The organism is Nonomuraea sp. 10N515B, from assembly GCF_052245915.1.
In the GTDB taxonomy this organism is placed as follows: domain Bacteria; phylum Actinomycetota; class Actinomycetes; order Streptosporangiales; family Streptosporangiaceae; genus Nonomuraea.
Genome location: NZ_JBQQBQ010000008.1, coordinates 1 through 56,646 on the forward strand (window position 1 = coordinate 1; position 56,646 = coordinate 56,646).

Consider the following 56,646-nt stretch of genomic DNA (forward strand, 5'->3'; position numbering starts at 1 on the left):
CGCGATCGACGACCTCGCCCAACAGGCAGGCCTCGCCGCCTAAACCCCGCCTAAACCAGCCCGTTCGAGCTCATTCGAACAAACTCCGGCTCACCATGACCGCCTCCGGGCGGCTAAGCCTTCTAGCGCAGGAGGTTGCGGACCTCGGCCAGTAGGTCTACCTGGGTTCGCCAGTCGCCGCCGGCGATTCCGACGATCGCGTGGGCGGCCCCGGCGTCGCGGTAGGCGGACAGTTTCTCGGCGGCCTCCTTCGGGTGGCCGGTGAGGGGGATGTCGATGACGTCGTCCAGGGGGCGGCCGTAGGCGGAGCTGATTCCGGAGGCTATCTCCTGGCGGGAAGGCGTGCCGGTGCCGAGGGCCGACGTGGCGCCGATGGCGATGACGGGTGTGGGGCGGTCGTGTTCGGCGGCCAGCTCGAAGAGTTTCTTCCTGCCTTCGGCGACCTCCCGAGGGGAGATCAGGGAGGGGAACCAGCCGTCGCCGAGACGGGCCGCGCGGCGGATGGCTGCGGCGGAGGCGTTGCCGATCCAGACGGGCGGCATGGGCGCGGGCGGGGCCAGCTCGACGGAGGGCTCGCCGGGTTCGTCGTGGAGCTGGGTCCGCTCGCCGGCCAGGAGCCGGGGGAGCAGGGTCAACGCGGTGTCGGTGCGGCGGCCGCGTTCGGTGTAGGGCACGCCGGCCGCGGCCCACTGGGCGGGGCCGCCGCCGGAGCCGATGCCGAGGATGAGGCGGTTGCCGGAAACGTGCTGCAGGGTTGCGATCTGTTTGGCCGCCCAGGCGATGGGGCGGAGGGCGGGGATGAACACGCTGGTGCCGATCCTGATCCGGGTGGTGGCGGCAGCGGCGGTGGCCAGTGCGATCGGGGCATCCAAGGTCGGGGCGCCGATGGCCAGGTGGTCGCCGTGCCACACGCCGTCCAGTCCGGCGTCCTCGGCGTGTCTGGCCGCCTCACGCAGGTCGATGTGGTCGCGCTGCTGTACGGCGATTCCCGGCAGAATGACGCCGATCTCGAAGGTTCCCATGGGTATACGGTGCAACCTCGAGTTAAGTTGATGTCAATCGGGGAGGGCTCGCGGCTTGCGCCCAGCAAGGAAATCACTTAGGAAGGTTTCCTATTAATAAATGAGGTGAGGTGGGTGCGGGCGAAGGTTGTCGCGATGGCGGTCCTGTCGGGGCTCCTGCTGATCATCACCGGTTGTGGGACGTCCGAACCCGCCGAGGCCCCGGTCAATGCCGACGATGTGATGTTCGTGCAGATGATGGTGCAACATCACCGGCAGGGCATCGAGATCGCGAAGGTGGGCACCGCACGTGCCGCCAAGCAAGAGATCAAGACGCTCACCGCGGCCATTGAGAGCACGCAGCAGAACGAGGTCGAGATGATGTTGCGTTGGCTGCACTCCTGGGATCAGCCCCTCACCGCTCCGTCGACCGGGCACGAGCGCCACGGCGGCATGCCGGAGACGGACGTCAGGGAGATCCGGGCGCTGAAGACGTCCAAGTCCTTTGAGCGGGACCTGCTCAATCTGCTGATCGCCCACCAGGACGACGCCGTGCAGATGGCGGGCATGGAGGTCTACAACGGGGCCAACCCGGCGGTCAAGGAATGGGCGAAGCAGGTGCAGGCCTCCAGGAAAGGCCAGATCGACATGATGGCGGAGTGGCTCAAGCGCTGACGCGTGGCGGAGCGAGGCGGCGACCCATAGACGCCAATGGCATTAAGTGATTAGATCACTTGATATGTCCGAGGTGACGCGTCCCACGCTTTCCGACGCTCTGACCGAGCGCATGCTGGAGCTCATCCGTACCGGAGGGCACCGGCCAGGGGACAGGCTGCCCTCGACCAGGGAGCTCTCGCAGCGCTTCGCCGTCACCACCCCGACGTTGCGCGAGGCGCTGCGCAGGCTCGAGGCCACCGGGGCCATCGAGATGCGGCACGGCTCCGGCATCTACGTCGGAGCCGACATCGAGCGGCTGGTTCTGCCCAATCCCAACATGCGCGAGCTCCACGCCGCTCGGCTGCTGGAGCTGCTGGGCGCGCGCATCCTGATCGAGCCGCCGCTGGCGGCGCTGGCCGCCGAGCACGCGGGTCGCGAGGAGCTGGCCGCACTCAAGCAGGCGCTCGATGAGGCAGGCAGGCACCTGCGCGGCGAGGACGCCGAGCTGCACGACGCGAACATGACCTTCCACCGGGCGACCGCACGGCTGGCGGGCAACAGCGTGCTGCACGAGGTCGTCGACTCGCTGCTCACCGTCCACGGGCCTGAGCAGCGGGAGATCCTGCAGATCTTCGACGACCGGCGCCGCGACTACGAGGAGCACCTGGCGATCCTGGAGGCCATCGAAGCACGCGACGCGGCCGCGGCCGAAGAGCGGATGCGGGCCCACCTGGTGGACGTGAAGACCGTTATAGAGCACCGGTTGCAACCCCCCAAGTAGAGAACCAAGGAGGCCGGCCCATGTACCGGTCACGCATGGCCACGCTCGGCGTGGCGGCGCTCGTCCTGACCGCGTGCGGCGGCGGCAATGCCGCGGCGCCGCAGAAGAAGACCGAATTAACGCTGTACAACGACAAAGGCGCCTGGACGAAGTACTTCGACGGGATGGGCGCGCTGTCCAAGCAGAGCATCGGCCTGGGCATGAAGCCGACGGGATACACGGACTCGGCGCAGTACCAGGCGTTCATCAAGGCGTCGTTCCGCACGAACGTCAAGCCCGATCTGTTCACCTGGCAGACCGGGGGGATGCTGGAGGAGATCGTCAAGCAGAAGCAGGTGGCCGACACCACGGCCGTCTGGCGGGAGGCGATCAAGGCCGGCGACCTGTCGCAGGACCTCGCCCCTTACTACACGATCGGCGGCAAGCAGTACTGCGTGCCGATGAACGTCGCCTACTGGGGCATGTTCTACAACAAGAAGATCTTCGACAAGTACGATCTGCAGCCCCCGCAGACGTGGGACGACCTCATCAAGACCGCGGACACCCTGAAGCAGAACGGGGTCAAGGCGTTCTACCACACCAGCGTGTTGTTCTCGTTCGTCTGGTTCGAGCAGCTCATGGCCGGCACCGACCCGGACCTGTACGACCGCCTGTCCACCGGCAAGGCCAAGTACACCGACCCGGGCGTGGTCCAGGTGATGGAGCGGTGGAAGCAGCTCATTGACGCCGGATATTTCATCAATCCGGGCGATAAAACGGACCCCGGCGATGTGCTCAAGAACGGCAAGGCCGCGATGGTGTCCTTCGGGACCTGGTTCAACACGAGCATGACCCAGCGCGACATGAAGCCGGGCACCGACTACGGCTTCTTCGCCATCCCCAACGTCAACGCCTCCCTCCCGAAGACCTCGATGATCTTCGAGAGTGGCCCGCTCTGCTCGCTGGCCAAGGCCGCCGACCCCGACGCGAGCATGAAGTACCTCAAGTGGTGGACGACCGCCGAAGCCCAGGAGAAGTGGGCCACCAGCCGGGGTGACGTGAGCGCCAATCCCAAGGTCACCATCAAGGACGAGGCGCTCGGCGCCGTCACCAAGGACGCAGGCAGCGGCAAGTACCGGCTGGTCAACCGCTACTTCGAGGCCACCCCGCCACCCATCCTGACAGCCGCGCTGGACGGTTTCAGCAAGTTCGTCACCGAGCCGGGCACCTACAAGGAAGTGCTGGACACCATCCAGAAGAGCGCCGACGAGTACTGGAGCACGCATCAGTGAGCACCCGTGCCCCTATGCTCGGGCGGTTACGGCACGGGTATGTGGCGCCGGCGGCCATTCTGGTCGCGGTGCTGCTCTACGCGCCGTTCGTGTGGACCGCCTACCTGAGCCTCACCCGCTACGACGGGCTGGAGCCGCCCGCCTGGACCGGCCTCGCCAACTTCGGCAAGTTGCTCGAGGACCCGGCGCTGCTGACCTCGACCCGCAACACGCTCATCTGGGTGGCCGGCACGATGGTGCTGCCGGTCGGGCTGGGGCTGCTGGTCGCGGTCCTGTCGTACGACATCAAGGGCGGCGCGTGGTACCGCGTGCCGTTCATGTTGCCGTACGCGCTGAGCGGCGCGGGCCTGGCCATGGTGTGGAGCCCGATCCTGTCGCACGATGGGATCGCCAACCTGCTGCTCGGTGTGGACACCGCGTTCTTGCAGGAAGCGCCGCACAACACCCTCGCCATGCTGCTGGTGTGGACCTGGCAGCAGCTGGGCGTCAACACGTTGTTGTTCGTCGTGGGGCTGCAGTCCATCCCCAAGGAGCCGATCGAGGCGGCGCGGCTGGACGGGGCGTCGGGGTGGCGGCTGTTCAGGCACGTGATCTGGCCGCTGATGAGGCCGCTGACGGCGGTCGTGGTCGGGCTGGCGCTGGTGGCCAGCCTGAAGACGTTCGACATCGTGTGGGTGCTGACGCAGGGCGGCCCGGGGCGCAACTCCGAGACGCTGGCGGTCACCATGTACAAGGAGACGTTCGTGGCCAGCGAATATGGCTATGGCTCGGCCGTGGCGGTGCTGCTCACCGTGGTCACGGGGCTTGCGTCCTACCTCTACCTGAGGAGGCAGGTCCGATGATCCGCAGGGCCGTGCTGATCGTGCTCGGGCTGATCTGGCTCGGGCCGACGTATCTGCTGCTGGTCAACGCCTCGCGGCCGGCGACGTCGTACGATCCCGCCCGCGCCTGGGTGCCCTCCGGCGACTTCTCGCTGCTGGAGAACTTCGGCCACGCCATCGAGGGCGCCAACCTGGGCGGAAGCCTGGCCAGCACCGCGCTCTACAGCATCGTCTCGCCGCTGCTCGGCGTGATCATCGGGGCGCTCGCCGGGTACACCATCGTGGTGCTGAGGCTGCGCCATGGGTTCTGGTGGTTCCTGCTGATCTTCGGTGGCACCGTCTTCCCCTCGCAGATGTTGCTCGTGCCGCTGTTCGTCAGCTACAGCGACGCCGGCCTGTACGACACCCACCTCGGCCTGATCCTCATCTACACGGCGATCAACGTGCCGCTGGGCGCGTTCGTGCTGCGGAACTTCTACTCCGGCATCGCGTTCTCGATCTTCGAGGCGGCCCGCATGGACGGCGCCTCGACCTGGCGCATCTTCTGGCGCATTTACCTGCCGATGTCGCTGAGCGCGCTGATGGCCGTGTTCATCCTCGAGTTCACCTTCATCTGGAACGACCTCGTCTTCGGCCTCACCCTGAGCCAGACGGAGAACGTACGACCGGTGATGACCGCCATCGCCGGGCTCATGACCGACGTCTACGCCGGCACCCCGGTGCCCGTCGGCCTGGCGGCGGGCCTGGTGGTCTCGCTGCCGACTGTCGTGTTGTTCCTCGCCACCCAGCGCCTCTTCGCCCGAGGCCTGTCTCTAGGGAGTGTGTGATGACCAGCCGGTTGCTCCAGCGGAGCCTGGGTAGCCCCGACTACGACGGGATCAGGCAGGCGCTGCGGGACGACACCTCGACGCCCGTCATCAGCGTGCGCGGGCTCGAGGTACGGGTGGCCGTGTTGCCGCTGTTCACCCACGACGGCCGGCAGGCGGTCAGGGTGTCGAGCACCGAGCCGCTCACGCACGTGCTGGTGGGGGTGGACAGCGCGTCGGGCAGGGACGTGACGTTGCTCGTCCCCGAGGTGGACGCGCCGCGCGTGCTCACGCTGGAGAGCCGCGACGACGCCGGCGTGGTCGGCAGCGCCCGGATCACGGTGACCCCGCAGCGTAAGTGGAGCGTGTACGTCGTGCACCACTCGCACCTGGACATCGGCTACACCGACCCGCAGGGCACCGTGCTCCGCCACCACCTGGACTACCTCGACGCCGCCCTCAGGCTGGCGGAGGAGACCGCGTCCTGGCCGGACGACGCCAAGTTCCGGTGGACGGTCGAGTCGTCGATGCCGGCGGTGAAGTGGCTGGCCGCCCGCCCGGCCGAGATGGTCGAGTCGTTCGTGCGATACGGCCGCGAGGGGATCATCGAGGTGACCGCGCTGCCGTTCCAGCTGCACACGGAGGCGTGCTCGACCGAGGAGCTGCACCGGCAGCTCCGCTTCACCCGGCGGTTCGGGTTCCCGGTCACCTCCGCCATGCACACCGACGTTCCCGGCGCGGTCGTCGGGCTGGTGGACGCCCTCAGCCAGGTCGGGGTGCGCTACCTGGCGGCGGCGCACAACTGGGCCGGGCGTTCCGTGCCTTACCTGCACGGCGGCGACAAGCTGACCAGGCCGTTCCGGTGGCGGGCGCCGAGCGGGAACGAGCTGATCGTGTGGTTCACCGACACGCCGCACGGGATGGCGTACATGGAGGGCAACACGGTCGGGCTGACCGACTCCTACGAGCTGGCCGACGACCTGCTGCCGCGGTATCTGTCGGCGCTGGCCACCCGCGGTTACCCGTACGGGCCCGGCACGTTCGGGTGGCAGGGGCCCGACGCGCCGCGGGAGCCGTACGAGCTGGATATGCTGCACCTGCGGGTGCAGGGCGCGCACGCCGACAACGCGGGACCGTCGATCGTGCCGGCGTCGATCGCCCGCAGGTGGAATGAGGAATGGGCCTACCCGCGCCTGCGCTCGGCGGTCAACAGCGACTTCTTCCGGCACGTCGAGGAGCGTTACCTCGACCGGCTGGCGGTGCACAAGGGCGACTGGACCGACTGGTGGGCCGACGGGCTCGGCTCGGGTGCGCGCCCGCTGGGCTACGTCCGCCGCGCCCAGTCCGCGCTCCGCGTCGCCGAGACGCTGCACACGCTGGCCGGGGCCGATGCCACCGAGGAGATCGACGCCGCCTACGACAAGGTCGCGCTGTTCAACGAGCACACCTGGGGCGCGGCCAACCCGTGGGAGGACGCCGAGGAGGCCGGGGATTCCGGCGGTCTGCAGTGGACCCGGAAGTCCTCGGGGGCCTACCAGGCGCAGGATGACGCGGCCGACCTGCTGCACGCGGCCGTCAGACGGTTCGCGGCGGCGTTGTCGGAGGCGGGGACCGAAGGCGGACCTCTGGCCTCCTTCGCCGTCTTCAATCCTGCGACCCGGGCGCGGACCGACGTCGTGCGGACGTTCCTGCCGCGTGACGTGGTGGGCGTGGAGGTGCCGATCACGCTGGTGGACGCGCGGACCGGGGAGACGGTCCCGCATCACGAGGAGTTCGTGGACCCGGATGACTGGCCGACCCGGCCGATCGGGCGGCACGTGCACGCGGTCGTGCCCGACGTTCCCGGGTACGGCTACGTGCGGCTGGACGTCGTTCCCGGCGAGGCCCAAGCCCCCGAGCCGGTCGACCTGGGTGACAGCCCAGCGATCGAGAACGAGTTCTACCGCGTGGCCTACGACGTGCGCGAAGGCTACATCAGCTCGATCTTCGACAAGCGGGCGGGCCGCGAGCTGGTCAACGGGGACGCCGCCGCCGGGTTCGGCCAGTACGTGTACGACCAGTACGCCACCGCCCCGCATTTCAACCATTTGTCGGGACATGTTGGGGCGCATGATCGTACGCTCCTCGGCGACCGGGCCATCGGCCGGCACGCCACGATCACCAAGTGTCAGCGCACGGCCATCGGCGAGAAGCTGGTCGTGGAGCTGCACGGCAAGGGCGTGGACTGGATCCGCACCACGATCGAGCTGCACTACGGCGTGCCCAGGCTGGACCTCACCTACCAGCTCGCCAAGCAGGGCACCCCGGCCAAGGAGGCGGTGTTCCTGGCCTTCCCGTTCGCGACCGGACCGGCCACCGCCTGGGAGCTGACCGGCGGCGTCGGCGGGCCCGACGTGCCCCGCGTGCCGGGCTCGGCCGAGTACATGTTGCCGATCAGGCACTGGATCGCCTTCGAGGACCCCGAGCTGACCATCGCCTGGGCCACGCTGGAGGCGCCGCTGGTGCAACTGGGCACCATCCACATGCCGTACGCGCCGTTCCCGCCGACCCTCGATCATGAGGACGGCACGGTCTACTCGTGGGCGCTCAACAACATCTGGGACACCAATTTCCCGGCGCAGCAGCAGGGCGAGACCACCTTCAGGTACGCCGTCACGAGTCTGACTGTCGCCGAGTCCGCGACAACGGACGTCGGGGTCGGTGGCCGCCGGCTGGGCGCGGCGGCGGCCGCCGGGCTGACCGAGCCGTTCGTCGGCGCGCTGATCACCGACAGCCCGGCAGCCACCGAGACGTACGCCTCGGTGGACCATCCGGATGTGCTCATCACCTCGATCGGGAAGGACAGTGTCAGGCTCCAGTCGCTGGCCGCCGAGCCGGTCGAGGCGACCATCACCATGCCAGGTCGTGAGCCGGTCGAGGTACGGCTGCCCGCCTGCGGGGTCGCCGTCATTGGAGGACGCGCTCATGAAGATCGTTGACATCCGGGCCACGACGGTCGCGGTCCCGCTGGAGGCGCCGCTGCGGCACAGCAACGGCGCGCACTGGGGGCGGTTCGTCCGGACGATCGTCGAGGTCGAGGCCGACAACGGGCTCGTCGGCCTCGGGGAGATGGGCGGCGGCGGGGAGAGCGCCGAGGCCGCCTTCCGCGCGCTGGTGCCGTACCTGAAGGACCACGACCCCTTCCAGCTGGAGGCGCTGCGCTTCAAGATCGCCAACCCCACGGCCTCGCTCTACAACAACCGCACGCAACTGCTGGCCGCCATCGAATTCGCCTGCATCGACCTCATCGGCCAGCAGCTCGGGGTGCCCGCCTGCGACCTGCTCGGTGGCCGCCTCCGCGACGCGGTGCCGTTCTCCTCCTATCTGTTCTTCCGGTACGCCGCCGCCGGCCACGGCGAGATCCGCACGCCCGAGCAGCTCGTCGAGCACACCGCGCAGCTCAAGGCGGCGCACGGGTTCACTGTGCACAAGCTCAAGGGCGGCGTGTTCCCACCGGACTACGAGCTGGAGTGTTACCGGGCGCTGGCCGAGGCGTTTCCCCGGGACCGGCTCAGGTACGACCCGAACGCCGTGTTGTCGGTGGCCGAGGGCCTGCGGTTCGGCCGGGCCATCGAGGACCTGAACAACGACTACCTGGAGGACCCGGTCTGGGGGCTCGAAGGGCTCAGGGCCGTGCGCGAGCAGGTCAAGGTGCCGCTGGCGACGAACACCGTGGTCGTCAACTTCGAGCAGCTCGCCTCCAACGTGCTGCGCAGGGCGGCCGATGTGGTGCTGCTCGACACGACGTTCTGGGGCGGGATCAGGCCGTGTGTGAAGGCGGCGGGCGTGTGCGAGACGTTCCAGCTCGGCGTGGCCGTGCACTCGTCGGGGGAGCTCGGGATCCAGCTCGCGACCATGCTGCACCTCGGGGCCGTGTTGCCGAACCTCACCTACGCCGCCGACGCCCACTATCACCAGTTGCGTGACGACGTGATCGAGGGCGGCAAGCTGGCTTACGTCGACGGGGCCATCACCGTGCCGTCGGCGCCCGGGCTGGGGGTGCGGCTGGACCGGGACCGGGTCGCCCGCTATGCCGAGCTCTACAAGGAAAAGGGCGGGTATCCGTACGATCGCGACCCTGGGCGGCCCGGCTGGTACGCCACGGTCCCGAACGAACGTTTCGCCGATCCCACCGTAGCCCTGGAAATCGCCCCATAATTGGGCGCTATGTCTGAAGCTACCCAGTCTGTTCCTCCGGCCGACAACCTCGTCACCACGTCCCACACCCTGCCGTCGGGCGAGGTGTACACCGCCGTCACCGGAACCATGGTGTTGCGCGAGGAGGTGTTCAGCGAAGGTACGTTCGGCGGCCTGCGGCCGAAGGCCGAGATGTTCGTCACCGCGTACACGCTGGCTGGAGCCGACCCGCTGACCAGGCCGGTCACGTTCGCGTTCAACGGCGGGCCCGGGTCGTCGAGCGTGTGGTTGCATCTGGGCGTGCTCGGCCCGCGCCGGGTCGTCATGGGTGACGCGGGGGCGCTGCTGCCGCCTCCGTACGGGCTGGCCGACAACGAGGAGAGCCTGCTGAGGGTGAGCGACCTGGTCTTCATCGACCCGGTCTCCACCGGCTACTCGCGGGCCGCCGAAGGCGAGAAGGCCGAGCCGTACCACGGGTTCACCGGCGACCTGGAGTCGGTGGGCGAGCTGATCAGATTGTGGACCACCAGGAACGGGCGGTGGATGTCGCCGAAGTTCCTGGCCGGCGAGTCGTACGGGACGGTCAGGGCGGCCGGGCTGGCCGATCACCTGCAGTCGCGTTACGGGCTCTACCTCAACGGCGTGATCCTCATCTCGTCGGTGCTCGACTTCGGAACCGGGGAGTTCAACGAGGGCAACGATCTCGCCTACGCCCTCTATCTGCCGACATATGCGGCCATCGCGCACTATCACGGGCTGCATGGCGACCGGCCGCTGGCAGACGTGCTCCGCGAGGCCGAGGAGTTCGCCGACCGCGACTACCTGTGGGCGCTGGCCCGCGGTAGCCGGCTGACGCCCGAGGAACGTGCGGCCGCGGTCGCCAGGATCGCCGCGCTGACCGGGCTGAGCGAGGACTACGTCGACCGCGTGAACCTGCGGATCGAGCACATCAGGTTCTTCACCGAGCTGCTGCGCTCGCGCCGCCTGACCGTCGGGCGCCTCGACGGCCGTTTCACCGGCTGGGATCCCGACGCGGGCCGCGAGCACTTCTCCGCCGACCCCAGCATGAGCGCGATCATGGGGCCCTACAGCGCCGCGCTCAACCACTACCTCCGCGCGGAGCTGGAGTACGCCAACGACCTGCCGTACGAGGTGCTCACCTCGCGCGTGCGGCCGTGGTCGTACAAGGAGTTCGAGAATGCGCACGTCACGGTGGTCGACAAGCTGAGCGCGGCCATGCGGGCCAACCCCCACCTGCGCGTGCACGTGGCCTGCGGCTACCACGACGGGGCGACGCCGTACCACGCCGCCGAGCACACCCTCGCCCACCTGCCCGTGCCCGCCGAGTTGGCGGGCAACGTGGACGTCAAGTACTACGAGGCCGGGCACATGATGTACGTCCACGAGCCCAGCAGACTGCGGCAATCAGCCGACCTTGCCGCCTTTGTGCGCGGCGAGCACGCTTGACGCTCTTTTGAGGCGATGCTCAAGGTTGGCCCGGAGCGCGGCGAAGCGGTCGGTGTTGTCCCTGATGACGGCCCGTTGCAGCGCCGCGTCCGCCGTGTGCCAGGCGGCCACCAGCCCCGACGCCCACTTGCACTGCGTGTCGGCGATCGCGGTCTGCTTCTCATCCTCGGTCACGGTGCGTTTCTCCAGGTCCCAGCGGCTGTCGGCGATGGCCGCCTCGGGAGCCGGGTACGAGTGGCCCTCCTGGCTCATGCACGACTGCCAGCGCGTGACGGCGCTCGTCACCGACGGGTTTTTGGCGGATTGCTCCAACGTGAGCGAGTCCTGCAGGGCCAGCCACGGCCAGTCCGCCTTCTGCGCGCCCCGCTCCAGGACCAGCGCCGCCCGATCCAGGCACCCTCGGTTCGTGGCGGTGCCGTACAGGCGGTGGCGGGCGGGCTTGGGCAGCTTGCCCGCCCAGGATCGGGTCGTGTCCGGAGACGGCGGCCGGGCGAGGTGGTAGCCGTAACGGCGGGCCGCCTCGGTGTCCACGACGCCGTAGCGGCGGGAGTTGCCGGGTTCCACGGCGGCGATGACGGCCGGGTCCTCGGCGGGCGGCTCGATCGTGACGCCTTTCTTGTGCATGCACCGCACAACCAGGAGATTGTGCGCGTTACCTAGAATGGCCTGCTGCTCGGGAGTGGTCTTGTAGGCGTCGAACGGCAGCACCAGCTGCGCCACCGAAGTGGCGGCGGACGGTGCCGACGCCTGCTGCTTGGGTTCGCCGGCGGTGCAGCCTGCGACGCCCATCAGCAGTAGCGTGCCCACGAGAAGCTCGCGGCAGCCGGTTTCCGGCGGCCAGACCCGGAAACCGGCACTCCCGGTCTTGGTCAGCCGCACCAGATGTCGAGTGAGCTGGCGCTGTTGTTGCCGACGGCGTTGTTCGCCAGGAACCCATCGTTCGAATTGTGCGTGAACGTGCTGTGGGCGCCGGTGTAGTAGGGGTGCTGCCAGAGCGTGGAGCTGCAGCCGATCCGGTTCCGCACGGAGCTCACCTCGTTGTTCATGGTGCGCCATGAATTGCTGAAGTCCCAATTCAGCCAGTTGTTGTCGGCGAAGTTGGTGTCGTCCTTGACGAAGTCGCGCCAGTGATCGACCTGGCCGCGGTTGTAGTCGAAGCCGGCGTACAGGCAGACGCGACCGCCGTAGCAGGTGGAGCGGGGGCTGGCCACCGCGGTGGCGGCGGGGACGACCACGGTCAACATCGCGGCCGCGGCGACGAAGCCGGCGGCCTTTTTGGATAGCCTCACAGGTCTCTCCTAGATCGGTGAGTCGTTTCGACTACGTGACGTAGCGTGCCGAATCGAATGCGAGACGTTATGACCCGCTGGTCCGATTGCGGCTGCGCGCCCATGGTGGGTCGCGTGCCGGGCACGCCGTCACACTCGTATCAAGGGGGTGACCTGGGAGTTCTTGCTATTGACGCAACTGTTGCCAGCTTTGCAAAAGAGCGGGGGAATTGGTGGGGCGGGCTCGACCCATTCGCGTATTCAGAAAGTGGTCTATTCGGGGAGCGCCGCCGGGTTCTGCGCCAATAGGCCGCCGTCCACGCGGTGCTCTGCCCCGGTGATGAAGGAGGAGCGCGGGCCGGCCAGGAACGCCACCAGCTCCGCCACTTCCTCGGGCCGGCCCACGCGGCCCAGCGGATGGGCGCGGCCCCACTGCCTGACCTGCTCCTCCTGCGACAGCTCGCCCCGCCATAGGTCCGCCGCCCAGCGCAGCATCGGCGTGTCGACCGAGCCCGGGCACACCACGTTCACCCTGATGCCGTCGGCGGCGTGGTCGAGCGCCATGGCCCTGGTCAGGCCGTTGAGCGCGGCCTTGCTCGCGGTGTAGGCGGCCACCCGCGCCTGCGAGGAGAACGCCTGCACCGACGAAATGAGCACGATCGAGCCGCCGCCGCGGGCGCGCAGCCGTGGGACGGCCGCCTTGCACGCCAGGTAGACGCCCTTGAGGTTGATGTCGAGAACCTCGTCCCAGACGTCCTCGGGCGTGTCCTCGACGGTGCCGTACCGTTGCACGCCGGCGCAGGTCACGACGATGTCGAGGCCGCCGAACCTGGTCACGGCCAGGTCCACCAGGTCGCGCATCTCGCCGGCGCTGCGCACGTCGGCGATCCGGCCGACGACGTGTTCGGTGTCGAGCGCGGCGTCCTTGTCCACCCCGCAGAACACCACGGACGCCCCGCCATCGGCCAGGCGGTCGACCACCGCCCGCCCGATGCCCATCGACCCGCCCGTGACCAGCGCCACCTTCCCACTGAGCTCGCTCATGCGCCCTCCTTCGTCGGGCGCATGAGCGATTCGCTGCTGCGTCTAATTGTTCGTTCGCTACGCTCACTCACGGCAATACCTCCGCGCGCATCCTCAGCACTTTCGTCTCGTACGGGTCCAGGACGAGGGCCGTGCCGTTGGCCACGGCGGCGGCCAGGCCGTCGGTCGGCATGCTGGAGAACGGCTCGAGCCCGACCGTGTACACCCGGCCCCACCAGGGGTAGCCGGTGGACGCGCCCAGCTCCTGCCACATCCACAGGTACGGCAGGAGCGACGCATCCCACTCCACCCGCATACCGATATCCCCCGAAATTTCGTACCAACCCTCGTCAAAGCCGGTCAGGTAGACGATGTCGCTCGGCGACCCCGGCTCCGGCACCATGCTGAGGTCGGTCTCGCCCCCTTGGGCGGCGGGCACCCTCGGCCACACCCACGGCCCGCCCGCGCGGACTCTGCGGCCGGCCGGGTTGATCGCCGTCGGGTGCGGGACCACCTGGACGCCCTCCGGCAGCCGGATCCTCGCGCCCGGACGCAGGAAGGGGCGCCCGTAGACGATGTGCTGCCCCCACATGGCGTGCAACGTGACCGGGGACTCGTTCGTGGCCATGCCCTCGATCTCCAGCGCGGCCGTCCCCGACCGCAGCCTGAAGACCTTCTCCATCCGGTACGGCAGCCGCCTGGTCCTGACGCCGAGCCGGATCGCGACCTCTTCCTCGCAGTCCGCCACGACCTCGCAGGACCACGGCAGGCCGGCGACCTCGCCGTGCTGGGCCAGCCGAGCGCCTTTGTACTCGCTCGGCGCGCCGCCGCTGGGGAAGATCTCCTGCCAGCCGCCCTCGTAGTGGTCCACGAACTGGGCGACGTCGTCGGCCGCGCCCTGGAGGTGGTCGCGCGGGTGACGCAGGCCGTGCGGGGAGATCCAGACGAAGTCCGTGTCCGTGGGTTTGTGCAGGAACTCGACGACGTCTCCGCCCTTGTCCGGCACGACGGTCACCCGGAGCCGCTCGTTCTCCAGAACGACCGCCCGCAGCCCGTCGATCACGACGTGCCGCAGGCGGGCCGCCCAGTTGCGCCTCACTGGAAGGTCACGTCCAGAAAGCGCGGCCGGTAGATGGAGACGTCGCGGTAGTGGTCGGTGTTCACGAAGCTGTTGACGTTGTACGAGACCACCAGCCCGCCGCCCGCGATCTCGGGATGGGCGTGGGCGTTGTAGGTGAAGATGTTCCCGCTGGTCTCGGGGGTCGTGTAGACGTGCTGCTTGCCGGTGAACGGCCCGAAGGGCGAGCACGAGGAGTAGGCCACGATGTTCGCGCTCAGCACCTCGGTCGTGTCATGGGTGATCAGGACATATCCGGATCCGACCTTGCTGACGCTGTATTCGTTCGCCACGCCGCTCATGATCCGCGCCGAGTCGGCCTCGTTGGGCGACCAGGTGCCGTCGGCCTTGAGATACTCCCAGGCGCCCCGCAGGCTCTGGCCCTTGACGCGGGCGATGTGCATGTATTTGGGCGAGCCGAAGTCCTCCACACCGTAGATGTAGGTGTATCCGCCGTCCTTGAGTATTCCCGAGGCCCAGGCCACACCGTGCCCGGACGGCAGGTCGTGCACGCTGATCGGCCGGTTGAGCCGTCCCGGGGCGAACGTGGCGACCACGTTCCGGTGCCAGCGCCAGTCCCACGCGCCGGTGCCGTAGCGCTCGTACTCCTGGTAGGTGACCTCCACGACCCCGCCGGCGAGCGTCGCGTCGCCGGCCCAGTACCAGTGGTTCTTGTCGCGGGGCGGCATCACGGCGGTGGGCTTGGCGGCGGTGCCGTCGTGGATCGTGGACAGCCTGCCGTTGCGCTCGACGGCGAAGGAGTTGTTCAGGAAGACCGTGGTGCCGCCCTCCTCGACCACGGGCGGGCGCGAGCCGTCGGGGTTGACCTGGCCGAGGAAGGTGTCGGAGAAGATCCAGAGTTCCTTGCCGTTCGGCATCCTGAGTGAGTAGGTGCCGTCGGCGCCCGTCCAGTCGTCCAGCCGGCTGTTGTCGTTGCCGTAGGCGGTGAACAGGCTGGTTAAACGCGCATTCGTGGTCGTGCCCCGGACGGTCGGGGCACAGGGGGAGGCGGCGGTGAGCTGTTGTTGTTGCGGCGCGACGCTCGGCACCGGTTTGGGAGGGGCGGCCCACGCGTGCTGCGGCACGGTCGTGAGAGCGATGAACGCGATGGCCAGGGGGGCGAGGGCATTGCGGAATCGGGTCATCACTTGTTCCTTGGGAAGGGGTGATTCCCTACAGTTCTAGTCATTAGATCACTTAGTGTCTAGGCGTCGCGCGGGACTGCCTGTCGAAAAATGTGGTGCCTGGATCGGAGCGCGGCAGCTAACCTGCCGGGATGGGCCACGTCGAAGTAGGACATTTGACATACGTGCTGCCCGACGGTCGGCCTCTGCTCAACGACGTCTCCTTCCGGATCGGCGACGGTGTCAAGGCGGCGCTCGTCGGGCCCAACGGCGCGGGCAAGACCACGCTCCTGCGGCTGATCGCCGGTGACCTGCAGCCGGTCGACGGCAGCGTCGCGAGCTCCGGCGGGCTGGGCGTGATGCGGCAGTTCATCGGCAGCGTGCGCGACGGCAGCAGCCTCCGGGACCTGCTGCTCGGCGTCGCGCCGCCCGCGGTGCGGAAGGCCGCCGAGCGGCTCGACGAGGCCGAGTTGATGATGATGGAGCGCGACGACGAGAAGACGCAGATGCGTTACGCGCAGGCCATCGCCGACTACACCGACGCGGGCGGCTACGAGATCGAGGTGTTGTGGGACACCTGTACGGTGGCCGCGCTCGGCGTGCCGTACGAAAGGGTGAAATATCGGGAGGTGTCGACGCTGTCGGGTGGGGAGCAGAAGCGGCTCGTCCTCGAGGCGCTGCTCCGCGGCCCCGACCAGACCCTGCTGCTCGACGAGCCCGACAACTACCTCGACGTGCCCGGCAAGGAGTGGCTGGAGCAGCAGCTCCGGGAGACGCCCAAGACGGTGGTGCTGGTCAGCCACGACCGCCAGCTGCTCGCCAACGCCGCCGACCGGATCGTCACCGTCGAATCCGGAAACATCTGGGTCCACGGCGGCGGCTTCGCCACCTACGCCGAGGCCCGCAAGGCCCGCAACGAGCGGCTCGACGAGCTGCGCAGGCGCTGGGACGAGGAGCACGCCAAGCTCAAGGCCCTGGTCAACATGCTCAAGAACAAGGCCAGATACAACGACGGCATGGCCGCCGCCTACCACGCCGCCCAGACCCGGCTGCGGAAGTTCGAGGAGGCGGGCCCACCCGAGGTGGCGCCGAGCGAGCAGAACATCAAGATGCGGCTCAGAGGCGGCCGCACCGGCAAACGCGCGGTCATCTGCGAGCAGCTGGAGCTCACCGGCCTGATGCGGCCGTTCGACCTGGAGATCTGGTACGGCGAACGCGTCGCGGTGCTCGGCTCCAACGGCTCGGGCAAGTCCCACTTCCTGCGCCTGCTGGCGGGGGAGCCGGTCGACCACCAGGGCGCGGGCAGGCTGGGCGCCCGCGTGGTGCCAGGGCATTTCGCCCAGACCCACGCCAGACCCGAGCTGATCGGCCGCACGCCGGTCGAGATCGTCGTGGCCGAGCACGCCAAGCTGAAGAACGAGGCCATGAAGGCATTGGCCCGCTACGAGCTGGCCGGCCGGGTCGCCGAGCAGCGGTTCGAGACGCTGTCCGGCGGGCAGCAGGCGCGGCTGCAGATCCTCCTGCTCGAGCTGTCCGGGGCCACGCTGCTGCTGCTGGACGAGCCGACCGACAACCTCGACCTGGCCAGCGCCGAGGCGCTCCAGGCCGGGCTCGACGCGTTCGACGGCACGGTGCTGGCGGTCACCCACGACCGCTGGTTCGCCGCCGACTTCGACCGTTTCCTGATCTTCGGCTCGGACGGCACGGTCTACGAGTCGGCCGAGCCGATCTGGGACGAGGCCAGGGTCGTGCGGCCCCGTTAAAGAGTTGGTACGGCTGGCGCGTGTCCTCTGCCAGCCGTGCCCATGCTCGGGTTATCACGGCAAAGTGATCCCGCACAGTCGAACCGTCAGCGTACTCGCACTCGGGGCACTCGGGGCGATCTGCCTCGCAGGGTGCTCGAGCGAGGAACGGCCCGTCCAACAACTCAAGCCTCTGGCACTCAAGGAACAGGTCTCGAACATCGCCAAGTCCGCGGACGGCTACGCCGTCACCTGGGCCGGCGTGCTCAGCAACGCCAACCCGTGGCACTTCGGCGAGCACGTCGTGGCCACGATCGTCGGGCAGGACGCCAAGGGCACCGAGGTCGTCCGGCTGGACCAGCCGCTCGACGCCGTGCCACCGGGTGGGTCGCTGGCCTTCACCGGGCAGGCCAGCGCCGCCGAGAAGCCGGCCAAGGTGACCATCCAATACCGCCCCGCACAATGGCGACCGGCGGCGCGCATCGCCTCGGCTTTCCAGCGGTTCCCTGTCACCCGTGCCCAGACATTGCGCCAGAAAGACGGCTCATACCTTATTACCGGATATGTAGGGAATCCGTATCAGGCATCGGCCAGCAGCCTCGTCGTGAACGCGTTGTTGCGTGACAAGACGGGCAAACTGCTGGGCGGGGGCAGCACGTTCGTGGACGACGTGAAGGCGGGGAGCCCGCCGAGGTTCATCCTCACCGTCTCGGGGCTCCCGCCGCGCGCGGACGTCGCCAGGACCGAGATCACGGCCAGGACCTGGGGTTCGACCGGCCGTCCCTACGAGGATCTGGCGCTCGGCGGGGCCATCCCCGTGCATACGGTCAAGCCCAAGAGCGAGCCGTTCGAGGTGGACCGGAGCACGCAAGTCGCATCGGTCCATAAGCAGTGATTTGCCGCATAAAGTCCGAAATATCGGATGGGCTAATCACGCGAAATTCACATGTGCCAGCAGTGCCAAATCGGTGGAACTACTAGTTACGAATCCATTACATTCGGTCACATGACCGACCGCGCCCTGGTGGATGCGCTCCGCGCCCGCCATCCCGGCGCCCCCGCCGCGCTCTATGACGCGTACGCGGAGGACGTCTACCGCTACTGCTGGTCCCTTCTGCTCAGCGCCGACAGCGCACAGGTGGCGCTCCGCGACACGTTGATCGCCGCCGAGGCGCACGCGAGCGCGCTGACCGACCCCGACCGGCTCCGCGCCTGGCTGTACGCGCTGGCCCGGGGCGAATGCCTGCGCCGCCGCGCGGCCGCGCCGCCGGGCGCCGCCGAGGCACTGGCCGAGGCGCCCCCGCTGGACGACCCCGCCGACGCCGATCTTCGGGTCATGGCGTGGAACGCGGTCCAGGGCCTGCCCGTCGCCGACCGGGAGATCCTGGAGCTGTCGATCAGGCACGAGCTGCCCGACCCCGAGCTGGCCCAGGTGCTCGCCGTCCCGGTACGCCAGGTGGAGGAGGCCATGGCGACCGCCCGCGACCACCTGCGTGACGCCATCACCGCCGAAATCCTGGCCAGGAAGGGCCCGTACGACTGCCCGCGGCGGGCCGCCATCCTGTCCGGCTTCTCCGGCGAGCTCACGGCGGGCATGCGCGAGCGCCTGGTCAGGCACCTCTCGCAGTGCGACATCTGCGCGCCGCACCGCGGCCGGCAGGTCTCGGCGACCAAGGTCTTCGACCTGCTGCCGCGCACGACACTGCCCGATGCGTTGCGCATCAGGGTGATGAGCTCCTTCGTCGACCCCGAGCTGCTGCCCTACCGCCGCTACGTCGCCAGGCGTACGGGCGCGCTGGGCGCGGCCGGGTTTCCCCTCCACGCGGCCAAGAGCGTTCGAAGGTGGCCTCAGGCGCTGGCGAGCGCGCTGGCGGCGGTTGCGGCCGTGGTGGCGATAGCGGTGATCTTCCAGGTGATGGGCAGGGACGGCGTGGGCCTGTCAGGGGGCGCGACGGCCGCGGCCCCGGCGACGGGGGAGCCGCCCGAGGTCCGGGTGCCGCGGCAGAGTGAGCCCCAGAACGTGCCGATGACCGTGGAGCCCGTGGTCAATCCCACGACCACGCAGCCCGTCCAGCCGCCCGGCTCGTCACCTCAGGGCACCTCATGGCGCCCGCCGCCCATCTCCGAGCCCGCGCCGCCGTCGGCCGGCCCTCCTGTGCGGACACCGCCACAGCAGCAACCAGGGCAGCCGCCACAGCAGCAACCAGGAGGGCCGCCCACGTGGCGACCGCCGGCAGGCCCGCCGCCCGGCACCCACCCCGGCGGGCACGGTCCCCGGCCGCACCCGGGCAACCCCCGCCCCTGCACCCGCACCTCGTGCCCAACCCACACTCCAACGTCGACCCCGACCGCCACGCCGACGCATCAGAGCTCAGCCCCGACGCCGACGGCGACACCGACCACCACGCCGGCGGAAACGACCACCCCCACGCCCGCCGGCGAGCACACGCCTGCCGAGAACGGCTGACCCCGTCCCCGGTCATCACCAAGAGCACGCCATGAAGAGCAGCGGATCCCCTCCACTCCGCCGACGTCACGTTACGTGAGCGCCGTAGCGGGAACTGTGTGCATGGAGTAACCATTGTGGTCTGGGGGACCTATGCGCACGTTCCGGGCAGGGCTGCTGGCGTGCTGCCTGTTCGTCGCGCTCTGCCCGCCGGTCCATGCCGAGCCCGCGCCATCCGGTCGTGACGTGGCGAAGGCCCGCGAAGCCGTACGAGAACGGTCGAACGACCTGGCGGCGGCGAGCGCGAAGCTGGCCACGGCGCAGTCGCGGCTCGCGCGGTTGACGGCCGAGGTGGAGCGGCTGGTCGAGGCGTACAACGGGGAGATGGTGCGGCTGCGGAACGCCGAGCAGGCCGCCTCGCAGGCCCAGGCCCGGCTGGCGACGGCCGACGCCGAGGTCGAACGGGCCAGGCAGGACGTCGCGCTGCTCGCGACGGAGACGTACGGGGGATGGGCAACGCTGGCGCCGATCATCGGCATGATCGTCGACCAGGGCGGCGCCGATGGCCGTCTGCACCGGGCAGGCGTGCTCGGGCAGCTCAGCGGCGAGCGAGCGGCGATCCTGGCCCGGCTGCGCGACACGCAAGTGGTGGCCGCCATCCTACGCACTGAGGCGGTGAACGCCCGGGCAGCGCAGCAGGCCGCCGCCGAGAGCGCTCGGCGGGCGAAGATCGCTGCCGAGGCGGCCGTGGCAGGTCAGCGGCGCGAGACGCAGGTGTTGCAGGCCCGTGAGCACCGCCTGCAACAGCGGGTTGACGCGGCACGGTCCCACGCCGAGCTGCTGGCCAGACGCCGGGAGGCGGCCAAGCTGGTCTCCGGCGGCTCGGCCTTCGGCGACGCGGCGGCCAACTGGGCGCTCACCCAGTTGGGGAAGCCGTACGTGTGGGCGGCCGACGGCCCGGACACCTACGACTGCTCAGGACTGACCATGCGGGCCTGGGAACGCGCGGGAGTGCGGCTCGACCACTGGACCGGCACCCAGTGGACGTCGGGCCCGCACGTGCCGCTGGACCAGCTGCGCCGCGGGGACCTGCTGTTCTTCGCGTACAACACCAGCGACCCCGCCACCATCCACCACGTCGGGATCTACGTGGGCCGCGGCCTGATGGTGCACGCGCCGCAGACCGGCGACGTGGTGCGGGTCGCCTCGATCTGGCGCGGGGACCTCGTGGGCGCCACCAGGCCCCGCTGAAGGATCAGTGATGGTGGCCGGCGTCCTTGGCGCGCTGGAAGGAGCGCTCGATCTCGGCCTCGGCCTCGGTGCGGCCCACCCAGTTGGCGCCCTCGACGGACTTGCCGGGCTCCAGGTCCTTGTAGACCTCGAAGAAGTGCTGGATCTCCAGCCGGTCGAACTCCGACACGTGGTGGATGTCCTGGATGTGATGCATCCGCGGGTCGGTGGACGGCACGCACAGGACCTTGTCGTCGCCGCCCTTCTCGTCGGTCATCCGGAACATGCCCACCGCCCGGCACGTGATGTAGCAGCCCGGGAACGTCGGCTCCTGCAGCAGCACCAGCGCGTCGAGCGGGTCGCCGTCCTCGCCGAGGGTGTGCTCGATGAAGCCGTAGTCGGCGGGGTACTGCGTGGAGGTGAACAGGAGCCGGTCAAGCCTGATCTTCCCGGTCTCGTGGTCCACTTCGTACTTGTTCCGTTGCCCCTTGGGAATCTCAACGACAACGTCGAACTCCACCGCGGTTCCTCCGCTCAAGCCACCCGGGTACCCCCGGTCTGGCGTTAATGTCTCGTAGGCGAACTCAAGAGAGAGGGCAGGCGACGTGGCGCGGCACGACCGGTGGGTGATGCTGGCCACTCTCGCCGTGCTCCAGGCCCTGACGATCGTCACCGGTGTTTACGCGATGACCACCGACTTCAGCCTGGGCGCGCTGACGAGGCAGACTTCACCGACCGAACCGACGGCGTCCCCGCAGGAAGGGTCTCCTCCGCCCGTCTCCGTGGTCACCGCGGGACCTGTGCTGGCCCAGCTTTCGGCGAAGTCAGGAGACGGACCTCTCCCGACTAAGGGTACTTTGACGCGGCAGCTCACCAGCGCCCTGGGTGACGATGCGCTCGGCGACCGGGTCGGCGCCGTCGTGCTCGACGCGACCACCGGCGAGCAGGTCTTCGCCTCCAACGCCGACACGCCCATCACTCCCGCCTCCACCACGAAGATCGTCACGTGCGTGGCCGCGCTCGCCTCGCTCGGCCCCGATGCCCGCCTGTCCACCAGGGTCGTCCAGGGCGCCAAGCCAGGCGCGATCGTCCTGGTCGGCGGCGGTGACCCGTTGCTCGCGGGCCCCTCGGCGAAGCCGTCGTACCCGAAGCAGGCGAGCCTCGCCACGCTGGCCGCCCGCACCGCCGCGACCCTCAAATCCCAGAACATCAAGAAGGTCACCCTCACCTACGACACGTCGTTGTTCACCGGCCCCTCCACCGCTTCCGGCTGGAAGCCCGGCTACATCCCCGAAGGCAACGTGGCGCCGGTCTACGCGCTCGCCATGGACGAGGGCCGCCGGCACCCGCGCTACAACACACCCCGCGTCCCCGACCCGCCGGCCTACGCCGCCGCGGCCTTCGCCCGGCTCCTCGCCAAGCAGGGCCTCTCCGTGTCGAAGTCCGTACGCCCGGGAAAGGCCCCCTCTGGCGCCGCCGAGCTGGGCAAGGTCGACTCCGCGCCCGTTTACTCCCTGGTCGAGCACGCGCTCACGCACAGCGACAACGACCTGTCCGAAGCCCTGGCCAGGCACGTCGCGATCAAGGAAGGTCAGCAGGCGTCGTTCGCGGGCGGCGCCAAGGCCGTGACCGCCGTGCTCCAGCGGCTCGGCGTGACCAAGGGCGTCTCGCTCGCCGATGGCAGCGGCCTGTCCACCCACAACCGCATCAGCCCCGGCGCCCTGGCCAAGCTCATCGCCCTGGCCGGCTCCGCGGACCACCCCGGCCTGCACGCCATCGCCTCCGGCATGCCGATCGCGGGCTTCTCCGGCACGCTCGGCAACGGCCGCCGCTTCACCTCCGGCGACAGCAAGGGCGAGGTGGGCCTGGTCCGCGCCAAGACCGGCACGCTCAACCACGTCAACACGCTGGCGGGACTGGCCACGACCAAGGACGGGCGGCTGGTCACGTTCGCGTTCATGGCGGATCGCGTGCCGGTGAACGCCGAGCCCGTGCTCGACCGGCTCGCCGCCATCGTCGCTCGCTCGTAGCGGGACGCTCCTTCGCGTGCTTATTGCGATCCTTCGCAGGTTGGGTCTGCACCACGTACGGTGGACGTTATGCAGGTGATCGACTGGGATCTGGCCGTCACGACCGGCACGCGCCTGGTGCGCCCCGGTCCTCTAGTGAGCCGGGAGGAGGCCAGGCAGGCCGTCACCGAGCTCCGCACCCTTTCACGTGAGGCCGAGGGCCACGTGCGCGAGTTCACGAAGATCCATACGGAGACCGCGCCGCAGCCCGCGACCATCGTGGACAGGCCCGGCTGGATCAGGGCGAACGTCGAGGGCTTCCGCGTGGTGCTCGAGCCCCTGACGCAGCGCATGGGCAACAGCTCCAACCCGCCCCCGGCCATCGTCACCGCGGTGGGCTCGCGCATCACGGGCGTCGAGGTCGGGGCCGTGATGGCCTTCCTCGCCTCGCGGGTCCTGGGCCAGTATGAGCTGTTCCTCCCGCCCGACCCCACCGGCCAGGAGCCCACGGGCCGCCTGACGCTGGTCGCCCCCAACATCGTCCACGCCGAGCGCGAGATGAGCGTCGACCCGCACGACTTCCGCCTCTGGGTATGCCTGCACGAGGAGACCCACCGCGTGCAGTTCACCGGCGTGCCGTGGCTGCGTGAATACGTGCGCTCGCAGATGACCGAGTTCCTGCTCGCCTCCGACCTGGACCTGCCCACGCTGCTCGAACGCCTGCGCAACGCCGCCGACACGGTGGCCGACGTGGTGCGCGGCGGCGAGGGCAACCTGATCGACGCCATCCAGTCGCCGGGCCAGAAGGAGATCCTCGACCGCCTGACCGCCGTGATGACGCTGGTGGAAGGGCACGGCGACTATGTGATGGACGCCGTGGGCCCGTCCGTGGTGCCGTCGGTGGCCGACATCCGCGCCAAGTTCGCCCACCGCCGCGAGGGCGGCTCCCGCCTGGACAAGACGGTGCGGCGACTGCTGGGGATCGAGGTCAAGATGAAGCAGTACGCGGAGGGGTCGGCGTTCGTGCGGTCGGTCGTCGGCCGGGTGGGGATGGACGGTTTCAACAAGGTGTGGACGTCGCCGGAATCCCTACCGACTACTCCCGAAATCGCCGACCCGGACGCCTGGATCAACCGCGTCATCGGCACCCCAGCCCTCCCCGCCTGACCCGGGCCTCCCGGCCTTGACCTGCCGGTTGGGCCTGCCCGCGCGCCTGCTCATCGCCCCGCCGATGGGCTGTGGCGCGCTGGCGGGCCGCGGCGTTACGGGCGTTGGCGCGTCGGCGGGCCGCGGCGCGGCTGGCGACCCGCGACAATGGCATCCGTGGGCCCACATCCAGCCGTAGCCGACATCCGCAGGGCAGTGCGGGAGGCGCTGACCGATCTCCCGCACGAAACCCTGGTCCTGGCGGCGTGCAGTGGCGGCGCCGACTCCCTGGCGCTGGCCGCGGCCCTGGGCTTCGTCGCGCCGCGGATGGGGTTGCGGGCCGGCCTCTTGACCGTGGATCACCAGCTCCAACCCGGTTCCGCCGAGCGGGCGCGGCAGGTCGTCGAGCAGGCCGCACGGCTGGACCTCCACCCCGCCGACGTGCTCACCGTCACGGTCGGAGCCGAGGGCGGCCCCGAGGCGGCGGCCAGGGAGGCCAGATACGCGGCGCTCGCCGAGGCGGCCGACCGGCTCCAGGCCGCGGCCGTGCTCCTCGGCCACACCAGAGACGATCAGGCGGAGACGGTGCTCCTGGGACTGGCCAGGGGCAGCGGATTGCGGTCGCTGTCCGGCATGGCCGCCCAAGCCGGCCGATACCGCCGCCCGTTCCTCGACCTCCCCAGGGCCACCACCGTCGCCGCCTGCCGGGCCCTGGGCCTCACCCCCTGGGACGATCCTCACAATGAGGATCCCCGGTACACACGGGTCCGCGTCAGGAGAAGGGTGCTCCCCGTTCTGGAGGAGGAACTGGGCCCCGGGGTGGCCGAAGCGCTCGCCAGGACCGCGCGGATGGCGCGCGAGGACGCCGACGCCCTTGACGGATGGGCCGAATCGGCGTACCAGGATTGCGCTCTTAGCGATATCGACGGGACCATCACGCTCGCCGTCAAGGAATTGGAGAAGTTGCCCGACGCCGTCAGACGGAGGGTGTTGCGGCGCGCGGCCATCGCCGCCGGAGCCCCATCCGGCGCTCTTTCCGCCACGCATGTGCTGGCCGTGGATCGGCTGGTCACGCGGTGGCGCGGGCAGAAGGCCGCGGACCTGCCCGGGGGTCTGTCCGCGAGCCGGCGGTATGGCACCCTGATACTCGCCATCAGTCCCCACGCGTAAGGAACCACAGGTGGACGCTGCCGACATGGGCAATGACCTGGAGAAGGTCCTCATCCCGCAGGAGGAGCTCCAGTCCAAGATCATAGAGCTCGCCGGGCGGATCGACGAGGACTACGCGGGCAAGGACGTGCTGCTCGTGGGCGTGTTGAAGGGCGCCGTCATGGTGATGGCCGACCTGGCCAGGGCCCTGCACGTGCCGGTGCAGATGGACTGGATGGCGGTGTCGTCATACGGCGCCGGCACCAAGTCGTCCGGTGTCGTACGCGTGCTGAAAGACCTCGACACCGACATCATGAACCGCCACGTGCTGATCGTGGAGGACATCATCGACTCCGGCCTGACGCTGCACTGGCTGCTGGAAAACCTCAAATCCCGCAACCCGGCGAGCCTGGAGATCTGCACCGCGCTGCGTAAGCCGGACGCGGTGAAGGTGCCGATCAAGGTGAAATACGTCGGGTTCGACATTCCGAACGAGTTCGTCATCGGTTATGGCCTCGACTACGCGGAGCGATACCGGAACCTTCCGTTCATCGGGACGCTCGCGCCGCACGTTTATAAGTAGCCCCTCTTGCCTTGGCCGGGAACATCGCGCAACGTGACGTACGTTGATAGGGCAAGGCCGGTGTAGCGGGCGGTCCCTCCGCGCGCTCTGCCGGTGTACCTTCAGACTCCGGGAGGGTGACCGCGTGTCCCCTTCGGGTAGTCAGAAGTCGCGGTGCCGGATGCCGCGGCCCCGGGCCAGCCCGGGGTTCCAGGCCATGGTCAGGAAGGGACGGGCCCGCAAGGGGTTCCGCATCGGATGGATCTCAAGCGATTTACACGTGGGCCACTGCTGTGGATCCTGGGCATCGTCGTGCTGCTCCTGCTCGTCACCCAGCTGTGGAGTGGCGGCGGTAATTTCAAGCAGGCCGACACGTCCTTGGTTCTCCAGCAGATTCGCGCCGGGAACGTCAGCAACGCCAAGATTGTCGACAAGGACAACCGCATCGAGGTGACGCTGCACAACGCGGTCACGGTCAGGGCGGGCGATCAGCCGACGAAGCTGATCCAGTCGGACTGGGTGACGGGTTACGGCAGCAAGCTGACCGATGAGCTGCAGGCTCAGGTCCAGGCGGGCAAGACCAAGAGCTTCACCACCGAGGTGCCCTCGGAGAACATCCTGGTGAGCCTCCTGGTGAGCTTCTTGCCGATCGTCATCATCGTGCTGCTGTTCCTGTTCATCATGAACCAGATGCAGGGCGGCGGCTCGCGGGTGATGAACTTCGGCAAGTCCAAGGCCAAGCTCATCACCAAAGACACCCCCAAGACCACGTTCGCCGACGTCGCGGGGGCCGACGAGGCCATCGAGGAGCTCCAGGAGATCAAGGAGTTCCTGCAGGCCCCGGCCAAGTTCCAGGCGATCGGCGCCAAGATCCCCAAGGGCGTGCTGCTCTACGGCCCGCCCGGCACCGGCAAGACCCTGCTGGCCCGCGCCGTCGCGGGCGAGGCGGGCGTGCCGTTCTACTCGATCTCCGGTTCGGACTTCGTCGAGATGTTCGTCGGTGTCGGCGCCTCGCGGGTGCGTGACCTGTTCGAGCAGGCGAAGGCCAACGCTCCGGCGATCATCTTCATCGACGAGATCGACGCCGTCGGCCGCCACCGCGGCGCCGGCCTGGGCGGCGGTCACGACGAGCGCGAGCAGACGCTCAACCAGCTGCTCGTCGAGATGGACGGCTTCGACGTCAAGGGTGGCGTGATCCTCATCGCCGCGACCAACCGGCCTGACATCCTGGACCCGGCGCTGCTGCGCCCGGGCCGTTTCGACCGCCAGGTCACCGTCGACCGCCCCGACCTCGAGGGCCGCAAGGGCATCCTCAAGGTCCACGGCCGCGGCAAGCCGTTCGCGCCCAACGTCGACCTCGACGTCATCGCGCGCCGGACCCCCGGGTTCACCGGCGCCGACCTGGCCAACGTGATCAATGAGGCGGCCCTGCTCACCGCGCGGGCCGACCAGAAGCTGATCACGATGGACGTCCTCGAGGAGTCGATCGACCGCGTCATGGCAGGGCCCGAGCGCAAGTCGCGGGTCATGTCGGACAAGGAAAAGAAGATGATCGCCTACCACGAGGGCGGTCACGCGCTGGTGGCGCACGCGCTGCCCAACTCCGACCCGGTCCACAAGATCACGATCCTGTCCCGCGGCCGCGCCCTCGGTTACACGATGACGCTGCCGATGGAGGACAAGTTCCTGGCCACCAGGTCGGAGATGATGGACCAGCTCGCGATGTTGCTCGGTGGCCGCGCGGCCGAGGAGCTCGTCTTCCACGAGCCGACCACCGGCGCCTCCAACGACATCGAGAAGGCCACGGCCGTCGCCCGCCGCATGGTGGTCGAATACGGCATGAGCGAGCAGCTCGGCGCCCGCAAGTTCGGCAGCGGCAACGCCGAGGTGTTCCTGGGCCGCGAGATGGGCCACGAGCGCGACTACTCCGAGAAGATCGCTTCCACGATCGACGAGGAAGTCCGCCGGATGATCGAGACGGCACACGACCAGGCGTGGGACATCCTGGTCGAATACCGCGACGTGCTCGACAACCTGGTGCTCGAGCTCATGGAGAAGGAGACCCTCTCCCGCGAGATGGTGCTAGAGATCTTCTCGCCGGTGGTCGTCAAGGAGCACCGCCCGTCCTACGCGGGCTACGGCAAGCGGCTCCCCTCGGACCGCCCGCCGATCCTGACCCCGAAGGAGAAGCAGTCGGCCAACGGCTCCCTCACCGCGGGCCACCAGGACGCGTTGCCCTCCGGCGACTCCTTGTGACCCAGCACGGAAAGATGTTTGCGTGACACAGCACGATGTTGACCTGGGCAGGATCGAGAAGGCCGTCCGCGAGATCCTCTACGCCATAGGCGAGGATCCCGACCGCGACGGCCTCCTCGAGACGCCTGCCCGGGTCGCCCGGGCCATGGCCGAGCAATATTCAGGGCTCGGCCAGACGCCGGAAGACGTGCTGACCAAGGTGTTCGACGTCGATCACGACGAGATGATCCTGGTGAAGGACATCGAGGTCTATTCGACCTGCGAACATCATCTGGTGCCCTTCCACGGGTTGGCCCACGTGGGCTATATCCCTAACGAGAAGGGGCAGGTCACAGGTCTTTCCAAGCTCGCCAGGCTGGTCGATGTCTATGCCCGCCGCCCCCAGGTCCAGGAGCGCATGACCTCCCAGATCGCCGACGCGCTGATGCGGGTCCTGGAGCCGCGCGGGGTGATCGTGGTCGTCGAGGCCGAGCATTTGTGCATGACCATGCGTGGCGTACGCAAGCCAGGCGCCAGGACCGTCACCTCGGCGGTCCGCGGGGACTTTCGCACCAGCGACAAGACCCGTGCCGAGGCGATGGCGCTCATCCTCGGTAGGTAAGGATCGTTATCCACAAGTGGGGACCCGCCATGTCAGCAGGTGTGGCGGAACGCCTAGGCTTGGCCCATGACTAGCGTGCCCATCAACGCGCCGGATGGTGCGGAGCGGTGCCTCGTCATGGGTGTGGTCAATGTGACCCCCGACTCCTTCTCCGACGGCGGGATGTGGTTCGACGAGGCGGCCGCCATCCAGCACGGCTTCGAGCTGGTCGAGGAGGGGGCCGACATCATCGACGTGGGCGGTGAGTCCACGCGTCCGGGGGCGGCCAGGGTGTCGCTGGAAGAGGAGCTGGCCAGGGTCGTCCCGGTGATCAGCGCGCTGGCCGCCGAGGGTGTTCAGGTCAGCGTCGACACGATGCGCGCGGAGGTCGCCAAAGCCGCCGTCGAGGCGGGCGCGCGGCTCGTCAACGACGTGAGCGGCGGCCTGGCCGACCCGGAGATGCCGCGCGTGGTGGCGGTGACCGGTGTCCCCTACGTGGTGATGCACTGGCGCGGCCACAGTCATGACATGGAGACCAGGGCCGTCTACACGGACGTGGTCACCGAGGTGCGCGAGGAGCTGAGCAAGCGGGTGGATCTGGTGCTGGCTGAGGGGGTGTCGCATGAGCAGATCGTGCTCGACCCCGGCCTCGGCTTCGCCAAGAACGCCGAGCACAATTGGGCGGTGCTGGCCGGCATCCCGCACTTGGCCGAGCTGGGATATCCGCTGCTCATCGGCGCGTCACGCAAACGGTTCCTCGGGCGGCTGCTCGCCGCACCCGACGGCACACCCCGGCCGTTCAGCTGCAGCGACGACGCCACACTGGCCGTGACCGCGCTGGCCGCGCACGCAGGCGCCTGGTGTGTCCGTGTGCACGAGGTCGGCCCCAACGCCGACGCCGTGCGCGTGGCAGCCGCATGGAGGAGAGCGGGAGCAGGCACATGAGCGTGGACACGGCCGCGATCGAGACGGTCAACCAGGAGTTCTACACCGCGATCGAGAGCGGCGATCTCGACAAGATGACCGACATCTGGGCGGAGGACACGGCCGACGAGCAGGTGAGCTGCGTGCATCCCGGCTGGACGCTGCTGGCCGGCCGGCAGGAGGTGCTGCGGTCGTGGGCGTTGATCATGGCCAACACCACCTACATCCAGTTCGTGCTGACCGACGTCAACACGACGGTGCTGGGCGACGTCGCCGTGCTCACCTGTGTGGAAAACATCTTGACGGCCGGCGATGAGGGCGAGTCGAGCTTCGCCGCAGGCAAGGTGGTGGCCAGCAACGTCTACGTCCGCACCTCGCAGGGCTGGCGGCTGTGGATGCACCACGGCTCGCCGGTGCTCCAGGGAGACGACGACGAGGAGGAGGAAGGCGAGCTTGAGCGCTGATCGCATCGCTCTCAAAGGCCTGCGGGCCAGGGGGAGGCACGGCGTGCTCGCTGCCGAGCGGGAGCTCGGCCAGGAGTTCGTGGTCGACGCGACGCTGTTCCTCGACACCGCTCCGGCCGCGGCCGGTGATGACCTGACCAAGACCGTCCACTACGGGGAGCTGGCCGAGGCCCTGGTCGGGATCGTGGAGGGCGAGCCGGTCGAGCTGATCGAGACGCTCGCGCAGCGCCTGGCCGAGGTGTGCCTGGCCAGCGAGCTGGTGCACAAGGTCGAGGTCAGCGTGCACAAGCCGGCGGCGCCGATCCCGCTGCCGTTCGACGATGTGATCGTGACGATCGAGCGGAGCCGGGCATGAAGGCCGTCCTCGCGCTGGGCAGCAACCTGGGCAACAGGTTCCAGATCTTGCAGGGCGCTGTGGACGTCCTGTTCGACGCCCCTGACCTGGAGTTCGTCAGGGCGTCGCCGGTTTACGAGACCGACCCGGTCGGCGGCCCTCCTGGCCAGGATCCCTACCTCAACGCCGTCGTGATCGCTGAGACCATTCTGGAGCCGCACGCGCTCCTGGAGCGGGCGCTCAGCGTGGAAAACGCCTTCGGGCGCGAGCGCGCGGAGCGCTGGGGACCGCGCACGCTCGACGTGGACCTGATCGTCGTAGGCGATCTCGTCTTCGACGACCCCGATCTGACGTTGCCGCATCCGCGCGCCCACGAGCGCGCGTTCGTGCTTGCCCCCTGGGCGGATGTGGATCCGCAGGGCACGGTGCCCGGCCACGGCCGAGTGTGCGACCTGCTGGAGGGGATCGACAAGCAGGGCGTACGCCTGCGCTCCGACCTCACGCTGCAGAGGCCGGATTGAGGCCCACACACCCCGGCCGGCTGGTCGGCATCCTCGTGGTCGTCGCCCTGCTCACCTGGGTGGCGGTCCGGCAGTTCTACTCCGACCTGCCGCTCCTGCCGTGGACGGCGATCCCGACGGTGTTGCTGCTGGCCATCGGCGAGGGCTACAGCGCCTGGGTCACCAAGGCACGCATCGCCAGGAAGCCGGGCACCAAGCCGGTGGAGCCGCTGGCGGTGGCCAGGCTGGCCGCGCTGGCCAAGGCGTCGGCGTACGCGGGGGCGGTGTTCGGCGGGCTGTTCGCCGGGTTCGCGCTCTACACGGTGCAGATCCTGGACCGTGAGACGCCGCGTTCGGAGTTCTTCATCGCGACGGGTTCGCTCGTGGCCTGCGTGGTGCTGGTTTGCGCGGCGCTCTATCTGGAGCACTCCTGCCGCACCCCGAAGGATCCGCAGGAAGGTCAGACACCGGAGTAGTCCTCGTCCTGCCTTTGCCTGACAGGTGTGCGGCGGCGGCCGAAGAGGTAGATGACCGGAGCGGTGCAGATCAGGGGACCGATGATGGCGATGGGGCGCTCCAGCCACCATCTCAGGTCCGGCGGGATCGTGCTGCCGAGGGTGCCGAAGAGCCACCACGACAGGCCCAGCGCGATGGCCATCCCGGTGGTGTGGAACAAGTACAACGCCAGGGCGTACCGATTGATGAAGTCGTTGGCCCGGCGCCAGCGCGGCCGTTCGAGCACCCGCTCCATCGTCGGCCGGAGCACCTCGACCAGCCCGATCTGGAACAGCAGCAGGGCCACGATCACGAAGGTCGGCGGGGCCATGTTGGACCATTTGTCGCCGGGCACGCCCACCATCGAGCCCGGGTAGATCCCTGAGTACACCAGCCCAAACAGGGCGAACAGACCGGTCCACAGCAGGGCGACGTCGTAGCGCCTGGGCAGGGTCACGATCCGGTCGTAGAAAAACCCGGCCTGGTGCGCCAGCCCCCACACCAGGATCATGTTGAGCCAGCCCACCCCGTCCACGCCGTACCGGAAGCGCAGCACGTCCACCACCAGGGCCGCGCCGCCGAGCCAGATCAGGGCCAGTACGTCGTAGCGCTGGTGCAGCCACAGCGCCACCGGAAGCAACGCGATCAGCATCAGGTAGACGGCGAGGAACCACAGCGGGCTGAGCACCAGCACCACCACACGCCACATCCAGTCCACCTCGAACGTGAACGTGACCGCCGCCCCGACCGCGACCCACACCCCGGACAGGAACAACGCGGGTAAGGCCAGAGCCCGGATTCGCCGCCAGACGAAGGACCCGATGCCCACGCCGCGCTCCCGGGCCCGGTGCCAGGACAGCAGGTGCACATGCCCGCCGACGTAGAAGAACAGCGGCAGCACCTGCAGCAGCCAGGTGAGGATCCACAGCCCCGAGGTGAAGCCGAGCGGGCTGGTCGGCTCGGGGCCGTGCGGCTTCCACACGAGAATCGTGAACGCCCAGTGCCACCCCACCACGACGATCAGGCTCAGCGCCCGAAGCCAATCGACGTATTTGTCGCGTTCTGGGGGGTTCACTTGTCGATATCACCCACAACGAAGAACATCGAGCCCAGAATGGCCACCATGTCGGCCACGAGGTGCCCGGGCAACATTTCCCGCAGCACTTGAATGTTGCTGTACGAGGCCGAGCGCAGCTTGAGCCGCCACGGCGTCTTGTCTCCCTTGGAGACCAGGTAGTAGCCGTTGATGCCGAGCGGGTTCTCGGTCCAGGCGTACGTGTGCCCCTCCGGCACCTTGAGCACCTTCGGCAGTCGCTGGTTGATCGGCCCCGGAGGCAGCGAGCGCAGCCGTTCGACGCAGGCGTCGGCCAGCTCCAGCGAGACCTTGAGCTGTTCGAACAGCACCTCGAACCGGGCGTGGCAGTCGCCCCCGCTCCGAGTGATGACCTTGACGGGCAGCTCGGGGTAGGCCAGGTACGGCTCGTCGCGACGCAGGTCGAAGTCCACCCCGGAGGCCCGGGCGATGGGACCGCTGACGCCGAACTGCATGATCTGCTCGTGCGTGAGCACCCCGACGCCCTTGGTACGGGCCAGGAAGATGTCGTTGTGCAGGATCAGGTCCTCGATGTCCGGCACGCGGCGGCGGGTCTCCGCGACCGCCTCCGACACCCGCTCCAGCCAGCCGAGCGGCAGGTCCTCCTTGAGCCCGCCGACCCGGTTGAACATGTAGTGCATGCGCCCGCCGGAGATCTCCTCCATGACCGCCTGGATCCGCTCGCGCTCGTTGAAGGAGTAGAAGATCGGCGTCATCGCGCCCAGCTCCAGTGGGTAGGAGCCGAGGAACATCAGGTGGCTGAGCACCCGGTTGAGCTCGGCCAGGAGCGTACGCGCCCACACGGCCCTGACCGGCGGCTCCATGCCGAGCAGGCGCTCGGCGGCGAGCACCACGCCCAGCTCGTTCGCGAACCCCGACAGCCAGTCGTGCCGGTTGGCCAGCATGATGATCTGCCGGTAGTCGCGGACCTCGAACAACTTCTCCGCACCACGGTGCATGTAGCCGATGATCGGTTCAGCGGTGGCGATGCGCTCGCCGTCCAGCGTCAGCCGGAGCCTGAGCACTCCGTGCGTTGACGGGTGCTGCGGCCCGATATTGAGGATCATGTCCTCGGTGGCCAGCTCCTTGGCGCCCGCACCGATTCCGACCACGCGTTCCGTCATATGGCCATGCTGCCACCGTCCCAGTTGGTGATCCAGGGTGGGGGATGGTCAAGGAATGGTATGGAAACGCATCCCTACTGCGGTCTTGGGGAGGAGTCGGGGGAACGGGGGGAGATAGCACGATGAAGAAGGTTCTGTTCGATGTCGCTGTCTTGATCGCGCGGGTGGCGACGGGCGTGGTCTTCATGGCGCACGGCTTGCAGAAGTGGCAGCACGGACTCGGCGCCACCACGCAGGGCTTCAGGGAGATGGGAATCCCGTTGCCGGAGCTCTCGGCCGGCTTCGCCAGCGTCGTCGAGACCGTGGGCGGCCTTTTCCTGATCCTCGGTCTGCTGGTCCGGCCGGTCGGCCTGCTGCTGCTCATCAACATGCTCGGTGCGATCGCCTTCGTGCACTCGACGAAGGGGATCATGGTGACCGAGGGCGGCTGGGAGCTGGCGGGTGCGCTGGGTGCGCTGAGCCTGCTGTTCCTGGCGGTCGGCGGCGGGCGGATCGGACTTGACGCGCTGTTCGGGGCGATTTTCCGGCGTCGTGCCGAGCGCCGCGCCGCGGAGGGCGGCATGGGTGCGGGCGCCCACCGGCGCGGCGGAGGTCCGCTGTCGCCCTCGGAGCCCACCGCCTCTGAGCGGCCGAACGTGCCCAGGCAGCCGACGGCGTCCAGGTCGGACCTGAGCGACGAGGAGATGCGGGACATCGACGCGCTGGTCTCCGACGACCAGCCGGAACACCGCAAGCCGCCGAACCGCTGAGCCGTCGAACCGCTGAGCCGCTGAGCCGCTGAGCCGCTGAGCCGCTGAGCCGCTGAACCGGTGCCGGTGAGCGGGGCTGAGCCGCTGACCCGGCAGCTCAGCGGGAGACCAGGTCCCGCAGTGCCTCGACCAGCCGGTCCACGTGCTCCTGCGTGGTCCCGATGCCGATCGAGGCCCGCACCGCGGACGTCGTGCCGTCCTCGCATCCGGCGTCCTCACGGTCGTGCCCGCTTCGGCCCAGCAGGTGCCGCACGAACGGGTGCGCGCAGAACTTCCCGTCGCGCACTCCGATGCCGTACTGACTGGACAGCGCCTCGGCCACCTCGCGAGCCGAGTACCCGTCCACGGTGAACGACACGATCCCCACCCGCGGGTGATCGTCCCCCCACAGGGACAGCTCTCGCACGCCCTCGATCGAGGCCAGCCCCGACCGCAGCCGGGCCAGCAGCCGCTCCTCCTCGCGTACCAGCGCCGTCCAGCCGGTGGCGGTGAGCGCGTCGCAGGCGGCGGCCAGCGCGATCGCGCCCAGCACGTTCGGGGTGCCCGCCTCGTGGCGCGGCTCCGGGTCGTCGTGCCACTCCGCCTCTTCCTCGACCGAGCGCACCGCGCCCCCGCCCTTGAGGTACGGCTCCCCGTCGGCCAGCCAGTCCCGGCGCCCGATGAGCACTCCGGCCCCGAACGGCGCGTACAGCTTGTGGCCGGAGAATGCCACATAGTCCAGGTCAAGCGCGGTCAGGTTGAGCCGCCGATGCGGTACGAGCTGCGCCGCATCCACCAGAATGCGGGCCCCGTGCCGGTGTGCGATGTGGGCCAGGGCGGCGATGGGCCACAGCTCGCCGGTGACATTGGACGCGGCGGTGACCACGAGCAGCTTCGGCCCCTCGATCCCGGCCAGCGCCTCGTCGGCGGCGCGGACGGCCTCGCCGGGGAAGGCGGGCGGCGCTAGCCGTACGGACTTCCGCCAGGGCAGGAGCGAGGCGTGGTGCTCGGTGTCGAAGACGACGGTGGTGGTGCCCGCGGGCAGGCAGCCGGCCAGCAGGTTCGTGGCGTCGGTGGTGTTGCGGGTGAAGATCACGGCGTCGTCGGGACGAGCGCCGACGAACGCCCTGACCGTGTGGCGGGCCTGCTCGTACCTGGCAGTGGTGAGCTGGGAGGCGTAGCCGGCGCCACGGTGGACGCTGGAGTAGGCCGGGAGCGCGGCGGCGACGGCGGCGCTGACCGGCTCCAGACAGGGCGCGCTGGCCGCGTAGTCCAGGTTGGCGTACCCCACCAGGCGGCCACCCTTGACCGGCACCTGGAGGTCGGCCCCGAGCACCGCGGGGATCGGCCGGCTCGCGGCGGCGGGGACCTGGGTCTCGCCCGAAGCCTGGGCGGGGACGGAGTCGAAGATCGTCAGCGTGGACACGGCACATCTCCCTCAGGGACCATCGGACCCCTGGAGCAGCCACGGAGCCCGCGCTTGCCCGCCACACCGCGTGGCGGACCAGGTCTTCACCCGGGGCACCCCGCCGCGGACGCGAGGGTTGCCGGCCAGCTAGCCGGGGCTTGTCGCTGGCACTCATGACCTACGCCCGCACTATAACCCAGTTCCCACGGCAAAACGCAAACCGGCGAACTTTGACGGCTCTCTCCTCCTGCTCGGCCTGTCGTGGGTGGTGCAGCTCACTCAGCCGCTGTCCGTCGTCTTCGGCCACGAGATATCGGGACGCGACCTGATCCTGCTGCTCGACGTCGTGTTCTCGCTCGACTCGGTCATCACCGCGGTCGGCATGGTGGACAACCTCGGCGTGATGATCGCGGCCGTCGTGGTGGCGGTGCTGGTCATGCTGTTCGCCTCCGGGCCGATCAGCCGGTTCGTGGACCGTCGTGGAGCTGCTGAACATCCGGATGCGCGGCAGGCACGCCAAGCAGTCCGAGCAGCAGGAGGCGGAGCCGGAGGCTTCTACTATGAAGTAGTGCGCTTTGATCCTTGGAATCCGGATTTTGTGGCCTACCCGTACCGGGTCTACGACGAGCTGCGGCGCGAGGCGCCCGTCTGCTACTTCGAGCCGACGAACCAGTGGTTGATCTCGCGCCACGCCGACGTGAACACCCTGCTCAGGGACCGCCGTCTAGGGCGGTCCTTCCTTCACGTGGCCACGCCAGAAGAGTTCGGCAGGCCGCCCGAGCCGGACTTCCAGGAGCCGTTCTGGCGCGTGATCAGGGCGGGCATGCTCGACGTCGAGCCGCCCGTGCACACGCGGCTGCGCCGGCTGGTCTCCAAGGCGTTCACGCCGCGCATGGTCGAGTCCCTGCGCCCGCGCGTGCGCGCGATCGCTGCGGGCCTGGTGGACACGTACGTGGAGAAGTGCGGCGGGGATCTGATCGCCGAGGTCGCCGAGCCGCTCCCGGTGACCGTGATCGCGGAGATGCTCGGCATCCCCGACGGGGAGCGTCACTTGCTGCGCCCCTGGTCGGCTGACATCTGCGGCATGTACGAGCTCAACCCCACGCTCGAAGCCCAGCACACTGCGGTACGCGCGGCCGCGGAGTTCGCCGATTACCTCAAGGCCCTGGCCCGCGAGCGGCGGCGCCGCCCGGGCGACGACCTGATCAGCGCGCTGGCCGCGATCGATGAACTGACCGAGGACGAGCTGGTCGGCACGTGTGTCCTGCTGCTCAACGCCGGCCACGAGGCCACCGTGAACGTCACGGGCAACGGCTGGTGGTCGTTGTTCAGGAACCCCGGCGAGCTGGCACGGCTGCGTGCCGACCGCTCCCTGCTGCCCACGGCCGTGGAGGAGCTGATGCGCTGGGACACGCCGCTGCAGATGTTCGAGCGGTGGGTGCTGGAGGACATCGAGGTCCACGGCGTGACGATTCCGCGCGGGTCGGAGGTCGCGCTGCTGTTCGGCTCGGCCAACCGGGACCCTGAGGTGTTCGAGGATCCCGACCAGCTGGATGTGGGGCGGGTGGACAACCCGCACATCTCCTTCGGAGCCGGCATCCATTTCTGTCTGGGCGCGCCGCTGGCCCGCATCGAGCTCATCGAGTCGTTCGGCGCGCTGCTGGACCGGGCGGCCACGCTGGAGTTGCGCCATGAGCCGGCCTGGAAGCCCGGCTACATCATCCGCGGCCTGCACGCCCTGGAGCTGACCGCCGAGTGACGTGAGGGGAGTCAGCCGAATCCGCCGTCCCGGCGCCGTCAGCCGAATCCGCCGTCCTGGCGCCGTCGGCCCAGGCCTGCTCACCGTCGCTGGTCGAGCCAGCCGAACCCGCCGAGGCCCGACGGGTCGATGAGCTCCCCCTCCTCCGACGCCCTGGCCAGGGCCCGCAGGTAGGCGCGCGGATCGGTGCCGGCCAGCTCCATGGGCGGCCGGGCGCCGGTGATCCCCAGGGCCCGCAGAGCGTCACGCTGTGTGGACAAGGTTGTGGATATCGCGCCGGCCCGCCGCCCCGCCGCGGCGCACGCGTCGAGCGCGACATGGGCCGTGATATCGCAGGTCCCGTCGGGAATCGGGGAGACGACGGCGCCGTCGCGGTATCCCGTCAGCGTGCCGCACATCGGCCGGTTATCCACAGGGTGTGCATAGTCGATGGCGATTGCCCGGCCCCTGGTGAGGCGGGTCACGACCGACGCCCAGGCCTCGTCACGGGGGCGGCCGATCTCCGCCCGAGAGCCCACCCGGGACAGTGGCCACCACCGATCCATCCACTCCCGGTCGGCGGGCCGCAGCGGGCCGCCGAGGCGCTCCTCGCCCGTACGGATGTTCACCAGGACGAGTCGCGGGCCGTCGGGCGTCTGCTCGGCCACGTCCACCGGGACGTTGTCGAGCCACTCATTGGCGATGGCCAGCCCCGTGATGCGCTCCGGCAGGTCGCGGCGCCAGCCGATCCGCTCGGGAAGGGCCTGCGGCCTGGGGGAGAGATCGACGGCCGTGACCCGCAACCGGTCGCGCAGCGCGGGGTCGGCGGCGGCCAGAACTTGGGCCACCAGCGCGCCCTCTCCTGCGCCGATGTCGACCAGGTCGAGCGTCTCGGGCTCACCCAGCTCGGCGTCGAGCTGTCTCAGCAGCGCCAGCACCGCGTCAGCGAACACCGAAGAGGCGCTGACCGAGGTGCGGAAGTGGCCCGACGGGCGCTCGCGGAGGTAGAAACCCGCCTCGCCGTACAACGCCCGCTCCGTCGCCGCACGCCACGTGAGCCACATGTCTGGACTATCTCACGACTGGCATCTGACGCGCACAGTCATCGTTTGACTACTCATTGCTGTCGCATTGCGCTACCGTTACCCAGCGTCATCGCATGGACGCGCTCTGCCAACCCCCCACTGGCGGAGTCGAACGAAGCAAAGCATCCGCGGCCCGGTGCCGCGAAACCGAGAGGAGCTCTCATGCTGAAGAAGATCCTGGTCGTGGCCGGAGCCGCCGCCATGCTGTCGCTGATCGCCCCGCCGGCGCACGCCGACATCACAAACGGCAGCGGCGGCGTGCTTTCCGGCAACCAAGTGCACGTTCCGATCGGCATCCCGATCAACGTCTGCGGCAACGCGGTGGCCGTTCTCGGTCACGCCATCGCCGGCTGCAAGGGCGGCGCCAAGGTGATAGGTCACTGATCAACGAAGAGAGCCCGGGCCGGCGCGGTCCGGCCCGGGCTCCCGGTCCTGGCCGGTCAGTCGGCGGATGAACCCGGCCAGGCGCACCTCCAAGGGGCCGCAATCGTATGCGGGCGTCGGGTCCTACCAGGACTCGGCGCCCGCGGCCATGCGATGTACCCCTCTCCTCATCTCTTCCGACAGGGGGTGCACTATTTGTCTGCCCTTGTCCCTTTTGTCGTTAACTCAACATGCGGCAAAGCACCGGTCACATCTCTAGTGCTGAGAGGCCGTTACGCTGGTCGGCAGTGCCATTTGCTCGACAGGGGTGTGACGTCATGGACGCAGGGGATCGCCCGGCACGGCTGACCGTCGGCGTGCTCGGCTCGGGCAAGGTCGGCTCGGCTCTCGGCGCCGCGTTGGCGCAGGCAGGACACCGGGTCGTGGCCGCGAGCGGGGTTTCGGACAACTCCCAGCGATGGGCCTCGGAGCGGCTCGGCGTCACGCTGTCGCGTCCCGACGAGGTCGTGGCGGCGGCCCAGCTGATCCTGCTCACCGTGCCCGACGACGCGCTGCCCGACCTCGTCAACGGTCTGGCCACCACGGGAGCCGACCTGAAGGGCAAGCTGCTGGTGCACACCAGCGGGGCCTACGGGCTGTCCGTGCTCGATCCGGCGGCCAGGGTCGGCGCGCTGCCGCTCGCGTTGCATCCGGTGATGACGTTCACGGGCCGCGACGACGACCTCAACAAGCTCACCGGCATCTCCTACGGCGTGACCGCGCCCGACACGCTGCGCCCCATCGCCGAGGCCCTGGTGATCGAGATGGGCGGCGAGCCGGTCTGGATCGCCGACGCCGACCGCGCCCTCTACCACGCGGCGCTGGCCGGGGCGGCCAACCACATGGTCACGCTCGTCGCGGAGTCGCAGGAGCTCCTGGGACGCATCGGCGTCGAGCATCCGGGGCGCATGCTGGGCCCGCTGCTCGGCGCCGCGCTCGACAACGTGCTGCGGCTGGGCATCGCCGGCCTGACGGGACCGGTCGTGCGCGGCGACGCCGGCACCGTGCGCAAGCATGTGGACGCGCTGATCCTGGCGGCTCCGGAGGCGGCCGACGCCTACATCGCGCTGGCCAGGCTCACGGCCGACCGCGCGCTGGCCGCCGGCCTGCTCAAGCCGGAGGAGGCGGAGCGCCTGCTCGACGCTCTCGGGGGCAACATATGGACCTGACAGCGAGGCCGTGAAGAGGGAGGGCTCTATGGATCTGATCGTCGCCAGGAACCGGGACGACCTGGTCAAGGCGCGCGCCGGTGGCGAGGTGGCCCTGGTGCCGACCATGGGCGCCTTGCATGAGGGGCACCGGTCGCTGATCAGGCTCGCCCGGGCCCGGGCCGATCAGGTCGTGGTCAGCATCTTCGTCAATCCCCTGCAGTTCGGGCCAACCGAGGATTTTTCCCGATATCCCCGTACGTTTGACGCCGACCTCGAGATGTGCCGGTCCGAGGGCGTGGGCGTGGTGTTCCATCCGTCCGCCGAGGACATGTACCACCCCGATCGCCAGGTGAGCCTTCTCTCCGGCCGGATGGGCGAGATCGTCGAAGGCGCCTCGCGGCCGGGGCACTTCGACGGCGTGCTGACGGTCGTGCTCAAGCTGTTCAACCTGGTCCAGCCGCACGTGGCGATCTTCGGGCAGAAGGACGCCCAGCAGCTCGCGCTGATCCGGCGGATGGTGGCCGACCTCGACGTGCCGGTCGAGATCATCGGCGCGCCCACCGTACGCGAGCCCGACGGACTGGCCTTGTCCAGCCGCAACCGCTACCTGTCCGCCGCGGACCGGCAGGTGGCGCTGGCGCTGTCCCGGGCGCTGCGCGAGGGCGCCGCCGAGCCGGCCCCTTCCAGGATCCGGGCGGCCGCGCAGCAGGTGCTCGACGCGGCGGGCCCCGAGCTCGACGTGGACTACCTGGTCCTGGTGGACCCGGCGACGTTCACCGAGGTAGAAGAGTCGCACACGGGTGAGGCGGTGCTCGCGGTGGCCGCGAGGGTCGGTGGCACGCGGCTGATCGACAACGTCACCCTGACCTTGAATCCCACCTGAGGCGGATTACCGTCGAGATCATGACCGCCCCGGGGCATGCGCACGCCGCGCCGGGCGTTATCGTCATATTGACGAAATCGCCTCAGTGAGGAGACCCCGAATGAGCGCACCGGCGATTCCCTTGCGGCTGACCGCTCCCGCGCCCGGCTGGACCGCCGAGGCCGACCTGGTCGTCGTGGGCTCCGGCATCGCGGGCCTGACCGTGGCCCTGCACTATGCCGAGCTGGAACCGGCCGCCAAGGTCATGGTCGTCACCAAGGACGTGTTGTCGGCGGGCTCAACGCGCTGGGCCCAGGGCGGCATCGCGGCCGTGCTCGACCCGCGCGACACGCCTGAGGAGCACCTGAACGACACGCTGCTCGCCGGGGTCGGCCTGTGCGATGTGAAGGCGGTGCGGACGCTGGTGACCGAGGGCCCCGCCGCGCTGCGCCGGCTGATGGCGCGCGGGGCCAATTTCGACCGCACCCCCGACGGGAAGCTCCAGCTCACCAGGGAAGGCGGGCACCGGCGGCGCAGGATCGTGCACGCCGGCGGCGACGCCACGGGCGCCGAGGTGCAGCGGGCGCTCATCGAGGCGGTGCGGGCCGCCTCGATCGAGGTGATCGAGCACGCGCTGGTGCTCGACCTGCTCAAGGACGCCGAGGGCCGGGCCAGGGGCGTGACGCTGCACGTCATGGGCGAGGGTGCGCGCGACGGCGTCGGCGCGGTGCTGGCCAGGGCGGTCGTGCTGGCCACCGGCGGCATGGGCCAGGTGTACGCCGCCACCACCAATCCCATGGTCTCCACCGGTGACGGGGTCGCGCTCGCGCTGCGTGCCGGGGCCGTGGTGCGGGACATCGAGTTCGTCCAGTTCCACCCCACCGTGCTCTGGCTCGGGGAGGGCTCGACGGGCCAGCAGCCGCTGATCTCCGAGGCGGTCAGGGGCGAGGGCGCGGTCCTGATCGACCATGACGGCAACCGGTTCATGGAGGGCGTGCACGAGCTGGCCGACCTGGCGCCGCGCGACGTCGTGGCCAAGGCGATCATGCGGACGATGCGCGCGACCGGCCGCGACCACGTCTACCTCGACGGCCGTCACTTCGGCCGGGACAAGTGGGAGAGCCGGTTCCCGACGATCTACGCGGTCTGCCGGGAGCACGGCATCGACCCGGCCACCGAGCCCATCCCGGTGGCCCCCGCCGCCCACTACGCCAGCGGCGGCGTGCGTACGGACCTGCGCGGGCGTACCTCGATCGCGGGCCTGTACGCGTGCGGCGAGGTCGCCTGCACCGGCGTGCACGGCGCCAACCGGCTGGCCTCCAACTCCCTGCTGGAAGGGCTGGTCTTCGCCGAGCGCATCGCCGAGGACATCCATCAGGCAGGCCCGGCGCCGGGCGACCCGGTCGCGAACCGGTCGGCACCCGGGCTGGCCGACCCCAGGATCAGAACGAGGGTCCAGGCCCACATGAGCACCGGGGCGAGCGTGCTGCGCAGCCGCGAGTCGCTGCTGGCCACCGCCAGGGCGCTGCGTGAGGCCCGCTGGACCCCCGTCGAGGTGCCGCCCTGCACCGAGTCATGGGAGGCCACGAACCTGCTGACGGTCGCCACCGTGCTCACCGGCGCGGCGGCGGCCAGACTGGAGACGCGTGGCTCACACTGGCGCGAGGACCACGACACCCGTGACGACGACGAATGGCTGGGGCACCTGGACGTGACCCTGACGGAGGAAGGCCCCCGCATGACGTACACGCCGCACGGGATTCCCGCGCGCCTGACGCAGGAGCTCGCCGTCGCCGGTCTCGACGCGGCCGAGGTGGACGCGCTGATCGACCGGGCGCTCGAGGAGGACCTGCAGGACGCGGGGGACGTGACGAGCCTGGCCACCATCCCGGCCGCGCAGCGTTCGACGGCTGACGTGGTGGCACGCAAGGACGGCGTCGTGGCCGGGCTGGCCGTGGCGGAGGCGGTGTTCGTACGGCTGGGCGCGGGGCGTACCGAGCGGAGGGCCAAAGACGGCGAGCGGGTCCGGGCGGGCGACGCGCTGATGACCGTCGAGGGCCCGACGCGGGCCCTGCTGACGGCCGAGCGGACCGCGCTCAACCTGCTCACCCACCTGTCCGGGGTGGCCACGCTGACTGGCAGGTGGGTCGAGGCGATCAGTGGCACGGGGGCGCGGGTGCGCGACAGCCGCAAGACGCTGCCCGGGCTGCGGGCACTGGAGAAGTACGCGGTGCGCTGCGGCGGCGGCGTCAACCACCGGATGTCGTTGTCGGACGCCGCTCTGATCAAGGACAACCACGTGGTGGCGGCGGGTGGCGTGGCCGAGGCGTTCAGGGCGGTCAGGGAGCGGTACCCGGATCTGTCCATCGAAGTGGAGATCGACCGGCTGGACCAGCTGGAGGCCGTGCTGGACGAGGGAGCCGAGGAGATCCTCCTCGACAACTTCACGATCGAGGACACCGCGCGTGCCGTACAAGTCGTGAAAAATCGGGCGAAAAACAGGGTTGCCGTCGAAGCCAGCGGGGGATTGACCTTGGAATCGGCTCGCCAGGTGGCCGAAACTGGCGTTGACTACTTGGCGGTGGGAGCGCTTACGCACTCGGCGCCGGCCCTGGACATCGCACTGGATCTGCGGGGGTAATTGATGCTGCTCACGATCGACGTCGGCAACACGCACACGGTGTTGGGGCTGTTCGAGGGCGAGGACGTCATCGAGCATTGGCGGCTGGCCACTGACGCCCGTCGCACCGCCGACGAGATCGCAGTCGTGCTCCAAGGGCTGCTGGCGCAGTCGCCGCTGCTCAAGGGGACCGACATTGATGGCATTGCCATTTGCTCCACGGTCCCGAGCGTGCTCAACGAGATGCGCGAGATGTGCCGCCGCTACTACGGCGACGTCAACGCGGTGATCGTGGAGCCGGGCATCCGCACCGGCGTGCCCGTGCGCATGGACAACCCCAAGGAGGTCGGCAGCGACCGCATCGTCAACGCGCTGGCGGCCATCGACCAATACGGCGGCCCGTGTGTCATCGTCGACTTCGGCACCGCGACCTCGTTCGACGCGGTGTCGGCCAAGGGCGAATACGTCGGCGCCGTCACCGCGCCCGGCATCGAGATCTCGGTGGACGCGCTGGCCGCCGCCGGGGCGCAACTGCACAAGGTGGAGCTGGTCAGGCCGCGCTCGGTGATCGCCAAGAACACGGTGGAGGCTCTGCAGGCCGGCATCATCTACGGCTTCGCCGGACAGGTGGACGGCATCGTCGAGCGCATGACGGCCGAGCTGGCCGACGATCCCGAGGAAGTGACGGTGGTGGCCACCGGCGGGCACGCCGCGCTCGTGGTCGGCGAGTCGCGCTCGATCGACGTGCACGAGCCGTGGCTGACCCTCATCGGCCTGCGCCTGATCTACAACAGGAACACCACATAGGACAAGCGGCCCTCCGCTCGGGTAAGAGGGCCGCTTGTGCATATGACCGCGCGAGGATTACTCGCTCTCGGCGGTGTAGATGTACTGCCAGGGGCCGCACTTCGTCGGGTAGTTGCTGTGCACCCCGATCTGGCAGACCTTCGCCCGCAGGCTGTAGACGTCGTGCTCCTGGAAGTGGAACTTCTTGTAGCCGGGGAAGCCGCAGTACTTCTTGTAGTACACGGGGGACCAGTCGTGGTCGAAGTCGCTGGCCTCGAACTTCACGAACGCGCACTTGCCGCCCTCGTTGTAGGTACGGTTGTCCAGGTCGTACAGCTTGCCGTAGACGTGGACCTCGTTCGACTCCCCGTCGTGGTCCCAGTTCACGGTGACCTGGCCGTGGGCCTTGGCCAGGCCGTGCTTGGCGTAGACCGGGCTCCAATACTCGGAGTAGTCGTCGTAGTCGGACGAGGTGCTGGCGGACGCGGCGGCCGGAAGCGACAGGGCCACGGCCGTGGTGGCGGCGATGGCGAGGGCGCCCGTCGCGATCTTCTTCAACATCTTCTCTCCTTGAGCTCCCCTGGGCCGGCTCCCTGCCGGCTCCCCCCTGAGCTCGTGAGTCATTCATAGAAGAGGTCTCTTGCAGTGTTCCTGCGTGCTCCCTGCAGGGGGCCGACGAGTCCTTGCAGTTCGCCATATCCCCTACGCTTTGTTGTTGTGAGCGACGAACTTCCTGAGCAGATGCGGATCCGGAGGGAGAAGCTCGACCGCCTTCGCAGCGAGGGCGTCGACCCTTACCCGGTGAATTTCCCCCGTACGGCGACCAACGCCGAGGTGAGGGATAAATACCAGGACTTGGAGCCCGACGCCGCCACCGGTGACACGGTCGCGGTCGCGGGCCGCGTCATGCTCAGCCGCGTGGGTGGCAAGCTCTGCTTCGCCACGCTCAGGGACGGCGAGGCCGATCTGCAGGTCATGATCTCGCTCGACAAGGTGGGCGAGGAGTCGCTGGCACGCTGGAAGCGCGACGTCGACCTGGGCGACCACGTCGGCGTGATCGGCGAGGTCATCACCTCCCGCCGCGGCGAGCTGTCCATCCTCGCCGAAAGCTGGCAGATCACCGCCAAGTGCCTGCGCCCCCTGCCGGAGAAGCACGTCGGCCTCACCGACCCCGAGGCTCGCGTCCGCCAGCGCTACGTCGACCTCATCGTCAACGACGAGGCCAGGAAGATGGCCCGCATCCGCAGCGCCACCGTGCGCGCGGTGCGCGACTTCTGGCACGACGAGGGCTATCTCGAGGTCGAGACGCCGATGCTGCAGCCCATCCACGGCGGCGCGACGGCCCGGCCCTTCAAGACCCACATCAACGCCTACGACATGGAGCTCTACCTCCGCATCGCGATCGAGCTCTACCTCAAGCGATTGGTGGTCGGCGGCATCGAGAAGGTCTTCGAGGTCAACCGCAACTTCCGCAACGAGGGCGCGGACTCCACGCACAACCCCGAGTTCACCATGGTCGAGGCCTATGGCACCTACCTTGACTACAACGACATGGCGGACCTGACGCAGCGGATGTACCAGAAGGCCGTCCTGGCCGCTCTGGACACGTCCGTGGTCGTGCACGACGGCGTCGAGGTGGATCTGGGCCTCGCCCAGTGGCCGCGCATCACGCTCTACGGCGCCGTGTCGGAGGCCGTGGGCGAGGAGATCACCACCTCCACCACGCTGGAGGAGCTTCGCAAGATCGCCGACCGGCGCGAGGTCCACTGGGACCCGAAGTGGGGCTCGGGCAAGATCGTGCAGGAGCTCTTCGAGGCGCTGGTCGAGCACACGCTCGTCCAGCCCACGTTCGTCATGGACTATCCACTGGAGACCTCGCCGCTGGCCCGCCTGCACCGGGACAACCCGCTGCTGACGGAGAAGTGGGACCTGATCGGCTTCGGCACCGAGCTGGGCACGGCCTACTCGGAGCTCAACGACCCGATCGACCAGCGCCACCGCCTGATGGAGCAGTCGCTGCTGGCCGCAGGTGGCGACCTGGAGGCCATGCAGCTCGACGAGGACTTCCTGCAGGCGCTGGAATACGCCATGCCGCCGACCGGCGGCATGGGCGCCGGCATCGATCGGATGATCATGGCCTTCACCGGCAAGAACATCCGGGAGACGATCCTGTTCCCGCTGGTCAAGCCGACTCGCTGAGCCGAGAGACGGGCGCGCGGCCGGTCCCGCGCGCCCGCCCGGCGCCACGTCGGCCGCGTGGCCGGCAACTCGGCCCCGGTGAGCTCCTTGATCCGTGCCAGAGCGCTCAGGAGATCGTCGCCGGCGCACCTGCCTGATCGCGATGAAGTCGAGGAAGTAGGCGCCAAACTTTCTTCTGGCCTGGCCGGTTTCCGATACGAGCTCTGCTGTAAGCATCGGGTCAAGGCTGCGAGCCAACATTTCGCTCCAGCCGCTGAAACATTCACAGTCCTCTGGAGGCACCCCGAGCATCTCGGTGATGACCATGGTAGGCGAAGCTGGAAACCAGGTCCGTCTCCTCCGGTAAAGCGCCGATCAGCTCGGTGGTGATCAGCCCGATGCGGGAGCAGAGCCGTTCGACCATGCGCGGTGTGAACGCCTCGCCGACCGGAGCGCGCAGTCTGGTGTGGTCGGGCGGGTCCGTCCAGAGGGCCGATTCAACGGGCTGAGCTGGGTCTCTTCCGTACAGCGGGTCGGAGTCGTGGCCGAAGCGGAGCATCGCTCCGCAACGTTCAGGATGGCGGCGACGAGCAGCCCGCGCGGGTGCGGAAGATCGCCCCGCGGGCGCTCAGCTCGCGGTAGCGCGCGTATGGCTCGCGTAGAAAGTCCGGATCGCTCGGATCAAAACCAGGACGTCTGCCAGGCTCATCCTGTCCCGGGCCGGGGCCTATTGGACCGTTCTATGAGATCGCTCATTGTGCCGGCGGTCTCGTCGCCATATGGCGAGTTCGCCACATATAACGGATCATGTCAATAGTGCCCGTCAAGTGCGAAGATTCTGGCGCTTGACGACCTTTCCGGGATGCGTTTACCGTCTGCGAGACGAGCGGCTTTGGCCCGTTGTGAGGTCCGAGTTCTGCTGTTGGGGGGGAGGGCTCCCGATGGATGTGCTCACTGAAGGCGTCGAGCTGAGCCATGCGGATCTGGCGTTGCTGGCGGAGCTGGCCAAGGGGGTTACGGTCGATCGCGTGGGGAGACGTTTGGATATCAGTGGGCGGACAGTACGCCGGCGGTTACGGGGCATCTGCGACCGCATCGGCGTGGCCACGGCCATCGAGGCCGTGGCCTGGGCGGCGCGGCGTCAGCTGATCTGACGCCTCAGTCGGCGATGCGCACCGCGCCGGCGTACGGGCGGTTGGCGATCGAGGCGATGTGCACGACATCACCTGTGCGCGGGGCGTGCACCATCATGCCCCCTCCCAGGTAGATGCCGACGTGATGCAGGTCGCTGTAGAAGAACACCAGGTCGCCCGCGCGTAGCTCGGACCTGTCGATGTGCCGGCCCGCGGTCCACTGGTCACCGGTGTAGTGCGGCAGCGAGATGCCGACCCGCTGGAAGGCCGCCATCACCAGGCCGGAGCAGTCGTAGGAGCTGGGGCCCTCGGCGCCCCAGACGTACGGCTTGAGCTGCTGTGTGAGTGCCCACCTCGCGGCCTGGGCCGCCTTGCCGTTGCCGGGGATCGGCAGGTTGATGTGCACGCGCTTGCCGGCCCGGCCGGCCTCTCCCATGGCCCGCCTGAACAGGTTGCTCTCGGCCTTGGCCACCAGCTTGGTGATCTTGTCGCGCTTGCTGTCGAGGTCCGCGACGATCTTCTGCAGCTCCTCCATGCGGGTCTTGGCGCCCGCTCTGGCGCGTTCGGCGGCGTCCATGGCCTTGGCGAGCTGGTTGACCTGCTCGGCCTGCTGCTGTTCCAATGCGTACGTGGTCGCGGCCTGATCGAGGAACTTCTCGGGGTCGGTCGACGAGGTGAAAGCAAGCGCCCTGCTCAGCCCACCGGAGATGTAGGCGTTCTGAGCGAGCATGGCGGCCTTGGCGCGCTTGGCGGCGAGATCCGCCTCGCTGCCGGCCAGCGTCTTCTGGGCGGCGTCGGCCGCCTTCTGCGCGACCTTGTATTTCTCCCGCTGCCCGTTGTACTGCTCCGTCAGCGTCTCGATCTCGACGTGCAGCTTCTCGACCTGGTCGGAGAGCTCCTTGAGCGAGGGTGTGGGATCCGCGGACGCCGGAGCGGCGGCGGGGATGGCGATCAGGAGCGTGGCCACTGTGATGCTCACCACGCCGAGGCGGCGTGCGAGCCAGGCCCGTTCCGGAGGGCGGGCATGCCTGCCCGCCGACTTCCCCCCACGGCCGTGCGTACGCTTCACCAACCAGCTCCTCTCATTGACGCCTACCGGGTTAGCTGACGGGTTCGGGCCGGAGCAGCCCTACCGAAGAACTCGGATTCACCCCGATGGTGGCGTGCGAAGCTCGCCACCGGTGGATCCCCGGCTCCCCATGCGGGAATTGGGCGTGTCTCCCGCGTGCGCCACGCGGGGAACGTTGTCGCTGGACACTAATGCACTCCGGGTTCGTGCTCAACCAGAACTGCTCGATCTGTAGAGGTTTCACAACTGGCGGGTCACAAGGTGATCTCGTGATCAGCCATGCAGAAGAGACCTTATGTCCCCTTTGTCATTGCTTCTGCCGAACGCCGGAAGACGCCGGGCTCGTGCCCATGTGGCTCGTGGCACGTCACAGGATGGGGCCAGACATGGGAGTTAGGACCGAACCGTAATGACATCTGTACTCTGGAGAGCCATGGAACAGGTGGCCGAACTGACGACGCCGGAGACCGCGGTGGTGGTCCGGCGTGCCCGCACGCCCGACGTGCGGAGGATCAGGCGCCTGGTCGACACCTATGCGGGCGCCGGCCCCCGGCTCCTGGAGAAGACCACAGTGACCCTGTACGAGGACGTACAGGAGTTCTGGGTGGCCGAGCTGGGCGGGCGGGTGGTCGGGTGTGGCGCGCTCCACGTCCTGTGGGAGGACCTGGCCGAGGTCCGCACGGTGGCCGTCGATCCTGAGTGCCGGGGCATGGGGATCGGCCACCGGATCGTCTCCGCGCTCATCCGGCAGGCGAACGATCTGGGACTGCGGCGTGTATTCTGCCTGACTTTTGAGGTCGATTTCTTCGCGCGGCACGGCTTCCGCCCGATCCAGGGCACGCCGGTCTCGCCCGAGGTCTACGCCGAACTGCTGGCTTCGTACGACGAGGGTGTGGCGGAGTTCCTCGACCTGGAGCACGTGAAGCCGAACACCCTGGGCAACACCCGCATGCTGCTCCACCTGACATCGGGTGACGCTGGCCTTGACTAGCTGGAAAGGTGATTGTTGATACCTATGTCGATACGTTGGGCAGCACAGGGCATGTGTCCTGACACGTGCCACATGCGCACTCGAAGCGAGGTGACACGGTGAGCACCGGACAGCCGCCGTATCCACAGGACGAATCGGGCGAGAACTCTGCACCCGGAAATCCCCAGTACGGGCAGCAGAACACGGGCCGCCACCCCGGCGAGCCCGACCCCGACGTCACTGTGGTCGGCTACCGGGCGGACGACGCCTATGGCCAGCAGCCCCCATACGGCCAGCAGGGCTACGGACAGCAACAGGGTTACGGCCAGCAACAACAGCAGTACGGCCAGCAACCCGCCGACGCCCAGTACGGGCAGCAGCAGGGCTACGGCCAGCAGCCGGATTACGGTCAGCAGGCGCAGCACGGCCAGCAGGGCTACGGCCAGCAACAGCAATACGGCCAGCAGCCACAGTATGGTCAGCAGCCGCAGTCCCAGCCGGGCTACGGCCAGCAGCCCGGCTATGGTCAGCAGGCTCAGTCCCAGCCCGACTATGGGCAGCAGGGCTACGGCCAGCAGGCGCAGTCCCAGCCGGGCTACGGCCAGCAGCCCTCCTCCGGGCAGTATGGCGCCCAGCAGCCGCAGTATGGCCAGCAGCCCCAGGCGCAGCCCGACTACGGCCAGCAGCAGGGCTACGGTCAGCAGGCTCAGTCCCAGCCCGACTACGGGCAGCAGCAGGGCTATGGCCAGCAACCGCAGTCGCAGCCGGGCTACGGCCAGCAGCAGGGCTATGGTCAGCAGGCTCAGTCGCAGCCCGATTACGGGCAGCAGCAGGGCTATGGTCAGCAGGCTCAGTCCCAGCCCGATTACGGGCAGCAGCAGGGCTACGGTCAGCAGGCTCAGTCCCAGCCCGGCTACGGCCAGCAGCAGGGCTACGGTCAGCAGCAGCAGGGCTACGACCAGCAGGGTTATGGCCAGCAGGCGCAGTCCCAGCCTGGCTACGCCCAGCCCCAGTACGGCCAGCAGCAGTACGGCGACCAGCAGTACGGCCAGGCCTACGGGCAGCCGCAGCAGGCCGCCTATGGCCAGCCGGGCTACGGCCAGGCCTACGGGCAGCCGGTCGGCGTGCAACCTCCGGGCGCACCGGCTCCGCTGGCGGAGTGGTGGCAGCGGCTGGTGGCGAGGATCGTCGACGGCGTGATCTTCGGCGTCGTGATGGGCCTGGTGACCTTCATCTTCGGGCTGTTCCTGGTCGCGAGCTACAGCTCGACCACCGGGGCGAGCACGGGCCTGTTCGGTTCGTTCGTCATCGGCATCCTGATGTCGATCGTCCTCACCCTCGTCTACGTCGGCTACGACTTCTTCATGCACAAGATGAAGGGTCAGACCGTCGGCAAGATGATCATGGGCATCAAGGTCGTCCAGGTCGGCGGCCCGGTGCCGCCGGGCGGCATCCCCAACGACGCGGCACTCAAGCGCGCGCTCGTGACGTGGGGCGCCTACATCTTCTACTGGATTCCCTTCGGAACGCTCCTCGCTCCCCTTCTGAGCGGCCTGAACGGCGCCTCCATGCTGTGGGACAAGCCGCTGCAGCAGACGTTCGCGGACAAGTTCGCGCGCACCGTGGTGGTGAAGATCAAGTAGTCCTCCCGCACGTAAACATAGGGGCCGGCTTCCCGCCGGCCCCTATGTTTTGTCCGCGGCGCCGTACCAGAATGGGACGGAACCCGTAGCCGGAGGCGAGGTGGAGGTTATGGCCGGGACGCCGTGGGCGATCTCGCTGCCGGCGGAATGGTGGGAACGGCTCGCCGCCCGCCTGATTGAAGCGCTCGTCTTCGGGGTCTTCTATTACATTCTGTTCATTGCGCTCTGGGCCATCTTCCGAACTGTCGGGGTGCTGGAGGTGTTCGGCGGTCGCCTGCCCGGCGTGTGCGCGTGGTTCGGGGCCGGACTGGCTTATGCCGGCTATGACTGGTGGGCCCATTTCAGGCACGGCAGGACGTTCGGCAAGGCGATCATGCGGATTCGCCTGGCCCCGGCGAAGCTCACGCCGGGAGCGGCGCTCAAACGATCCCTGGTCTATCCGGGGCCGCTCATGCTCATGGGCATTCCAGTGGTCAATCTGCTGGCCGGAATGCTGCTGTTCGGCGTCGGGCTGCTCATCCTGATCGACAAGCCGCTGGAGCGGGGGCCGCATGACAGGCTGGCCGGAACGCGCGTGGTAAAAGATCTTCGCTGAGCCTTCCGGGGGCTGCCCCGGCGCCTTATCGCAAAATTTTCCCTTGATCCGGTAAGGAGCCTGGAGAGACTGGCATTAGGCTATGGGGCGTCCGGGTTGCCGGATGTTGGCGCACCTGCCGCACGCAGGGCATCTGTGTGCCGCTATGGTCGGGTGAGGGCGGTTGTCGCCTTGCTCGTGAGGACCGTCGCGCTCCTCCGGGCCGCGCACGCGCTCATATAGCGCCCCCGAAACCCCGCTAGCCGTGGAGGCGAGGACGAATGGAAGCCCTAACAGACGTATTGTCAGCGCTCATCCCCCCGGTCGTGGTCGGTGGAGCCTTCATCTTTGGCGTAGTGAAGTTGGTCCGCGCCGAGGGCCCCAGGCGGCACCGTAACGGCGAGGAGCCTGCCGAGAAGCAGAACTGATCGGCTAGTCAGCCGAATCCCCGCAGCGCTGAATTGTCTCAGGGCCTTTCCGGGTATATGTTTGGGCAGGCGAATGAAACAATGCCCGCGAAAGGATTGCGTACATGGCCAAGCAGATCCAGGAGATTCTCATCGATGACCTCGATGGGGGCGAGGCCAATGAGACGGTGAGCTTCGCTATTGACGGCTCCTCCTATGAGATTGACCTCAGCGACCTTAACGCCAAGAAGCTGAGGGACGCGCTCACGCCTTTCGTGCAGAACGCGCGCCGGGCAGGTGCCGTGGCCACGCGTCGTCGTGGCCGTGGCGGGAGCCGTGCGATGAGCCGCGAGAAGAGCTCCGAGATCCGTCAGTGGGCCAAGGCCCACGGGCTCCCGGTCAGCGAGCGAGGCCGTATCGCCTCCACGGTCGTCGAGAAGTACGAGGCGGCTCACTGATCGAGCCAACTCACGACCATGCGCTTATGATGTTCGCCTTGGACCCCGGCGGCCGCCATAAGCGCATGATCGTCTCTAGGGTGTTCCGAATGCCGGAACACCAAGAGGATGATCTCTAACTCCCCATATGCGGGCGTTTTGGCCGTGTGTTGTGGACCATGTCCGGCGTCGTTTCACCGGCAGGTGCCCGCATATGTGATGGTGTCGCGCTCCGCGCGCCCGAATGGTGAATCCCCGCGATGGCCCGTTCCAGGAGAGCGGTGCTTGCGGATGGCGGCACGGCGTTGCCGGGATCGAGCCGCCGGAACATACGTTGAATGAGGTATGCGAGCCGCTCATCGGCGTTGAGTAAAACCTGAGACCGGCTCTAATCCGGGATCTCGACTCACGCGCGTGTGGCACCGGGCAAAATCCGCTCCCCCGGGCATGCGCCGCACAATGCCCGGGCTCTCCAGGTGCATCCTGCCGGGAATGCCGTGACCACTTGGACAGTCGTGCCTGATGAGGTCGGTAACCCGGCTGACCGGATGAGGATTTCATGAGAGTGCGGTAGGTGCCGTGTCCTGTTCAGGCCGTAGTGCGCGCACTTGGCCAACCATTGCATGGGGACATAGGATGATTGCGTAACAGATACGGACGTGGCATCGGAGATGCGCGGGCGCGGGCCGGCTGAGGCCGGTCCGCTCGAAGCGTCCGGTGGCCGGCGCGGGTTGATCTGCGTACGCCGCGGACGGCAATTTAGTGCTGCCGACGTGAAGCACCCTAAACATCGTTCGCTTGCGGCGTATCGGGAACACGTCACCCCCGAACAGTAGTTGGATGGAGGGTGAACGCCCTGCTCTCGGGGAACGTGTCTGCTATAGAGCGTGTCAGCGGCGAGTGGGCACGGTTCGCCGAGCCAGGGCTAGCATGCGGGAGGACGGGACCGGATTTACCGGCCTGACTGACCGCTCTGTGAGGAGCGACGAGATGTTCGAGAGGTTCACCGACCGAGCGAGGCGTGTTGTCGTCTTGGCCCAAGAAGAGGCCAGGATGCTCAACCACAACTACATCGGCACTGAGCACATTCTTCTTGGTTTGATCCACGAAGGTGAGGGCGTTGCCGCCAAGGCTCTGGAGAGCCTGGGCATCAGCCTTGAGGGTGTGCGCCAGCAGGTCGAGGAGATCATCGGCCAGGGCCAGTCGGCTCCGTCGGGGCACATTCCCTTCACCCCGCGGGCCAAGAAGGTCCTCGAGCTGTCGCTCCGTGAGGCTTTGCAGCTGGGTCACAACTACATCGGCACCGAGCACATCCTGCTCGGGCTCATCCGCGAGGGTGAAGGTGTGGCCGCCCAGGTGCTGGTCAAGCTTGGAGCTGATCTCAACCGTGTCAGGCAACAGGTCATCCAGTTGCTGCACGGTTACCAGGGCAAGGAGCCGGCCGCGGCGGGCGGCCCGCAGGAGTCTGCGCCGTCCACGTCCCTGGTGCTCGACCAGTTCGGCCGCAACCTGACCCAGGCGGCCCGCGAGGGCAAGCTGGATCCGGTCATCGGCCGTGAGAAGGAGATCGAGCGGGTCATGCAGGTCCTCTCCCGGAGGACCAAGAACAACCCGGTTCTCATCGGCGAGCCCGGCGTCGGCAAGACCGCCGTCGTCGAGGGCCTGTCGCAGAAGATCGTCAGGGGCGAGGTGCCCGAGACGCTGAAGGACAAGCAGCTCTACACGCTTGACCTCGGCGCCCTGGTCGCCGGCTCCCGCTACCGCGGTGACTTCGAAGAGCGCCTGAAGAAGGTGCTCAAGGAGATCCGCACGCGCGGCGACATCATCCTGTTCATCGACGAGCTGCACACGCTCGTGGGTGCGGGCGCCGCCGAGGGCGCGATCGACGCCGCCAGCATCCTCAAGCCGATGCTGGCCCGCGGCGAGCTGCAGACGATCGGCGCGACCACGCTCGACGAATACCGCAAATACCTCGAGAAGGACGCCGCGCTGGAGCGCCGTTTCCAGCCGATCCAGGTGGCCGAGCCCTCACTCAGCCACACGATCGAGATCCTGAAGGGTCTGCGCGACCGCTACGAGGCGCACCACCGCGTGTCCATCACCGACGACGCACTGGTGGCCGCGGCGCAGCTGGCCGACCGCTACATCAGCGACCGCTACCTGCCCGACAAGGCGATCGACCTCATCGACGAGGCCGGGTCCCGGATGCGCATCCGCAGGATGACCGCTCCGCCGGACCTGCGCGAATACGACGAGAAGATCGCCAACGTGCGCCGCGACAAGGAGTCCGCGATCGACGCGCAGGACTTCGAGAAGGCCGCTGCCCTCCGTGACCAGGAGAAGCAGCTGCAGCTCAAGCGCGAGCGCCGGGAGAAGGAGTGGAAGGCCGGCGACATGGACGTCGTGGCCGAGGTCACCCAGGAGCTCATCGCCGAGGTCCTGGCGACCGCCACCGGCATCCCGGTCTTCAAGCTGACCGAGGAGGAGTCGCAGCGCCTGCTCCGCATGGAGGACGAGCTCCACAAGCGGATCATCGGCCAGGACGACGCCATCAAGGGCCTGTCGCGGTCCATCCGGCGCACCCGCGCCGGTCTGAAGGACCCGCGCCGTCCCGGTGGCTCGTTCATCTTCGCGGGTCCCTCCGGTGTCGGTAAGACCGAGCTGTCCAAGGCTCTGGCGGAGTTCCTCTTCGGTGACGAGGACGCGCTTATCAGCCTGGACATGTCGGAGTTCATGGAGAAGCACACCGTCTCCAGGCTGTTCGGCTCGCCTCCCGGCTACGTCGGCTACGAGGAGGGCGGCCAGCTCACGGAGAAGGTGCGGCGCAAGCCGTTCTCCGTGGTCCTGTTCGACGAGATCGAGAAGGCCCACCCCGACATCTTCAACTCGCTGCTGCAGATCCTGGAGGACGGTCGCCTGACCGACGCCCAGGGTCGGGTGGTCGACTTCAAGAACACGGTCATCATCATGACCACCAACCTCGGCACCCGGGACATCTCCAAGGGCATCGGGGTCGGGTTCGCCAAGTCCAACGACGCCGACTCCAACTACGACCGGATGAAGTCCAAGGTGCAGGAAGAGCTCAAGCAGCACTTCCGGCCCGAGTTCCTCAACCGCGTCGACGACATCGTGGTCTTCCACCAGCTCACGCCCGCCGAGATCATCAAGATCGTCGATCTGATGCTCCACCAGGTGGACCTCAGGCTGAAGGACCGCGACATGGCGCTCGACGTCTCGCCCGAGGCCAAGCAGCTGCTGGCCGACCGTGGTTACGACCCGGTCATGGGTGCCCGTCCGCTGCGGCGTACGATCCAGCGCGAGCTGGAGGACTCCCTGTCGGAGAAGATCCTTTACGGCGAGCTCCGTCCGGGGCAGGTCGTGAAGGTGACGGTCGAGGGTGAGGGCGACAACGCCAAGTTCATGTTCCGGGGCGAGTCGATCTCGAAGATTCCGGACTCGGCGGCTGCCATCGCGGCCCCGATCCAGCACTGACGGGACCGCTTCGCGCGACGACGGCCCCCGTGTGGTCCTCACACGGGGGCTTTCGCGCGTCCGGGGGTCATACCTTCGGCGCCGGGCGCATCCGCCGGCGCCGTCGGTACTCCGGGTGCCGACGTAGGCGCCGAGCGCGTCGCGGCCGATGTGCGCCGGGCCTGATGTGCGCCGCGGCGCCGGCGGGGGTGGCGTCAATAGTGCCGGCCGCATCCGACGGCGGCCGTCGGCACTGCGGTGCCAGCGTAGGCGCCCGAGCGCGCCCGGGCCGATGTGTGGCGCGTCTGGTGTGCGCCGCGTCTGGTGTGCGCCGCGTCTGGTGTGCGCCGCGTCTGGTGTGTGCGGCGTTTGGTGTGTGCGGCGTTTGGTGTGTGCG

52 protein-coding genes and 2 riboswitches are annotated in these 56,646 nt (G+C 68.6%); of the genes, 37 read left to right on the forward strand and 15 right to left on the reverse strand.

The features are described 5' to 3' along the window. Positions 1-122 precede the first annotated feature (122 nt). Complete coding sequence (locus tag ACTWQA_RS13530) at positions 123-1,022, reverse strand: LLM class flavin-dependent oxidoreductase (RefSeq protein WP_443159577.1); 900 nt, start codon at positions 1,020-1,022, stop codon at positions 123-125. 114 nt (positions 1,023-1,136) lie between these two features. Here ACTWQA_RS13530 and ACTWQA_RS13535 point away from each other — a divergent pair, with 114 nt between their 5' ends. The 8 genes from ACTWQA_RS13535 to ACTWQA_RS13570 all read left to right on the forward strand — a co-directional run bounded on the left by ACTWQA_RS13535 (position 1,137) and on the right by ACTWQA_RS13570 (position 10,980). Next, positions 1,137-1,676: a DUF305 domain-containing protein gene (locus tag ACTWQA_RS13535; protein ID WP_443159578.1), complete on the forward strand. Its 540-nt coding sequence runs from the start codon at positions 1,137-1,139 to the stop codon at positions 1,674-1,676. Between the two features lie 64 nt (positions 1,677-1,740). Then, positions 1,741-2,439 carry a FadR/GntR family transcriptional regulator gene (locus ACTWQA_RS13540; protein WP_327587321.1) on the forward strand — a complete coding sequence of 233 codons (699 nt, stop codon included), beginning with the start codon at positions 1,741-1,743 and terminating at the stop codon, positions 2,437-2,439. Positions 2,440-2,459: 20 nt separating this feature from the next. Next, on the forward strand, positions 2,460-3,710 hold the full coding sequence (locus tag ACTWQA_RS13545; RefSeq protein WP_443159579.1) for an ABC transporter substrate-binding protein: 1,251 nt from the start codon (positions 2,460-2,462) through the stop codon (positions 3,708-3,710). Further along, positions 3,707-4,552: a carbohydrate ABC transporter permease gene (locus ACTWQA_RS13550; RefSeq protein WP_443159580.1), complete on the forward strand. Its 846-nt coding sequence runs from the start codon at positions 3,707-3,709 to the stop codon at positions 4,550-4,552. The genes ACTWQA_RS13545 and ACTWQA_RS13550 overlap by 4 nt, the downstream gene beginning before the upstream one ends. Next, positions 4,549-5,358: a carbohydrate ABC transporter permease gene (locus ACTWQA_RS13555; protein ID WP_443159581.1), complete on the forward strand. Its 810-nt coding sequence runs from the start codon at positions 4,549-4,551 to the stop codon at positions 5,356-5,358. The genes ACTWQA_RS13550 and ACTWQA_RS13555 overlap by 4 nt, the downstream gene beginning before the upstream one ends. Then, positions 5,358-8,315, forward strand: coding sequence for a glycoside hydrolase family 38 N-terminal domain-containing protein (locus ACTWQA_RS13560; protein ID WP_443159582.1), 2,958 nt, complete (start codon positions 5,358-5,360; stop codon positions 8,313-8,315). The genes ACTWQA_RS13555 and ACTWQA_RS13560 overlap by 1 nt, the downstream gene beginning before the upstream one ends. After that, positions 8,302-9,534: an enolase C-terminal domain-like protein gene (locus tag ACTWQA_RS13565; RefSeq protein WP_443159583.1), complete on the forward strand. Its 1,233-nt coding sequence runs from the start codon at positions 8,302-8,304 to the stop codon at positions 9,532-9,534. The genes ACTWQA_RS13560 and ACTWQA_RS13565 overlap by 14 nt, the downstream gene beginning before the upstream one ends. Before the next feature lie 9 nt (positions 9,535-9,543). Then, positions 9,544-10,980 (forward strand): S10 family peptidase, encoded by a 1,437-nt coding sequence (locus ACTWQA_RS13570; RefSeq protein WP_443159584.1) that lies wholly within the window; start codon positions 9,544-9,546, stop codon positions 10,978-10,980. Here the strand turns inward: ACTWQA_RS13570 and ACTWQA_RS13575 are convergent. The 5 genes from ACTWQA_RS13575 to ACTWQA_RS13595 all read right to left on the reverse strand — a co-directional run bounded on the left by ACTWQA_RS13575 (position 10,939) and on the right by ACTWQA_RS13595 (position 15,533). After that, positions 10,939-11,769, reverse strand: coding sequence for a hypothetical protein (locus tag ACTWQA_RS13575; protein WP_443159585.1), 831 nt, complete (start codon positions 11,767-11,769; stop codon positions 10,939-10,941). The two genes, ACTWQA_RS13570 and ACTWQA_RS13575, sit on opposite strands and share 42 nt — an antisense overlap. An 80-nt stretch (positions 11,770-11,849) precedes the next feature. Next, positions 11,850-12,269, reverse strand: coding sequence for a peptidase inhibitor family I36 protein (locus ACTWQA_RS13580; RefSeq protein ID WP_305917352.1), 420 nt, complete (start codon positions 12,267-12,269; stop codon positions 11,850-11,852). Between the two features lie 252 nt (positions 12,270-12,521). Next, positions 12,522-13,292: an SDR family NAD(P)-dependent oxidoreductase gene (locus tag ACTWQA_RS13585; protein WP_443159586.1), complete on the reverse strand. Its 771-nt coding sequence runs from the start codon at positions 13,290-13,292 to the stop codon at positions 12,522-12,524. Positions 13,293-13,359: 67 nt separating this feature from the next. Continuing rightward, complete coding sequence (locus ACTWQA_RS13590; protein WP_443159587.1) at positions 13,360-14,370, reverse strand: DUF4432 family protein; 1,011 nt, start codon at positions 14,368-14,370, stop codon at positions 13,360-13,362. After that, the gene (locus ACTWQA_RS13595; RefSeq protein WP_443159588.1) at positions 14,367-15,533 is read right to left on the reverse strand and encodes a DUF4185 domain-containing protein; all 1,167 of its coding nucleotides are present in this window, start codon (positions 15,531-15,533) and stop codon (positions 14,367-14,369) included. The genes ACTWQA_RS13590 and ACTWQA_RS13595 overlap by 4 nt, the downstream gene beginning before the upstream one ends. 131 nt (positions 15,534-15,664) lie before the next feature. On the opposite strand from ACTWQA_RS13595, the gene ACTWQA_RS13600 reads away from it, so the two are divergent. The 4 genes from ACTWQA_RS13600 (at position 15,665) to ACTWQA_RS13615 (ending at position 20,951) form a co-directional block, all read left to right on the forward strand. Further along, positions 15,665-17,275, forward strand: coding sequence for an ABC-F family ATP-binding cassette domain-containing protein (locus tag ACTWQA_RS13600; RefSeq protein WP_443159589.1), 1,611 nt, complete (start codon positions 15,665-15,667; stop codon positions 17,273-17,275). A gap of 64 nt (positions 17,276-17,339) precedes the next feature. Beyond that, a complete protein-coding gene (locus ACTWQA_RS13605) occupies positions 17,340-18,149 on the forward strand; it encodes a hypothetical protein (protein WP_443159590.1) in 810 nt (269 codons plus the stop codon). 111 nt (positions 18,150-18,260) lie between these two features. Next, positions 18,261-19,721 (forward strand): RNA polymerase sigma factor, encoded by a 1,461-nt coding sequence (locus ACTWQA_RS13610; protein WP_443159591.1) that lies wholly within the window; start codon positions 18,261-18,263, stop codon positions 19,719-19,721. 132 nt (positions 19,722-19,853) lie between these two features. Next, complete coding sequence (locus ACTWQA_RS13615) at positions 19,854-20,951, forward strand: C40 family peptidase (RefSeq protein ID WP_443159592.1); 1,098 nt, start codon at positions 19,854-19,856, stop codon at positions 20,949-20,951. A gap of 4 nt (positions 20,952-20,955) precedes the next feature. Here the strand turns inward: ACTWQA_RS13615 and ACTWQA_RS13620 are convergent, their stop codons facing one another. Beyond that, positions 20,956-21,450, reverse strand: a complete 495-nt coding sequence (locus ACTWQA_RS13620; protein WP_327587336.1) for an inorganic diphosphatase — start codon at positions 21,448-21,450, stop codon at positions 20,956-20,958. 85 nt (positions 21,451-21,535) lie between these two features. On the opposite strand from ACTWQA_RS13620, the gene dacB reads away from it, so the two are divergent. From dacB to ACTWQA_RS13675, 11 genes are all read left to right on the forward strand, one after another. Next, positions 21,536-22,960 (forward strand): D-alanyl-D-alanine carboxypeptidase/D-alanyl-D-alanine endopeptidase, encoded by a 1,425-nt coding sequence (gene dacB, locus ACTWQA_RS13625; protein WP_443159593.1) that lies wholly within the window; start codon positions 21,536-21,538, stop codon positions 22,958-22,960. Between the two features lie 69 nt (positions 22,961-23,029). After that, complete coding sequence (locus ACTWQA_RS13630) at positions 23,030-24,106, forward strand: zinc-dependent metalloprotease (RefSeq protein WP_443159594.1); 1,077 nt, start codon at positions 23,030-23,032, stop codon at positions 24,104-24,106. A gap of 147 nt (positions 24,107-24,253) precedes the next feature. Further along, entirely contained in the window at positions 24,254-25,255 is a 1,002-nt protein-coding gene (gene tilS / locus ACTWQA_RS13635; protein WP_443159595.1) for a tRNA lysidine(34) synthetase TilS, read from the forward strand. A 10-nt stretch (positions 25,256-25,265) separates the two neighbouring features. Then, positions 25,266-25,817: a hypoxanthine phosphoribosyltransferase gene (gene hpt, locus ACTWQA_RS13640; protein WP_443159596.1), complete on the forward strand. Its 552-nt coding sequence runs from the start codon at positions 25,266-25,268 to the stop codon at positions 25,815-25,817. Positions 25,818-26,054: 237 nt separating this feature from the next. Next, a complete protein-coding gene (gene ftsH, locus ACTWQA_RS13645) occupies positions 26,055-28,052 on the forward strand; it encodes an ATP-dependent zinc metalloprotease FtsH (protein WP_327587339.1) in 1,998 nt (665 codons plus the stop codon). Between the two features lie 22 nt (positions 28,053-28,074). Further along, on the forward strand, positions 28,075-28,653 hold the full coding sequence (gene folE, locus ACTWQA_RS13650) for a GTP cyclohydrolase I FolE (RefSeq protein WP_305917338.1): 579 nt from the start codon (positions 28,075-28,077) through the stop codon (positions 28,651-28,653). A 66-nt stretch (positions 28,654-28,719) separates the two neighbouring features. Then, complete coding sequence (gene folP, locus ACTWQA_RS13655; protein ID WP_443159597.1) at positions 28,720-29,577, forward strand: dihydropteroate synthase; 858 nt, start codon at positions 28,720-28,722, stop codon at positions 29,575-29,577. Continuing rightward, positions 29,574-30,020: a nuclear transport factor 2 family protein gene (locus tag ACTWQA_RS13660; RefSeq protein ID WP_305917337.1), complete on the forward strand. Its 447-nt coding sequence runs from the start codon at positions 29,574-29,576 to the stop codon at positions 30,018-30,020. Before folP ends, ACTWQA_RS13660 begins: the two co-directional genes overlap by 4 nt. After that, the gene (gene folB / locus ACTWQA_RS13665; protein ID WP_443159598.1) at positions 30,010-30,375 is read left to right on the forward strand and encodes a dihydroneopterin aldolase; all 366 of its coding nucleotides are present in this window, start codon (positions 30,010-30,012) and stop codon (positions 30,373-30,375) included. Before ACTWQA_RS13660 ends, folB begins: the two co-directional genes overlap by 11 nt. Beyond that, positions 30,372-30,875 (forward strand): 2-amino-4-hydroxy-6-hydroxymethyldihydropteridine diphosphokinase, encoded by a 504-nt coding sequence (gene folK, locus ACTWQA_RS13670; protein WP_443159599.1) that lies wholly within the window; start codon positions 30,372-30,374, stop codon positions 30,873-30,875. The genes folB and folK overlap by 4 nt, the downstream gene beginning before the upstream one ends. Then, the gene (locus tag ACTWQA_RS13675; RefSeq protein ID WP_443159600.1) at positions 30,872-31,330 is read left to right on the forward strand and encodes a DUF3180 domain-containing protein; all 459 of its coding nucleotides are present in this window, start codon (positions 30,872-30,874) and stop codon (positions 31,328-31,330) included. Before folK ends, ACTWQA_RS13675 begins: the two co-directional genes overlap by 4 nt. Here the strand turns inward: ACTWQA_RS13675 and ACTWQA_RS13680 are convergent. Both ACTWQA_RS13680 and ACTWQA_RS13685 read right to left on the reverse strand, forming a co-directional pair. Continuing rightward, positions 31,315-32,424 carry an acyltransferase family protein gene (locus tag ACTWQA_RS13680; protein WP_443159601.1) on the reverse strand — a complete coding sequence of 370 codons (1,110 nt, stop codon included), beginning with the start codon at positions 32,422-32,424 and terminating at the stop codon, positions 31,315-31,317. The two genes, ACTWQA_RS13675 and ACTWQA_RS13680, sit on opposite strands and share 16 nt — an antisense overlap. Then, on the reverse strand, positions 32,421-33,566 hold the full coding sequence (locus ACTWQA_RS13685) for an NADH-quinone oxidoreductase subunit D (RefSeq protein WP_443159602.1): 1,146 nt from the start codon (positions 33,564-33,566) through the stop codon (positions 32,421-32,423). The genes ACTWQA_RS13680 and ACTWQA_RS13685 overlap by 4 nt, the downstream gene beginning before the upstream one ends. Before the next feature lie 122 nt (positions 33,567-33,688). Between ACTWQA_RS13685 and ACTWQA_RS13690 the strand changes: the two genes are divergently transcribed. Continuing rightward, entirely contained in the window at positions 33,689-34,315 is a 627-nt protein-coding gene (locus ACTWQA_RS13690) for a DoxX family protein (protein ID WP_443159603.1), read from the forward strand. A 97-nt stretch (positions 34,316-34,412) separates the two neighbouring features. On the opposite strand, the gene ACTWQA_RS13695 is transcribed toward ACTWQA_RS13690, so the two are convergent. Further along, positions 34,413-35,720 carry an aminotransferase class V-fold PLP-dependent enzyme gene (locus ACTWQA_RS13695; RefSeq protein ID WP_443159604.1) on the reverse strand — a complete coding sequence of 436 codons (1,308 nt, stop codon included), beginning with the start codon at positions 35,718-35,720 and terminating at the stop codon, positions 34,413-34,415. Between the two features lie 45 nt (positions 35,721-35,765). After that, positions 35,766-35,881: riboswitch (SAM riboswitch) on the reverse strand. Positions 35,882-35,967: 86 nt separating this feature from the next. Between ACTWQA_RS13695 and ACTWQA_RS13700 the strand changes: the two genes are divergently transcribed. After that, positions 35,968-37,461 carry a cytochrome P450 gene (locus ACTWQA_RS13700; protein ID WP_443159605.1) on the forward strand — a complete coding sequence of 498 codons (1,494 nt, stop codon included), beginning with the start codon at positions 35,968-35,970 and terminating at the stop codon, positions 37,459-37,461. 80 nt (positions 37,462-37,541) lie between these two features. On the opposite strand, the gene ACTWQA_RS13705 is transcribed toward ACTWQA_RS13700, so the two are convergent. After that, on the reverse strand, positions 37,542-38,504 hold the full coding sequence (locus ACTWQA_RS13705) for an SAM-dependent methyltransferase (protein WP_443159606.1): 963 nt from the start codon (positions 38,502-38,504) through the stop codon (positions 37,542-37,544). Positions 38,505-38,687: 183 nt separating this feature from the next. Between ACTWQA_RS13705 and ACTWQA_RS13710 the strand changes: the two genes are divergently transcribed. From ACTWQA_RS13710 to ACTWQA_RS13730, 5 genes are all read left to right on the forward strand, one after another. Further along, a complete protein-coding gene (locus tag ACTWQA_RS13710) occupies positions 38,688-38,909 on the forward strand; it encodes a chaplin family protein (protein WP_443159607.1) in 222 nt (73 codons plus the stop codon). A 317-nt stretch (positions 38,910-39,226) separates the two neighbouring features. Then, complete coding sequence (locus tag ACTWQA_RS13715; protein ID WP_443159608.1) at positions 39,227-40,117, forward strand: Rossmann-like and DUF2520 domain-containing protein; 891 nt, start codon at positions 39,227-39,229, stop codon at positions 40,115-40,117. A 28-nt stretch (positions 40,118-40,145) separates the two neighbouring features. Next, positions 40,146-40,982: a pantoate--beta-alanine ligase gene (gene panC, locus ACTWQA_RS13720; protein ID WP_443159609.1), complete on the forward strand. Its 837-nt coding sequence runs from the start codon at positions 40,146-40,148 to the stop codon at positions 40,980-40,982. Between the two features lie 100 nt (positions 40,983-41,082). Further along, the gene (locus ACTWQA_RS13725; RefSeq protein WP_443159610.1) at positions 41,083-43,602 is read left to right on the forward strand and encodes an L-aspartate oxidase; all 2,520 of its coding nucleotides are present in this window, start codon (positions 41,083-41,085) and stop codon (positions 43,600-43,602) included. Positions 43,603-43,605: 3 nt separating this feature from the next. Beyond that, entirely contained in the window at positions 43,606-44,388 is a 783-nt protein-coding gene (locus ACTWQA_RS13730; protein ID WP_443159611.1) for a type III pantothenate kinase, read from the forward strand. Between the two features lie 57 nt (positions 44,389-44,445). On the opposite strand, the gene ACTWQA_RS13735 is transcribed toward ACTWQA_RS13730, so the two are convergent. Beyond that, positions 44,446-44,928 carry a hypothetical protein gene (locus ACTWQA_RS13735; protein ID WP_443159612.1) on the reverse strand — a complete coding sequence of 161 codons (483 nt, stop codon included), beginning with the start codon at positions 44,926-44,928 and terminating at the stop codon, positions 44,446-44,448. 156 nt (positions 44,929-45,084) lie between these two features. On the opposite strand from ACTWQA_RS13735, the gene lysX reads away from it, so the two are divergent. After that, entirely contained in the window at positions 45,085-46,566 is a 1,482-nt protein-coding gene (gene lysX, locus ACTWQA_RS13740) for a bifunctional lysylphosphatidylglycerol synthetase/lysine--tRNA ligase LysX (protein ID WP_443159613.1), read from the forward strand. Between the two features lie 262 nt (positions 46,567-46,828). On the opposite strand, the gene ACTWQA_RS13745 is transcribed toward lysX, so the two are convergent. Further along, positions 46,829-47,104, reverse strand: a complete 276-nt coding sequence (locus ACTWQA_RS13745; RefSeq protein WP_443159614.1) for a hypothetical protein — start codon at positions 47,102-47,104, stop codon at positions 46,829-46,831. 382 nt (positions 47,105-47,486) lie between these two features. Here ACTWQA_RS13745 and ACTWQA_RS13750 point away from each other — a divergent pair, with 382 nt between their 5' ends. Next, a complete protein-coding gene (locus ACTWQA_RS13750; RefSeq protein WP_043615366.1) occupies positions 47,487-47,699 on the forward strand; it encodes a LuxR C-terminal-related transcriptional regulator in 213 nt (70 codons plus the stop codon). A 4-nt stretch (positions 47,700-47,703) separates the two neighbouring features. On the opposite strand, the gene ACTWQA_RS13755 is transcribed toward ACTWQA_RS13750, so the two are convergent. Further along, positions 47,704-48,747: an NlpC/P60 family protein gene (locus ACTWQA_RS13755; RefSeq protein ID WP_443159615.1), complete on the reverse strand. Its 1,044-nt coding sequence runs from the start codon at positions 48,745-48,747 to the stop codon at positions 47,704-47,706. Positions 48,748-48,752: 5 nt separating this feature from the next. Next, positions 48,753-48,903, reverse strand: a riboswitch (cyclic di-AMP (ydaO/yuaA leader). 277 nt (positions 48,904-49,180) lie between these two features. Here ACTWQA_RS13755 and ACTWQA_RS13760 point away from each other — a divergent pair. Beyond that, entirely contained in the window at positions 49,181-49,738 is a 558-nt protein-coding gene (locus ACTWQA_RS13760; RefSeq protein WP_443159616.1) for an amino-acid N-acetyltransferase, read from the forward strand. On the opposite strand, the gene ACTWQA_RS13765 is transcribed toward ACTWQA_RS13760, so the two are convergent. After that, on the reverse strand, positions 49,735-50,847 hold the full coding sequence (locus ACTWQA_RS13765) for a hypothetical protein (RefSeq protein WP_443159617.1): 1,113 nt from the start codon (positions 50,845-50,847) through the stop codon (positions 49,735-49,737). The two genes, ACTWQA_RS13760 and ACTWQA_RS13765, sit on opposite strands and share 4 nt — an antisense overlap. Between ACTWQA_RS13765 and ACTWQA_RS13770 the strand changes: the two genes are divergently transcribed. The 4 genes from ACTWQA_RS13770 to ACTWQA_RS13785 all read left to right on the forward strand — a co-directional run bounded on the left by ACTWQA_RS13770 (position 50,842) and on the right by ACTWQA_RS13785 (position 56,270). Beyond that, positions 50,842-51,360 carry an RDD family protein gene (locus tag ACTWQA_RS13770; protein WP_443159618.1) on the forward strand — a complete coding sequence of 173 codons (519 nt, stop codon included), beginning with the start codon at positions 50,842-50,844 and terminating at the stop codon, positions 51,358-51,360. The two genes, ACTWQA_RS13765 and ACTWQA_RS13770, sit on opposite strands and share 6 nt — an antisense overlap. A gap of 109 nt (positions 51,361-51,469) precedes the next feature. Further along, positions 51,470-51,955, forward strand: coding sequence for an RDD family protein (locus ACTWQA_RS13775; RefSeq protein ID WP_443159619.1), 486 nt, complete (start codon positions 51,470-51,472; stop codon positions 51,953-51,955). A gap of 511 nt (positions 51,956-52,466) precedes the next feature. Continuing rightward, positions 52,467-52,799 carry a histone-like nucleoid-structuring protein Lsr2 gene (locus tag ACTWQA_RS13780; RefSeq protein ID WP_305917313.1) on the forward strand — a complete coding sequence of 111 codons (333 nt, stop codon included), beginning with the start codon at positions 52,467-52,469 and terminating at the stop codon, positions 52,797-52,799. A 969-nt stretch (positions 52,800-53,768) separates the two neighbouring features. After that, positions 53,769-56,270, forward strand: a complete 2,502-nt coding sequence (locus ACTWQA_RS13785) for an ATP-dependent Clp protease ATP-binding subunit (RefSeq protein WP_443159620.1) — start codon at positions 53,769-53,771, stop codon at positions 56,268-56,270. The last annotated feature ends 376 nt before the right edge of the window (positions 56,271-56,646 follow it).

Excerpts from the sequence above, each read along its gene's own strand:
- ACTWQA_RS13575 (WP_443159585.1), bottom strand. The coding sequence starts at position 11,769 with ATGGGCGTCGCAGGCTGCACCGCCGGCGAACCCAAGCAGCAGGCGTCG.
- ACTWQA_RS13715 (WP_443159608.1), top strand. The coding sequence starts at position 39,227 with ATGGACGCAGGGGATCGCCCGGCACGGCTGACCGTCGGCGTGCTCGGC.
- ACTWQA_RS13560 (WP_443159582.1), top strand. The coding sequence starts at position 5,358 with ATGACCAGCCGGTTGCTCCAGCGGAGCCTGGGTAGCCCCGACTACGAC.
- ACTWQA_RS13660 (WP_305917337.1), top strand. The coding sequence starts at position 29,574 with ATGAGCGTGGACACGGCCGCGATCGAGACGGTCAACCAGGAGTTCTAC.
- ACTWQA_RS13750 (WP_043615366.1), top strand. The coding sequence starts at position 47,487 with ATGGATGTGCTCACTGAAGGCGTCGAGCTGAGCCATGCGGATCTGGCG.
- ACTWQA_RS13775 (WP_443159619.1), top strand. The coding sequence starts at position 51,470 with ATGGCCGGGACGCCGTGGGCGATCTCGCTGCCGGCGGAATGGTGGGAA.
- ACTWQA_RS13610 (WP_443159591.1), top strand. The coding sequence starts at position 18,261 with ATGACCGACCGCGCCCTGGTGGATGCGCTCCGCGCCCGCCATCCCGGC.
- ACTWQA_RS13540 (WP_327587321.1), top strand. The coding sequence starts at position 1,741 with ATGTCCGAGGTGACGCGTCCCACGCTTTCCGACGCTCTGACCGAGCGC.
- ACTWQA_RS13690 (WP_443159603.1), top strand. The coding sequence starts at position 33,689 with ATGAAGAAGGTTCTGTTCGATGTCGCTGTCTTGATCGCGCGGGTGGCG.
- ACTWQA_RS13545 (WP_443159579.1), top strand. The coding sequence starts at position 2,460 with ATGTACCGGTCACGCATGGCCACGCTCGGCGTGGCGGCGCTCGTCCTG.
- ACTWQA_RS13785 (WP_443159620.1), top strand. The coding sequence starts at position 53,769 with ATGTTCGAGAGGTTCACCGACCGAGCGAGGCGTGTTGTCGTCTTGGCC.
- ACTWQA_RS13630 (WP_443159594.1), top strand. The coding sequence starts at position 23,030 with ATGCAGGTGATCGACTGGGATCTGGCCGTCACGACCGGCACGCGCCTG.
- folP (WP_443159597.1), top strand. The coding sequence starts at position 28,720 with ATGACTAGCGTGCCCATCAACGCGCCGGATGGTGCGGAGCGGTGCCTC.
- ACTWQA_RS13600 (WP_443159589.1), top strand. The coding sequence starts at position 15,665 with ATGGGCCACGTCGAAGTAGGACATTTGACATACGTGCTGCCCGACGGT.
- ACTWQA_RS13745 (WP_443159614.1), bottom strand. The coding sequence starts at position 47,104 with ATGCTCCGCTTCGGCCACGACTCCGACCCGCTGTACGGAAGAGACCCA.
- folK (WP_443159599.1), top strand. The coding sequence starts at position 30,372 with ATGAAGGCCGTCCTCGCGCTGGGCAGCAACCTGGGCAACAGGTTCCAG.
- ACTWQA_RS13780 (WP_305917313.1), top strand. The coding sequence starts at position 52,467 with ATGGCCAAGCAGATCCAGGAGATTCTCATCGATGACCTCGATGGGGGC.
- ACTWQA_RS13735 (WP_443159612.1), bottom strand. The coding sequence starts at position 44,928 with ATGTTGAAGAAGATCGCGACGGGCGCCCTCGCCATCGCCGCCACCACG.
- ACTWQA_RS13685 (WP_443159602.1), bottom strand. The coding sequence starts at position 33,566 with ATGACGGAACGCGTGGTCGGAATCGGTGCGGGCGCCAAGGAGCTGGCC.
- ACTWQA_RS13570 (WP_443159584.1), top strand. The coding sequence starts at position 9,544 with ATGTCTGAAGCTACCCAGTCTGTTCCTCCGGCCGACAACCTCGTCACC.
- panC (WP_443159609.1), top strand. The coding sequence starts at position 40,146 with ATGGATCTGATCGTCGCCAGGAACCGGGACGACCTGGTCAAGGCGCGC.
- ACTWQA_RS13760 (WP_443159616.1), top strand. The coding sequence starts at position 49,181 with ATGGAACAGGTGGCCGAACTGACGACGCCGGAGACCGCGGTGGTGGTC.
- tilS (WP_443159595.1), top strand. The coding sequence starts at position 24,254 with ATGGCATCCGTGGGCCCACATCCAGCCGTAGCCGACATCCGCAGGGCA.
- ACTWQA_RS13705 (WP_443159606.1), bottom strand. The coding sequence starts at position 38,504 with ATGTGGCTCACGTGGCGTGCGGCGACGGAGCGGGCGTTGTACGGCGAG.
- ACTWQA_RS13710 (WP_443159607.1), top strand. The coding sequence starts at position 38,688 with ATGCTGAAGAAGATCCTGGTCGTGGCCGGAGCCGCCGCCATGCTGTCG.
- ACTWQA_RS13565 (WP_443159583.1), top strand. The coding sequence starts at position 8,302 with ATGAAGATCGTTGACATCCGGGCCACGACGGTCGCGGTCCCGCTGGAG.
- ACTWQA_RS13615 (WP_443159592.1), top strand. The coding sequence starts at position 19,854 with ATGCGCACGTTCCGGGCAGGGCTGCTGGCGTGCTGCCTGTTCGTCGCG.
- ACTWQA_RS13585 (WP_443159586.1), bottom strand. The coding sequence starts at position 13,292 with ATGAGCGAGCTCAGTGGGAAGGTGGCGCTGGTCACGGGCGGGTCGATG.
- ACTWQA_RS13725 (WP_443159610.1), top strand. The coding sequence starts at position 41,083 with ATGAGCGCACCGGCGATTCCCTTGCGGCTGACCGCTCCCGCGCCCGGC.
- ACTWQA_RS13730 (WP_443159611.1), top strand. The coding sequence starts at position 43,606 with ATGCTGCTCACGATCGACGTCGGCAACACGCACACGGTGTTGGGGCTG.
- ACTWQA_RS13555 (WP_443159581.1), top strand. The coding sequence starts at position 4,549 with ATGATCCGCAGGGCCGTGCTGATCGTGCTCGGGCTGATCTGGCTCGGG.
- ACTWQA_RS13595 (WP_443159588.1), bottom strand. The coding sequence starts at position 15,533 with ATGACCCGATTCCGCAATGCCCTCGCCCCCCTGGCCATCGCGTTCATC.
- ftsH (WP_327587339.1), top strand. The coding sequence starts at position 26,055 with ATGGATCTCAAGCGATTTACACGTGGGCCACTGCTGTGGATCCTGGGC.
- ACTWQA_RS13530 (WP_443159577.1), bottom strand. The coding sequence starts at position 1,022 with ATGGGAACCTTCGAGATCGGCGTCATTCTGCCGGGAATCGCCGTACAG.